The organism is Candidatus Buchananbacteria bacterium CG10_big_fil_rev_8_21_14_0_10_42_9 (genome assembly GCA_002773845.1).
Classification (GTDB): domain Bacteria; phylum Patescibacteriota; class Patescibacteriia; order Buchananbacterales; family 21-14-0-10-42-9; genus 21-14-0-10-42-9.
This window is the reverse complement of sequence record PEZZ01000007.1, coordinates 17007-64612: the sequence shown is the minus strand read 5'-3', so window position 1 is coordinate 64612 and position 47606 is coordinate 17007. Positions and strand designations below refer to the sequence as shown.

Annotated in this window: 64 protein-coding genes and 1 tRNA gene; 3 read left to right on the top strand and 62 right to left on the bottom strand. The window is 43.0% G+C overall.

The features are described 5' to 3' along the window. From COT81_01510 to COT81_01480, 7 genes are all read right to left on the bottom strand, one after another. Positions 1-715: triose-phosphate isomerase (locus tag COT81_01510; GenBank protein ID PIS05439.1), on the bottom strand; the 715-nt coding region annotated here is incomplete at its 3' end. Positions 716-849: 134 nt separating this feature from the next. Then, positions 850-1341, bottom strand: coding sequence for a ligand-binding protein SH3 (locus tag COT81_01505; protein ID PIS05438.1), 492 nt, complete (start codon positions 1339-1341; stop codon positions 850-852). Positions 1342-1662: 321 nt separating this feature from the next. Continuing rightward, positions 1663-2250: a hypothetical protein gene (locus COT81_01500; protein ID PIS05437.1), complete on the bottom strand. Its 588-nt coding sequence runs from the start codon at positions 2248-2250 to the stop codon at positions 1663-1665. A gap of 20 nt (positions 2251-2270) precedes the next feature. Further along, positions 2271-2648, bottom strand: a complete 378-nt coding sequence (locus COT81_01495; protein PIS05436.1) for a hypothetical protein — start codon at positions 2646-2648, stop codon at positions 2271-2273. Between the two features lie 47 nt (positions 2649-2695). Next, a complete protein-coding gene (locus COT81_01490) occupies positions 2696-3598 on the bottom strand; it encodes a hypothetical protein (protein PIS05435.1) in 903 nt (300 codons plus the stop codon). A gap of 2 nt (positions 3599-3600) precedes the next feature. Next, the gene (gene scpB / locus COT81_01485; GenBank protein ID PIS05434.1) at positions 3601-4152 is read right to left on the bottom strand and encodes an SMC-Scp complex subunit ScpB; all 552 of its coding nucleotides are present in this window, start codon (positions 4150-4152) and stop codon (positions 3601-3603) included. Next, positions 4152-4859 (bottom strand): hypothetical protein, encoded by a 708-nt coding sequence (locus COT81_01480; protein ID PIS05433.1) that lies wholly within the window; start codon positions 4857-4859, stop codon positions 4152-4154. Before COT81_01480 ends, scpB begins: the two co-directional genes overlap by 1 nt. 80 nt (positions 4860-4939) lie before the next feature. Here COT81_01480 and COT81_01475 point away from each other — a divergent pair, with 80 nt between their 5' ends. Further along, positions 4940-5221, top strand: coding sequence for a hypothetical protein (locus COT81_01475; GenBank protein ID PIS05432.1), 282 nt, complete (start codon positions 4940-4942; stop codon positions 5219-5221). Positions 5222-5265: 44 nt separating this feature from the next. On the opposite strand, the gene COT81_01470 is transcribed toward COT81_01475, so the two are convergent. The 37 genes from COT81_01470 to COT81_01290 all read right to left on the bottom strand — a co-directional run bounded on the left by COT81_01470 (position 5266) and on the right by COT81_01290 (position 30853). Further along, entirely contained in the window at positions 5266-5865 is a 600-nt protein-coding gene (locus tag COT81_01470; protein ID PIS05431.1) for a hypothetical protein, read from the bottom strand. Between the two features lie 20 nt (positions 5866-5885). Further along, positions 5886-6839 (bottom strand): hypothetical protein, encoded by a 954-nt coding sequence (locus tag COT81_01465; GenBank protein PIS05430.1) that lies wholly within the window; start codon positions 6837-6839, stop codon positions 5886-5888. Between the two features lies 1 nt (position 6840). Further along, positions 6841-7140: a hypothetical protein gene (locus tag COT81_01460; protein ID PIS05429.1), complete on the bottom strand. Its 300-nt coding sequence runs from the start codon at positions 7138-7140 to the stop codon at positions 6841-6843. Between the two features lies 1 nt (position 7141). Beyond that, positions 7142-8530 (bottom strand): aspartate--tRNA ligase, encoded by a 1389-nt coding sequence (aspS, locus tag COT81_01455; protein ID PIS05428.1) that lies wholly within the window; start codon positions 8528-8530, stop codon positions 7142-7144. A 79-nt stretch (positions 8531-8609) separates the two neighbouring features. Next, complete coding sequence (locus tag COT81_01450) at positions 8610-10124, bottom strand: hypothetical protein (GenBank protein PIS05427.1); 1515 nt, start codon at positions 10122-10124, stop codon at positions 8610-8612. Between the two features lie 134 nt (positions 10125-10258). Further along, positions 10259-10894, bottom strand: a complete 636-nt coding sequence (gene recO, locus COT81_01445; protein PIS05426.1) for a DNA repair protein RecO — start codon at positions 10892-10894, stop codon at positions 10259-10261. 2 nt (positions 10895-10896) lie between these two features. Then, the gene (locus tag COT81_01440; protein PIS05425.1) at positions 10897-11295 is read right to left on the bottom strand and encodes a Holliday junction resolvase RuvX; all 399 of its coding nucleotides are present in this window, start codon (positions 11293-11295) and stop codon (positions 10897-10899) included. A gap of 103 nt (positions 11296-11398) precedes the next feature. Further along, entirely contained in the window at positions 11399-12169 is a 771-nt protein-coding gene (gene map / locus COT81_01435; GenBank protein PIS05424.1) for a type I methionyl aminopeptidase, read from the bottom strand. 1 nt (position 12170) lies between these two features. Then, positions 12171-12794 carry an adenylate kinase gene (locus COT81_01430; GenBank protein ID PIS05423.1) on the bottom strand — a complete coding sequence of 208 codons (624 nt, stop codon included), beginning with the start codon at positions 12792-12794 and terminating at the stop codon, positions 12171-12173. Between the two features lie 116 nt (positions 12795-12910). Beyond that, positions 12911-13273, bottom strand: a complete 363-nt coding sequence (locus tag COT81_01425) for a hypothetical protein (protein ID PIS05422.1) — start codon at positions 13271-13273, stop codon at positions 12911-12913. 75 nt (positions 13274-13348) lie between these two features. Continuing rightward, on the bottom strand, positions 13349-14638 hold the full coding sequence (locus COT81_01420) for a preprotein translocase subunit SecY (protein PIS05421.1): 1290 nt from the start codon (positions 14636-14638) through the stop codon (positions 13349-13351). A 1-nt stretch (position 14639) separates the two neighbouring features. Continuing rightward, the gene (locus COT81_01415; GenBank protein ID PIS05420.1) at positions 14640-15086 is read right to left on the bottom strand and encodes a 50S ribosomal protein L15; all 447 of its coding nucleotides are present in this window, start codon (positions 15084-15086) and stop codon (positions 14640-14642) included. A gap of 9 nt (positions 15087-15095) precedes the next feature. After that, positions 15096-15632, bottom strand: coding sequence for a 30S ribosomal protein S5 (gene rpsE / locus COT81_01410; GenBank protein PIS05419.1), 537 nt, complete (start codon positions 15630-15632; stop codon positions 15096-15098). A gap of 11 nt (positions 15633-15643) precedes the next feature. Continuing rightward, positions 15644-16000 (bottom strand): 50S ribosomal protein L18, encoded by a 357-nt coding sequence (locus COT81_01405; protein PIS05418.1) that lies wholly within the window; start codon positions 15998-16000, stop codon positions 15644-15646. Positions 16001-16026: 26 nt separating this feature from the next. Then, entirely contained in the window at positions 16027-16575 is a 549-nt protein-coding gene (locus COT81_01400; protein ID PIS05417.1) for a 50S ribosomal protein L6, read from the bottom strand. Between the two features lie 4 nt (positions 16576-16579). Then, positions 16580-16981, bottom strand: a complete 402-nt coding sequence (locus COT81_01395) for a 30S ribosomal protein S8 (GenBank protein PIS05416.1) — start codon at positions 16979-16981, stop codon at positions 16580-16582. 4 nt (positions 16982-16985) lie between these two features. Continuing rightward, entirely contained in the window at positions 16986-17171 is a 186-nt protein-coding gene (locus tag COT81_01390; protein ID PIS05415.1) for a type Z 30S ribosomal protein S14, read from the bottom strand. Between the two features lies 1 nt (position 17172). Continuing rightward, the gene (locus tag COT81_01385) at positions 17173-17739 is read right to left on the bottom strand and encodes a 50S ribosomal protein L5 (GenBank protein PIS05414.1); all 567 of its coding nucleotides are present in this window, start codon (positions 17737-17739) and stop codon (positions 17173-17175) included. Positions 17740-17777: 38 nt separating this feature from the next. Then, entirely contained in the window at positions 17778-18089 is a 312-nt protein-coding gene (locus COT81_01380; GenBank protein PIS05413.1) for a 50S ribosomal protein L24, read from the bottom strand. A 1-nt stretch (position 18090) separates the two neighbouring features. Next, positions 18091-18462 carry a 50S ribosomal protein L14 gene (locus tag COT81_01375; GenBank protein ID PIS05412.1) on the bottom strand — a complete coding sequence of 124 codons (372 nt, stop codon included), beginning with the start codon at positions 18460-18462 and terminating at the stop codon, positions 18091-18093. A gap of 2 nt (positions 18463-18464) precedes the next feature. Then, the gene (gene rpsQ / locus COT81_01370) at positions 18465-18722 is read right to left on the bottom strand and encodes a 30S ribosomal protein S17 (GenBank protein PIS05411.1); all 258 of its coding nucleotides are present in this window, start codon (positions 18720-18722) and stop codon (positions 18465-18467) included. Between the two features lie 2 nt (positions 18723-18724). After that, the gene (rpmC, locus tag COT81_01365) at positions 18725-18973 is read right to left on the bottom strand and encodes a 50S ribosomal protein L29 (GenBank protein PIS05410.1); all 249 of its coding nucleotides are present in this window, start codon (positions 18971-18973) and stop codon (positions 18725-18727) included. 1 nt (position 18974) lies between these two features. After that, on the bottom strand, positions 18975-19385 hold the full coding sequence (locus COT81_01360; GenBank protein ID PIS05409.1) for a 50S ribosomal protein L16: 411 nt from the start codon (positions 19383-19385) through the stop codon (positions 18975-18977). Between the two features lie 2 nt (positions 19386-19387). After that, positions 19388-20089: a 30S ribosomal protein S3 gene (locus COT81_01355; protein ID PIS05408.1), complete on the bottom strand. Its 702-nt coding sequence runs from the start codon at positions 20087-20089 to the stop codon at positions 19388-19390. Position 20090: 1 nt separating this feature from the next. After that, positions 20091-20606 carry a 50S ribosomal protein L22 gene (locus COT81_01350; protein ID PIS05442.1) on the bottom strand — a complete coding sequence of 172 codons (516 nt, stop codon included), beginning with the start codon at positions 20604-20606 and terminating at the stop codon, positions 20091-20093. Positions 20607-20680: 74 nt separating this feature from the next. Then, positions 20681-20968: a 30S ribosomal protein S19 gene (locus tag COT81_01345; protein ID PIS05407.1), complete on the bottom strand. Its 288-nt coding sequence runs from the start codon at positions 20966-20968 to the stop codon at positions 20681-20683. A 1-nt stretch (position 20969) separates the two neighbouring features. Then, positions 20970-21812: a 50S ribosomal protein L2 gene (locus tag COT81_01340; protein ID PIS05406.1), complete on the bottom strand. Its 843-nt coding sequence runs from the start codon at positions 21810-21812 to the stop codon at positions 20970-20972. A 127-nt stretch (positions 21813-21939) separates the two neighbouring features. Beyond that, a complete protein-coding gene (locus COT81_01335; protein ID PIS05405.1) occupies positions 21940-22473 on the bottom strand; it encodes a 50S ribosomal protein L23 in 534 nt (177 codons plus the stop codon). A gap of 3 nt (positions 22474-22476) precedes the next feature. Next, complete coding sequence (locus COT81_01330; GenBank protein ID PIS05404.1) at positions 22477-23226, bottom strand: 50S ribosomal protein L4; 750 nt, start codon at positions 23224-23226, stop codon at positions 22477-22479. A gap of 2 nt (positions 23227-23228) precedes the next feature. Beyond that, complete coding sequence (locus COT81_01325) at positions 23229-24065, bottom strand: 50S ribosomal protein L3 (GenBank protein PIS05403.1); 837 nt, start codon at positions 24063-24065, stop codon at positions 23229-23231. Positions 24066-24323: 258 nt separating this feature from the next. Then, the gene (locus COT81_01320; GenBank protein PIS05402.1) at positions 24324-24668 is read right to left on the bottom strand and encodes a 30S ribosomal protein S10; all 345 of its coding nucleotides are present in this window, start codon (positions 24666-24668) and stop codon (positions 24324-24326) included. 49 nt (positions 24669-24717) lie between these two features. After that, positions 24718-25908: an elongation factor Tu gene (gene tuf, locus COT81_01315; GenBank protein ID PIS05401.1), complete on the bottom strand. Its 1191-nt coding sequence runs from the start codon at positions 25906-25908 to the stop codon at positions 24718-24720. Between the two features lie 319 nt (positions 25909-26227). Continuing rightward, on the bottom strand, positions 26228-26650 hold the full coding sequence (locus COT81_01310) for a hypothetical protein (GenBank protein ID PIS05400.1): 423 nt from the start codon (positions 26648-26650) through the stop codon (positions 26228-26230). A 373-nt stretch (positions 26651-27023) separates the two neighbouring features. Continuing rightward, on the bottom strand, positions 27024-29123 hold the full coding sequence (gene fusA, locus COT81_01305) for an elongation factor G (GenBank protein ID PIS05441.1): 2100 nt from the start codon (positions 29121-29123) through the stop codon (positions 27024-27026). 10 nt (positions 29124-29133) lie between these two features. Next, a complete protein-coding gene (locus tag COT81_01300; protein ID PIS05399.1) occupies positions 29134-29607 on the bottom strand; it encodes a 30S ribosomal protein S7 in 474 nt (157 codons plus the stop codon). After that, positions 29607-30032, bottom strand: coding sequence for a 30S ribosomal protein S12 (locus COT81_01295; protein ID PIS05398.1), 426 nt, complete (start codon positions 30030-30032; stop codon positions 29607-29609). The genes COT81_01300 and COT81_01295 overlap by 1 nt, the downstream gene beginning before the upstream one ends. 158 nt (positions 30033-30190) lie before the next feature. Next, positions 30191-30853 carry a site-2 protease family protein gene (locus COT81_01290; protein ID PIS05397.1) on the bottom strand — a complete coding sequence of 221 codons (663 nt, stop codon included), beginning with the start codon at positions 30851-30853 and terminating at the stop codon, positions 30191-30193. Between the two features lie 77 nt (positions 30854-30930). Between COT81_01290 and COT81_01285 the strand changes: the two genes are divergently transcribed. Both COT81_01285 and COT81_01280 read left to right on the top strand, forming a co-directional pair. After that, positions 30931-31110 carry a 50S ribosomal protein L28 gene (locus COT81_01285; protein ID PIS05396.1) on the top strand — a complete coding sequence of 60 codons (180 nt, stop codon included), beginning with the start codon at positions 30931-30933 and terminating at the stop codon, positions 31108-31110. A 31-nt stretch (positions 31111-31141) separates the two neighbouring features. Beyond that, complete coding sequence (locus COT81_01280) at positions 31142-32344, top strand: hypothetical protein (GenBank protein PIS05395.1); 1203 nt, start codon at positions 31142-31144, stop codon at positions 32342-32344. Positions 32345-32456: 112 nt separating this feature from the next. Here the strand turns inward: COT81_01280 and COT81_01275 are convergent, their stop codons facing one another. The 18 genes from COT81_01275 to glmS all read right to left on the bottom strand — a co-directional run bounded on the left by COT81_01275 (position 32457) and on the right by glmS (position 47606). Beyond that, positions 32457-32891 (bottom strand): hypothetical protein, encoded by a 435-nt coding sequence (locus tag COT81_01275; protein ID PIS05394.1) that lies wholly within the window; start codon positions 32889-32891, stop codon positions 32457-32459. Positions 32892-33366: 475 nt separating this feature from the next. Further along, positions 33367-33942, bottom strand: a complete 576-nt coding sequence (locus COT81_01270; GenBank protein ID PIS05393.1) for a hypothetical protein — start codon at positions 33940-33942, stop codon at positions 33367-33369. Between the two features lie 312 nt (positions 33943-34254). Beyond that, positions 34255-34328: transfer RNA gene (locus COT81_01265), tRNA-Pro, on the bottom strand. 261 nt (positions 34329-34589) lie between these two features. After that, entirely contained in the window at positions 34590-34874 is a 285-nt protein-coding gene (locus COT81_01260) for a hypothetical protein (protein PIS05392.1), read from the bottom strand. A gap of 28 nt (positions 34875-34902) precedes the next feature. Then, entirely contained in the window at positions 34903-35262 is a 360-nt protein-coding gene (locus tag COT81_01255) for a hypothetical protein (protein ID PIS05391.1), read from the bottom strand. A gap of 185 nt (positions 35263-35447) precedes the next feature. Beyond that, entirely contained in the window at positions 35448-35771 is a 324-nt protein-coding gene (locus tag COT81_01250; protein PIS05390.1) for a hypothetical protein, read from the bottom strand. A gap of 532 nt (positions 35772-36303) precedes the next feature. Further along, entirely contained in the window at positions 36304-36720 is a 417-nt protein-coding gene (locus COT81_01245; protein PIS05389.1) for a hypothetical protein, read from the bottom strand. Between the two features lie 393 nt (positions 36721-37113). After that, on the bottom strand, positions 37114-37455 hold the full coding sequence (locus tag COT81_01240; GenBank protein PIS05388.1) for a hypothetical protein: 342 nt from the start codon (positions 37453-37455) through the stop codon (positions 37114-37116). A 67-nt stretch (positions 37456-37522) separates the two neighbouring features. Further along, positions 37523-37972, bottom strand: coding sequence for a nucleoside-diphosphate kinase (locus tag COT81_01235; GenBank protein ID PIS05387.1), 450 nt, complete (start codon positions 37970-37972; stop codon positions 37523-37525). A gap of 7 nt (positions 37973-37979) precedes the next feature. Next, entirely contained in the window at positions 37980-38360 is a 381-nt protein-coding gene (locus COT81_01230; protein ID PIS05386.1) for a response regulator, read from the bottom strand. A 152-nt stretch (positions 38361-38512) separates the two neighbouring features. Next, positions 38513-39349 carry a hypothetical protein gene (locus tag COT81_01225; GenBank protein PIS05385.1) on the bottom strand — a complete coding sequence of 279 codons (837 nt, stop codon included), beginning with the start codon at positions 39347-39349 and terminating at the stop codon, positions 38513-38515. A 77-nt stretch (positions 39350-39426) separates the two neighbouring features. Then, positions 39427-39711 (bottom strand): hypothetical protein, encoded by a 285-nt coding sequence (locus COT81_01220; protein PIS05384.1) that lies wholly within the window; start codon positions 39709-39711, stop codon positions 39427-39429. Beyond that, positions 39708-40925, bottom strand: a complete 1218-nt coding sequence (locus tag COT81_01215) for a hypothetical protein (GenBank protein PIS05383.1) — start codon at positions 40923-40925, stop codon at positions 39708-39710. The genes COT81_01220 and COT81_01215 overlap by 4 nt, the downstream gene beginning before the upstream one ends. A 423-nt stretch (positions 40926-41348) precedes the next feature. Further along, the gene (locus COT81_01210; protein PIS05382.1) at positions 41349-42608 is read right to left on the bottom strand and encodes an adenosylhomocysteinase; all 1260 of its coding nucleotides are present in this window, start codon (positions 42606-42608) and stop codon (positions 41349-41351) included. A 141-nt stretch (positions 42609-42749) separates the two neighbouring features. After that, positions 42750-43685: a carbohydrate kinase family protein gene (locus COT81_01205; protein ID PIS05381.1), complete on the bottom strand. Its 936-nt coding sequence runs from the start codon at positions 43683-43685 to the stop codon at positions 42750-42752. Further along, positions 43686-44603 (bottom strand): UDP-glucose 4-epimerase, encoded by a 918-nt coding sequence (locus COT81_01200; GenBank protein PIS05380.1) that lies wholly within the window; start codon positions 44601-44603, stop codon positions 43686-43688. It lies immediately after the preceding gene. Between the two features lie 116 nt (positions 44604-44719). Then, entirely contained in the window at positions 44720-45652 is a 933-nt protein-coding gene (locus COT81_01195; GenBank protein ID PIS05379.1) for an NAD-dependent dehydratase, read from the bottom strand. 127 nt (positions 45653-45779) lie between these two features. Then, positions 45780-47606, bottom strand: a complete 1827-nt coding sequence (gene glmS / locus COT81_01190) for a glutamine--fructose-6-phosphate transaminase (isomerizing) (protein ID PIS05378.1) — start codon at positions 47604-47606, stop codon at positions 45780-45782.

The following is a 47606-nucleotide window of genomic DNA, read 5'->3' as shown; positions in this document are numbered from 1 at the left end:
CGCCGCCAACTAAAAATCCATCGACTAGCTCTAAGCTGCTATAATCTGACACGTTTTCAGCGTCAATGCTCCCGCCGTAAATAATTCTAAAATTTTGTTGCACTACATCTAGCGGAAAAATATCAATCAAAGTTTGGCGGATTAATTGGTGCATGTGTAGCGCCTCGCTTGGGGCGACCGGGCGGCCAGATCCAATCACCCAAACCGGCTCATAAGCGACTGTAATCTTATCATTCGGTTTGACTGCTATGCCTTCTAAGGCTTTAGTCACTTGGCCAATGACAACATAATCTTGTTGTTTTTCTTGTCGTTGTTCTAAGGTTTCACCGACACATACTACTGGGCTCATTTTATGATCCAAAACTGCTTTAACTTTTTGATGCACCATCTGGTCGGTTTCCCCCAAATATGTTCGCCGCTCAGAATGCCCTAAAACAACATAGCGGCAATTTACTTCTTGCAAGGTTTGAGGCGAAACTTCGCCCGTAAAAGCGCCGACGGCTTCCCAAAAAACGTCTTGGGCGCCTAACTGAATTTTACTTTTGACTAAAATTTCTGCCACATCAACCAAACTGACAAAACTTGGGCAGGCCACCACTTCAGCCGCCCGGTTATATTTTTTAAATGCCTTAACCAACCCCTTAGCTAGCCTTACGCTTTCACCAAGATTTAATTTCATTTTCCAATTACCAATGATTATTTTTTTACGTTCCATACCCCGTAGAAGAATTTCGAACGGGCTTTAAGCCCAACGCAGACTAATAATAATGTTAAATTTATTCATCCTGTTAAAATTAAGTGGTTATATTGACGCTCCGCGATACTTTCGAAATTTCTCTACGGGGCATATCAAAAAAATGAAAAAACGCCCAAACTAATTAATGTCACAATAAAAGCCGCCATTAGCACACCAGCACTGATAAATACGGCGGCAATTTTTCGTGGAATTTTAAACAGCCACGATGCTGTCGCGCCGGTCCAAGCGCCTGTTACCGGCAGCGGCACTCCGACAAACAGCATTAAGGCAAGCGGTCCCCAAACATCCAATTTATTATCCATTCGCTTAATCGCCCGGCTAAACCACCAATCAAACAGCTTTTTAAAAAACTTTGATTTTTGGCGCAGCCACTGTGACAGCGGACCAATATAGCGAATAATTAACAAGGCAATTAAAATATCACCGAGCACGGAAAACAAAACCGCTTCCCAAATCGGTAATTTATACACCCCCAAAGCCACCGGAATTGAAACTCTCAATTCAGCGATTGGCACCATGGAAATAATAAACACCGCAAGTTGCGGCGGCAAATTCGCTAGTGTTTCAATTAATGCGTCAACCATATAAGTCTCACTAGTATACTAAAAAATGCCTCTTTTTTCAATATGACAGTTATCTGTTATTTTTGTAATCAAAAGTAATCAAAAGTTTTGGGGGTCGGCGAACCCGACCGCTTGCTCGTCCTCCCCTCTTTAGAGGGGAGGATTGAGGTGGGGTGATTTACAAGATACTGCTACACCCCCTCTCACTCCCCCTTATAAAGGGGGAGATTTTTTATATACCCTCATAGCTGGTACGCTCAAACATGCGCCGCCCCAAACCCCGGGGTGCTGGTAATGTCAAATTATAGTTCAAGTCTATCACTTTTTGGCGCTATTTTTTTCTTAAACTACACAACTATCAACTAAAGCTTTGGAATGTTTTGGGTTAAAGCGAATCAAATATTCTAACAGTTTCCCATGCCCAAGTTTTGATACAATACCGTACTCCTTGGCGAATGTTAAAATATCATTTTCAGCCGCCGCTATGTCCGCTTCATTATCAACTAAAATTTCCACCTCAAATGTGCTGAAACCGAAATCCATCTCATCAAAATCTAAATTAAACTTCCCGCTGCGATAACTATCACGTTCAGTTTTGATTGTCGCAAATGGCAAAATATCCTTTTCTTTCAAAGTGTCAGCTAAATTTGTTCTTAAGGCTAACCCGAGCTCCCGCGCTATCTCGGCCTCATTTTCTATTTCTTTGTATTGATCGGTGCTTCTTTCATGAATGCTTTGCTTATTCAGAGGTGCCTTAAGTTGGAACTTCCCGTCACGAGTACGCAGCCATAAATCTTTCTTCGTTAAATCATAATCTACTGTATCGTAATAAGAATCGACAAAGCTAATCTTCTTTGTCGGCACCGCTTTTTTGATCAATTTCTCTTTCTCTCCCAAATTCAGCTCAAAATTTTTCTCAACTTCAATCATACAAACTTTAATCCCCTCCTTTATAAGGAGGGGTGCGGGGAGGTATTAATAGTACTCATGATCCTTTCTAAAACTCCATCAATATTATCCTTAACTTCCTCATTGCTAAAACGAATTATTCTTATTCCAAACTTTTGCAAATATTTTTCTCTAGCTTTGTCATACTCAATTGAAGCCTCGTTGTAGTGAGAATCTCCGTCAACCTCAACTGCTAGCTTGAGTTCTTGGCAATAAAAATCCACTACGTAATTACCTATGCTATACTGTCGTCTGAACTTATAGCCTTTTAATTGCTTATTTTTAATACGTAACCACAACTTTAACTCAGGGTAAGGCATTTCATTCCTTAACTTTTTCCTGATAAATCTAAGTCTTGCTGTATTGTAGATTTTAGTCATTTTACTACCCCCTCTCACTCCCCCTTATAAAGGGGGAGGCTATTATTTCAATCGTCGGACCACTTATATTCATGAAAGGTCCAATCAACCAACCCCTTAGCATCTTGCCAGCGAGACTCAATGGTTTCACTTCCAAGCAAGACTAAAATAATTTCGCCGGAAGAATCAACTTTGCTAACCGACATCGCCAAATTATAACCTGACTCATCAATAAACCCGGTTTTCGCGCCAGAGATTTTATACTCCCCTTCGTTCACAAAACTATTTAGCAGTAAGTTGGTCGCTTGGGCGGCACGAGAAATTTTACTGCCAACTGGAGTAAAAATATATTCTTCACGCTGATTGGTTTCAATGATTTCATCTACACTAAAAGCGTGATTTAACAACTTTGCGATGTCCGCGGCGGTGGAAACATTATTGGGATCAAGTCCTGACGGTTCTACAAACTTAGTGTCTTCAAGGCCTAACAATTGCGCTCGTTCGTTCATTTGGCTAACAAATTCTTCACTACTCAGACCAGTTGAACGAGCCAAGGCCGCGGCTGCCTCGTTGGACGAGGCAATTAAAGTTAGATTGAATAAATCTTTAATGGAAATGGTATCCCCCGGCACGATGTAAACTCTTCCGCCATTTAGTTGATCTTGGGAATTGATTAATACTGTTTCATCCCAACCCGGATTGTTATCTAAAAATACTAACGCCGTCATCAGTTTAGTCAGGCTGGCGACCGGACCGACTGTGTCAGGATTTTTTGACCACAATACTTTTTTAGTCTTTCTATCAATCACTAATGCCGACGTCGCTGAGGTCACAAGGCCCAAACTTTGGCTAACCTTTTTTTGCGGTCCAATAACTCCGTCATCTAAAAAATTTCCTGTTGTTACCAAACCGAAATGTGGCGATAATAAAAAACTCACCAAAAGTAAATTGGCAAAAAAATTAAGCAACATTGTTATTCAGAGCTTTGAGTATTTTGATCTATCAGTTTTTGCATTACTTCGTGACTGTGTAATTGTTCAAAATTCGGCAACTCGCGTGATTCGGCCAACCCCAAGAACTTTAAAAATTCATGAGTAATTTGATAATAAGTAGTCATCTTTTTTTTGTCTTCATTGGCTTCAATTAGCCCGCGCATCAGTAAATTACGTAAAATTAAACTGCAATTCACGCCGCGAATTTGCTCCAACTCATACTTGGTAATCGGCCCGCGGTAGGCAATGATAGTCAAGGCTTCAAGTGACGGCCGCGTCAGTTCGCCTGTGGTTTCATCTTTAATGTAATCTTTAACTAACTTGGCGTTGTCGCCGGCAGTCACTAAATGCACCGAATGGCCAATCTTTTGCAAAATCACACCACTATCTTTTTGGTTGTACTTTTGCGTCAATTGCTCAATTGCCTCTTTAATTTCAGCTGACTGCGCCCCGATTAAGCTAGCTAATTTTTTAACCGATAGCGGCTGGTGGCTTATGAAAAGCAAGCTTTCAATTTTAGAAACAGTGGACATTACAATTTATTAATAGTGATATTAGTAAACAAGCCATCCTGTTCAACTGTCACCGTGCGCTGTTTAATTAGCTCTAATACAGCTAAAAACGACACTATAATTTCAGTTTTATCTTTGGCCTCATTCAATATTTTAGAAAAATCCAGCGAGGCGCTAGATAATATTCTATTTCTAATGTCAGCAATTTTTTGTTGAATAGAAATTGTGCGCTTAATCGTTTCTTTTGGAATATCCGGTAAAATTGACCGCTCTACGTTGTTTAAAACTGCAAGCATGACTTGGTGCAATTTGCTTTTACTTAGGGAGGGCGGCGGATTAAAACCAATTTCTTCAGTCACTAACAATCTCTCCCGGCCATAGCCAAATTTTTTGCGCCTAATTATTTTTTCTATAGCTTTTGAAGCCTCTAGATACTCCTGATAAATTTTCAACTGCCGCTCTAAATCTTCAGCTTCTTCATCTTCCCACTTCAAATAAGGCAGTAAAGCTTTAGATTTTATCAGTAATAATTTTGAAGCCACGGCTAAAAAATCAGCCAATTCGCCCGGCTTTATGTGCTGACGGTCAACCGCTTCGTAAATTGTCTTAATGTATTGTTCGGTGACTTCAGCCAAGCTAACCTGCGTAATTTCCAGCTTTTGTTCTTCAATTAACTGTAATAATAGGTCCAACGGACCGCTAAATTGTTCAATTTTGACTTGGTGCATTTTTCAAAAAATTTATTCCCTTGACAGTTTGAGTATATTTTTAATAATACACAGTACGCTCTTCGGCAAGGAGGGTAACCGTGGCAAAAGAAAAAGAAGTAGACAACTTGAGGGAAGAGGGCCCTTCTGCCTGGGAGCAAAAACTCTCGGGCATGGGTATGGTGCGCGTTACGGAGGAGGCTGAATTGATCGAAGTGAGTGAAGTGCCTTTTTGTCCGTTATGCGGACTAAGGCACTCCGATTGGTACCAGTGGAGAAATCCACTGACCTGCACGCGGTGGGAATTCACATATTTCAGCTGCGTGCACTGCGGCTCTGATAGAGAGCCGCACAAAAAGCAGGCTCGCCAAATTCTGACGTGACCTCCCTGACCTACCCGCGCACTCGCGTTTGGGTAGGTTTCGCTTTAGCGCTTTTTTCTTTTTAAAGGAACCGCACCTCGGCGTTGCTTGAAACGGGCGGGCTTTCTTTTTGTTTTAGTTTTACTCGTTGCCTTTTTTGCAGTCATTTTCTTGACTGATGCTTTTGCTTTCTTGTACCCGGCGCTGGCGGCAAAACTTGCCACCGTCGCCTCTTCTGCTCCAATAAAATCCTTAACTTTCATCGCGACCGAATCGGTAAACGTACCGGCGTTAAAAATTGCTTCCTTGCTTTTGGCTAAGCTTTTATCAACTACCACTTGCAATTTCCGCATTCCCCCAAAAGCGTCAACCGGCGCTTTTTTTAACTTCAAAATTTTTACCACTACGCTCTCTTTTGGGATACTAATCTTTTTTGCGCCAATCGCCTTTTTTAATTTGGCCATATCTAGCCGCATGCTCGCTGGCAACACCACAATCACGTACGCTTTATCAGCTGAGACTAATAGCGACTTGGCAATTTGCGACAGTTCTTTTTTCAATGTTTTAGCGGTGTCATAAGCCGTGTATACGGTTTTATGCACAATCGGTTCGTATTTGACTGCCTTGGCGTCTAAGTATTTAACTAATTTTGTATTTGAGGCCATATCTTTGAGTTACTAATAAATTACTCAACTAAAGTTGGCAAGGGTTTAGTCCGTGGATATTGCGGCGCGTCTGGATCAACTGTCACTTCCAGCTGATAACATTCCTCTCCAGCTCCGTGATTTTGCCACGGCTCTGCGTAACCTGGTGCATATCGATATTCTGGACCTTCAGACGCTAAACTAAAAGTCGAGCATAATTCATACTTATTTTCATCGACTAATTTAAATGTGTAAGCTTGGCCAGTTTCTGGATCACGGTATTCGCCTGGCAAATCATCAAGCGATGATGGCAGTGAGTCGGTTGTGAAAAAATATGATTCAACTTCAAAACGAATTTGCGAAAGATCATTGACGCGCGCATCGTCAAATTTAAGCAACCGCGCAGTTTGGGGCGAACCAATAATAGTAAAGCCGGCCACAAATAACACCACGGCCAGCACACTATAAGCGGCTAATGAAACTTGGGCTTTCATATCCCGGCGGTCATAACTATCACGCCGTAACTCCCAAACATAGTAGGCGAAAATCGCCACGCCAATAACTATCATAACTAAAGTCTTTGCCACAAAATTGGCCGCGTAATTCCCGCCTAAAAATTCACTAACTAACCTGATCGTATTGATAATGATATTAACTGTGGCCAAAAACAACACGATATAAATTAACCAGCGGCGTAACGCGCTTTTAGAATTTAACTTTTGTTGCTTGTACAACTTGTGAATGTAACCAGTTACCACTAGGTAAATTGGCGAGGCCAGTAAAATTGAAGCCATATTAAAGCGAACAAGATCTCGATTAACGCGAATTTGGTAGTATCTATCAAATTCAAGGCTTGGCAAATACTTATTAATTAGCTGAAAAGTGATCGCTCCGACCGCAAAAGTTAACAAACCGAGCGTGAAAAATGACACAAAATGCAAAAAAGTATCAAGCACGGCCGTTGATTTTGGTTTGGTAGATATCTTGTCTTCCATATTATTTTTTCCTTAATTTTTTAAAAGGTAATTTTTGTTGTTGCCCAAATAATGATTTAGCTGCTTTTTTACCGGCTGAGGTTAGTCGTACTGATTCAATAAACCATTTTTGGGGTGTTCGGCGTCCGAAACCAACCATTAATTTTTTATCAATTAAGCGCTCTAAACTGCGCGTAATATCGTTGACTTTTGACTTGGTTGATTTTTGACCTTTATAAAACTGTAAAAAAACATCTCGTGTGACTTTGGTCTTGCCCGCGCATTGCTTTAAAATATATTTTTGCAATGCAGAAAGCTGCATATTACTCTTCTTTATCAATTCTAACGTGAACTTCCTTTAAACGCCAATCTGACAATGTGCTCGGGGCGCCCATGGTTAAATCACGGTTATCACTTGTTTTAGGAAACGGAATGACTTCACGAATATTTGGTTCGTTGGCTAATACCATTATTAACCGGTCCAATCCAAAAGCAATGCCGCCCAGGGGCGGTGCGCCATACTCCAACGCTTCAATAAGATGGCCAAACTGTGAGGTTATTTCCTCGTCCGTTAAACCAAGTAGTTGTAAAATCTGTTTTTGAAATTTAGCATCGTGAATACGAATACTGCCACCGGCAACTTCTTGTCCGTTTAAAACTAAATCATAGGCGTGGGCCTTTGCTACTAACGGGTCTTTTTGAATAACATTAATGTCTCTTTCTTGAGGCTTAGTAAAAGGATGATGTTTGGCGTTAAGATTTTTATCATCGTCAATTTCAAACATCGGGAAATCAGTTACCCAGCAAAAGGCCAGTTCATTTTCATCATCTTTGTTTTTACGCATATCCGGCCGGTCGCTTTTGTGCTTCGCCATCGCCTCACCATAGGTCAGGCGAGGAAATGGTTTTTTGCTGATCTTTTTATCCGGTGTAATTTTTTCCACCAATGCAATGACTAATTTTTCAATTAGATCCATCACGTCTTCTTGTTCAACAAAACTCATTTCTAAATCTAGTTGCGTGAATTCAGCCTGCCTATCGCCCCTTTGATCTTCGTCGCGAAAACAGCGCACAATTTGAAAATAGCGCTCAACCCCGGCTACCATCAGTAATTCTTTAAACTGTTGTGGCGATTGCGGTAAAACATAAAATTCGCCTGGAAAATTTCTTGAAGGCACAATAAATTCTCGCGCGCCCTCCGGTGTGCCTTTGGTTAAATACGGCGTTTCTATTTCTCTAAAATCCTGCTCGTCTAAATAACCGCGAATAAATTTGATTACCTTATGGCGCAGCGTAATATTTGCGGCCGGACGCGCGCGGCGCAAATCTAAATAGCGATAGCGCAACCGTGTTTCTTCACCAGCTTCCGATCCCCCTTCAATTTCAAATGGCGTCGTCTTTGAGGGGTTTAAAATTTCAAGCTCATGCGCCTCCATTTCCACCGTGCCGGTAGGAATATTTTTGTTAATTTGGCGCTCTCCCCGCTTTTTTATCAAGCCGATGACCTTAATGCAAAATTCCGGGCGCACCGTATCAGCCAGCCGCAACGCCTCGGCGTGGTCATCAGAAAAAACGACCTGCAAAATTCCGGTCCGATCCCGGATATCCAAAAAAATAATTTTACCCATATCGCGCCTGGCAGCTACCCAGCCAGCCACGGTCACGGTTTGATCTATTTTGTCTGTGGTATTCTCAGTTAAAATTCTCTCCATAAACAATTAAAACACTCTTGAAATAGCCGCGAGTGTACCTAAAATTATAACAAATTATTGGTTTTTTTGCAATAACGCATCAGCGGATGGCATCTTGGACCGGCAGCACGGTGTTGCAAAAGAAACATTCCAATTGAGTTGAGGATTCACGATCGTAAACATAAAAACGCGTCTTGGCTTCCGGTTCTACATTCGTGACACACCGGTCATTGGGGCAACACAACGCATCAATATTATAAATCATTGACGGCAACATCGGGCGATATTTTTTGAATCTGCCGTCTCGCATAACATTGATAGTAGCCGTTGGGCTCAAAACTGCAATCAAGCCCCAAATACCTTCCGGGATATGCTGGTTTTGCACCAGGTACAAATCCTTATTCCCACCCATGGCTTTATGCTCTGACTTTAAGCCGGTCGCATGCACCACCATGCCTTTGCCAGAATCAACTAAACCTAAGCCGGAAAAAGCCTGATGCAAAATAGATGCTGTACCTGACTGTAGATGGTCAATTACCATCCCGTCGTCAATCGGCTTGACCACTTGTCCTTTTTTCTTAATTAATTCTTTACGATGGTCGCTAATGCTTACTTCCTCAAGCAACTCTGCTTCCAGTTTTTCAACCTCGGGGAAACCGACAACCTTGTCGCGATGCCTATAACTTTCGGCTAACAGCCACATGCGCACCGGAATGCCGTGCCAAGCTTGAGTATGAGCGATGATGCGCGGATCATGGCGAACGTTAGGTGAAATTTGATCAACAATCGGCATAGCGTCCATAACAACCACATCTGATTTTAATTTTGACAAAAATTGTTGATTCACTTGATACATGGATTTGTAACGATTGTATTCTGCCATATCATCAAATCTTTCTTTTTGCAACCGAATTGCATATACGATATCGCAATCTTTCAAAATCTCAGGATTTTCACTTTGCTGTAAATCTTTAAATGAGTCCCCTACTCCTGGCAATTGTAAATTGGAATGCGCCACCAAACGCACCTTAATGCCATCAAATCTTGACAGGGCATCAAGCAGCGTATGAACTACGCGCGAATTTTTAATATCGCCGACCGCGCCAATTATCAAATTATCCAGCCGACCAAATTTTTGCTTGATAGTCAATAAATCTAAAAGTACTTGCGTTGGGTGATGGTGGGCGCCATCGCCAGCATTATGCACAGCCGCCTTAAAACCCCTCTCCGGCAGAACATAATGGGCCAACCACGCTGGTGCGCCCTCTACTGCTGTCCGCAACACTAAAATGTCTGCGCCTTGCTGTCCAACTAATATTCTAGCAGTGTCAGCCAAACTTTCACCTTTTCCGCCCGAAGACATAACTTTGTCATTTTGCCAAACCACCGGCGTAACCCCTAAGTTTCTCGCCGCTCGCCCATACGAACCGCAGGTGCGCGTGCTGGGTTCATCAAAAAGAAGCGTTACTTCGCTTTTGAATGTAACGCCTCTGGGAATTGTTTTCTTTTTGGCGGCTGGAATAAATTTCTCTGCGCCATTGATTATATACTCAATATCTTCACGGGAAAAATGGTCTAAGCCAAGAATGTGTTTTAAAATAGGTGCTTTAGCCATTGATTTTCTTATATCTGCTACAGTATAGCGCCCCTGTCATATTAGGTCAACCCCATTATAAGTAAAGCGCTTTTCCGCGATAACTTGATAATTTATTTTTAATTACCAGAAACGCAACTTGGATGACTTTCACATTAGTTTCTAAGCGGGGTTAAGTCCCGAACCGTGATCAAGGTTTTAAGCGGTTGGTCTAGCTTATCTTGTAAAATTTTCAAACTTTGCTGGCCCAACTCATTAATTGCCCGATCAGTCCAATTGTTCACCTCAATTTCGGATATATTTTGGCGCAAAACTTTTTGCCATTGGGGGTGCTTGAACTTAAAACCATATCCTGATATATCTAATAATTTAAAAATAAAAGCCGAGCGAATTAATCTTAATTTATCTAACGGCAATCGGTCTAAGGCCTCAAAGGCGTCGGCTAGCAATTGAAAAAGCTTAGGTTCTGGAGAATGTTCATGGGTTAACTTGTCTACGCACTCCAGCCAAAAATAACCGACCATTTGGCGCGGCAAAGCGCTAGTCATATTATTAAAAAATTTTGTCTGGCCAATGTTAATGATTCTTTGCCACTGCTTTCCTTGAACTAACTCAATATCAATCAAGGCAAATGGTTGTAAATGTGATCCTAGCTTACTGGTTGATTTTTTGGCGCCCTGGCAAATTGCACTTACCTTCCCTAAATGATAAGTAAATAAAGTCACCAGCCGATCATGTTCTTGCCAATCAACTTGGCGTAAAACTATAGCCGTAGAATTATTGTATGACATGTTTAACCCGTTTGATCAATGTAATTTTGCAGCAAAGTCATAGCTGCCACCGCATCATCTTGCCCCTTATCTTTTTGGCCAGCCGATTGCATTAGTCTTTTTGCCGCTTGAGTGGTTAAGCGCTCGTCGATTGTCTCTACCGGCACAGGCAAAGCCTTGGACAATGCATCCACAAATTTTTTATATTCCAGTGAAACAGCTCGCTTTTTATCACCTGACATTGATATTGGTAAGCCGACAACAACCTTGCCAATTCTTTCTGTTTCGCACAAATGCGAAATCGCATCAACTACGCTTTCTACGCTTCCATTTTCTATAATTTGCAACGGCAAAGCTATGGCATCAGTCGCTTTGGCTATACCAACTTTTTTTAAACCATAGTCTACACCTAATAAATTCATACCTCTTTTACAGTCATCCAAAGCGATGCATAGCGGAGTATAAGGATCTCCGCTGCCATTTTTCCGCTGGTTGAAATTTCTCGGCAAGCTCGAAATGACATAGTTATTTGGTTAAAAGTTCATAACCGCTATCAGTCACTACCACCGTATCTTCAAAATGAGCTGACAAACTGCCATCTTGAGTTACCACTGTCCAACCATCTTTCAATGTTTTAACGGCATAATTTCCGAGGGTCGACATCGGTTCAATGGCTAACACCATGCCCGCTTGAAGTTTAATTTTGGGCTGGTTGCTACCAACATAATTTGGTATCACCGGCTCTTCATGCACGGCATAACCTACCCCGTGCCCTACTAATTCTCGCACTACACCGAAACCATTAGTTTCCAAATGATTTTGAATGGCTTGGGATATATCGCTAACAAAATTACCGGATTTGACTTGAGACAAACCTTTAGCTAATGATTCGCGAGTAACTTTAATTAACTGCCGAGCTGATTGCCCAACTTTGCCAACAGCCACGGTGCGTGCCATGTCAGTAAAACGATCTTTATAGTTAACACCTAAGTCAAGTCCAACAATATCACCTTCTTTTAAAACCCGGTTCGGTAATGATGAGCCGTGGACAATTTCTTCATTGATTGAAACGCATAAAGCTGACGGAAAGGGTGGGTCTTGAGGATGAATTTTATACCCTTTAAAAGCTGGTTTACCGCCAGCTTTGGTAATCACAGCTACAACAATATTTTCTAATTCCTCGGTGTTAATGCCAGACCTTACCGCCTCAACGGCCGCCGTCATAGCTTGAGCTAAAATCTTGCCGCTTTGGCGCAAAGTTTCAATATCGCTTGCGCTTTTAATCAAGCCTGCCATATTACGCAAGTTGAGAATCTATCGTTTGATAAACATCTTCAATAGGTTGGCTGCCATTAATCTCAATTAAAGTACCGCCTGATCTATATTTTTCTAACAACGGTTCGGTTTCTTCATGATAAATCGCTAAGCGTTTTTGAATCGCCAACGGTTTATCGTCATCCCGGACGAATAATTGATTGCCACACTTATCACAAATACCTTTGGTTTTGGGCGGGTTGTACTTAACATGATAACTCAACCCACACTTGCAGGCTAATCTGCCCTCTAGCCTTGTAATTGCCTCAGTGTCAGAAATTTGAATTACGACAGCTTTATCAATTTCAGTAATTGAATGTAAAAAATCTTGCTGGATTTTATTTCTCGGGTATCCATCCAGCACAAAACCAACCGCGCAATCCGGCTGCTGTAGCCGGTCTTTAACAATTTCATTAGTTAATTCATCGGGTACTAATAACCCTTTACTGATATTAGCCTCCACTTTTTCACCCAATTCAGTTTCATTTTTTAGGTGATAACGAAAAATATCCCCGGTTGAAATATACGGAATATCATGCCGCCGGGCAATTAATTCAGCTTGCGTGCCTTTGCCCGAGCCTTGTGGTCCAAAAACTAATAGCTTCATACGTAATTGTCATTCCGGACTCCACGCGAGGCCGCATGGCTTTGTGATCCGGAATCTCTTTCTAATGTGGATCCTGAATTTCTTGACCCCAAATCAAGTTTGGGGCGACAGGTTATTTATTCATTCTCCAACTCTCTTTCTAGCTTGCGCTCGTATGCCTCTTGTTCGGTTTCGTCTTTAGTTTCCCCTTTTCTAGGGGCTGAACGTTCTTTAATTTCTTCAATTAAGTGCTCTAGGGCGCGCCGGTCTATGTCTGATATTTTATGCGCCATGTGTAATTTCCGCGCCACGTCAAGCAATTCCAAGCGAGTCACTCCTCCGCCACCAAGCTTTTCAACTAACGCGTCATACACAATTTTTCGCTGCTTGTAATCAAGCGAGGACATCTTCCAAAGCGCGCGCTTAATGCTCATCTTGCCGGTAAAAACCTTCATTGGCGCGCTTAAACCAAATATATCTATTGCATTCCAAAATCCCATATCTGAACTAGTATAGTTAATTTAAACAAAAAAATCAAGGCAAATACCTTGATGCCATAAAAAATTTTTATCAAATTAATATGCTTCGTAATCACGCATGGTAAGTTGCGACTTCACCTTATCGACAATCTCAATTACCACAGAAACCACAATCAGCAAAGATGTGCCGCCAATAGTTAAAGAGCCAATACCGGTAAATTGTTGGACGGCCAAAGGCAACACGGCAATTGCGCCTAAAAATAACGCCCCAAAAAGCACGATCCGGTTCGAGACATAGTTCAAATACTCTTCCGTTGGCTTGCCTGGCCTAATGCCGGGAATAAAAGCACCTTGTTTTTGTAAATTTTCAGCAATTTGATCTGGTTTAAAAATGACCTCAGTGTAAAAATAAGTAAACCCGAAAACCAATAAGAAATATAAAATCCCGTAAAACAACTGGTTTTGAAAAATATCAGCGACAAAGTTAGCGGCATCAGCCACCCATGCGGTTCTGGCATTGGCGAAAAATTGTGCCACTACCGGCGGAAACAACACAAAAGAAATAGCGAAAATAATCGGGATCACGCCAGCTTGATTTACGCGCAGCGGTAAATGGGTGTTGACGCTGCCATACGAGGAAGAACCGCGCACTTGGCGAGCGTAAGAAATTGGGATATTACGTTGGCCTTCCGTAATAATTACCACACCGACAATAGTCACTAAGGCAATCAAAGCAAAAATAACGATATCTAAAAGTACGCCGGGGTCAGATGTTGTATAAGTCAATAGGGTCTGCTGTAACGCTTGCGGTAAAGAAGCGACGATGCCGACAAAAATCATAATTGAAATTCCGTTGCCAATATTTTTTTCAGAAATTATTTCACCAATCCACATTAAGAAAATTGTTCCAGCTGTAACAGTGATTAAAGTTACCATTAATTTCCAAATGCTCAAATCAGAAATTATGCCGCCTTGGCTTTGGCGCAAAAGTGCCACCAAGCCATAACCTTGCAAAAAAGCTAAAGGGATAGTCAAATAGCGCGTCCACTGGTTAATTTTTTGCCGGCCGGCCTCACCATCTTTAGAAATTTCCTCAAGTTTTGGCACAATCATGGTAAGTAACTGAAAAATAATTGAGGCAGTAATGTATGGTGCCACCCCCATCGCCACAATAGAAAAATTTTCCAAGCCGCCGCCGGAAAAAATATTAACTAAGCCTAAAAGTTGATTGCTTGAAAAAAATTGTTGTAAGGCTTCATTGTTTATGCCCGGTACCGGGATATGAGCGGCAATTCTAAAAATCACCAATAAACCCAAAACGAAAAAGATGCTGTTGCGCAATTCCGTTATTTTCCAAATTTGTCTTAGCTTGGCGATAACCGACATATTATTTTTTTTGGTTTCGCACCACTGCTTTGCCTCCAGATTTATTGATAGCCTCTTTGGCGCTTTCAGAAAACGCGTCCGCCACCACGGTCACCGGTTTAGACAACGACCCGGTGCCTAAAATTTTTACTTTGTTCTTAGCTGATTTAATTAAATTTAAGGCCGCGAGCTTCTGGACATTAATCGTCTCATTATCTTTAGCAATGGCTTCGATTTGCCTTAAGCTAATCACGCTCATTTTAGGTTTTCCGCTCTTAAACCCGCCCAGTTTTGGGGTTTGGGTTAAATATGTTTTTAACCCTCGGCTCTTAAAACCTGAAGCGCCAGAACGCGAACGTTGACCTTTAAGGCCTCGGCTTGAATAGGTGCCATGCCCCGAAGCATTGCCCCTACCTAAACGCTTGCGCTTTTTTGTCGATCCTTTGGATGATTTTAGTTGATGTAACATAAAGTTAAATTAAGCGGCAGCTTTTTCTTTGGCTTTCTTGCTTGATGATTCTTTGTTTACCGAGCCGCCAGATTTTGGCTTGCTCGCAGGAACTAGTTGTTCAATCGCTTTGAAAGTCGCCTTAACAATAGATACTTTGTTATTGGTCCGTCCTAAATTTTTTGCCACCACGTTACCAACGCCAGCAAGCTCCAAAATCGTTCTCATCGCTCCTCCCGCAATCACTCCGGTACCGGCCGGCGCTGCCTTCATCAACACCATCGCGGCAGAATATTTAGCTTCGACATCATGCGGGATGGTTTCATTAATCATCGGCACAGTAATCATATGCTTCTTGGCTTTAGTCACGGCTTTATTCACAGCTCCGGCCACATCAGTCCCTTTTGCCACCGCATAACCAACTTTTCCTTTCTTGTCGCCGATTACCATACATACCCTAAAACGCAATCGTTTGCCACCTTTCATGACACGGGTCACTCTAGCTAAATCAATGATAGATTGATCAAATTCATGTTCTGATTTTTTAAACTCTTGTGGTTTGGCCATAAATTTATATCTTAAAACTTTAATCCCCCTTCCCGGGCGCCATCTGCCAATGCTTTTATCCGACCGTGATATAAGTATGATCTGCGGTCAAAAACCACTTGGCTGATTTTTTTCTGGATCGCTTTTTGGGCCAACAATTGACCAACATTTTTGGCTTTTTCTGATTTTGTGCCTTCACCTTTGACCTCTTTATCGTTAGCGAAAACCAAAGTCTTGCCAACCGTATCATCAATCAACTGGGCGCTGATATGACGGGCGCTTCGGCTGACACTTAAGCGCGGGCGAAAGCTTGTGCCGCTAATTTTTGTCCGGACTCTAATTTGCCGACGTTTCGCGCGTGATAATTTATTGGTGCTTCCTTCTTTCATATGATTATTATAGTGGGCTTATCAAATTATTCGGATTTGCCCGCGGCGGCTTTACCGGCCTTGCGTCTAATCGTTTCATCAACGTACTTAATGCCTTTACCTTTATACGGCTCTGGTTTTCTTATTTTTCTAATTTCAGCCGCCACTTGTCCGACTAACTGCTTATCAATTCCACTTATGGTAATAAGATTTTTTTCAACAGTCGCAGTAACACCGTCGGCTAATTGGTATTCAACTGGATGTGAGAACCCCACATTTAAAACCAACGTGCTGCCATTAACTTGGGCTTTATAGCCTACACCGCTAAATTCTAATTGTTTACTAAATCCTTCTGTGACACCAGTAATTAAATTAGATAATATCGCCCTGATAGTGCCCCACAGCGAACGTTGCATTTTATCACCTTCATTTTTTATCGCCACGGTCAACGCTCCGTCAGCTTGGGCCACGGTAATATTAGCTGGCAAGCGCTCACTTAATTCACCTTTAGGGCCTTTAACTTTAACCTCTTTATCACTAACGGTTACGGTAACGCCTGCTGGTATGACAATTGGTTCTTTACCTACTCTACTCATACAATTAATACACTTCGCATAAAACTTCGCCGCCTAATTTCTTATTCCTAGCTTCCTTATTGGTCATCAACCCTTGCGACGTGGAAATAATAGCAATTCCCAAATGATTTAAAACTACCGGTAATTCTTCTTGCTTAACATAGACTCTACTGCCGGGTGTGCTAACTCGCTTTATTTTTTTAATGGCACCGGTTTTGGGCGCAACATATTTCAAGGTTACTCTAATTTGTTTAAACCGATTATCACTACTTGGCTCAAGTACCTCAGCGCTCTTGATGTAACCGTTGCGATGCAACACTTCGGCCAGATGAAACTTTATCTTTGACCACGGTAAAATCACTTCAGTTTTACCAACTGCTTGAGCGTTGCGAATTCGGGTTAACATATCTGAAATTGGATCTGTCATAAATTTACCAGCTTGATTTTTTAATTCCCGGGATTTGACCGTTCCGGGCTAATTCTCGAAAACATATTCGGCACATTTGAAAATCACGCATATAACCGCGGTTACGGCCACAGCGCCAACAGCGGCGCACTTTACGCGTGCTGAATTTCTGCTGTCTGTTAGATTTTGCGATTTGTGATTTGATTGCCATATTATTTGGTGAATGGAAAGCCAAAATGCTCTAATAAAGAAACGCCTTGATTATGAGTTTGGGCTGAAGTATCAATAGTGATTTGCATACCATGAATTTTTTCAACTTCATCTGAACGAATCTCAGGAAAAGCAATATGCTCTTTTAACCCTAAGCTTAGATTGCCATGCTCGTCGACTAATTTTTTACTAATACCCCGAAAGTCTCGTACCCGAGGCAAGGCTGAATTAATTAATTTATCCAAAAAATCATACATTCTCGGCCCTCTTAAAGTGACTTTGGCACCGACTATATTGCCTTCTTTAATCTTAAAATTGGAAATAGCTTTTTTGGCTTTGGTAAAAATTGGTTTTTGGCCGGTAATCCGAAGCAAGGTTTGTTCAACCACTTCGTTATACTTAGGGTCCGTCAAACCCTTGCCTAAACCGACATTGAGCACAATTTTATTAATCTTCGGCACTGACATAGCATTGCTCAAATTCAAATCTTTCATTAAAGCCGGGGCAACTTGAGTTTTAAATTTCTCTTGGGCCTTCACCCGGTTAGAAATTTTATTAGTATTAGTCATGTGTTTATCTGCCCCCGTTATTTCTAACGGGGTTCATATTATTCAAATGTTTCGTTAGTTTTAGTATCGCGGCGTACCATTTTTCCGTTTTCCAATTTTTTATAACCAACTCTAACCGTTTTTCCAGATACTGGGGAAATCAAAGCTAAGCTAGATATGTGAATTGGTGCCGGATATTCAATTTTTTGGCCAGCTTCACCGCGTTTTTGCGAACGTAAATGTTTAACCGCAATATTAACCCCTTCGACCGAAGCTTTATTATACTTAGGTAGCACTTGCAACACTTTGCCGGTTTTACCTTTGTCCTTTCCGGCTAAAACCTTTACTTTGTCGCCTTTTTTAATCTTCATATTACAAAACTTCTGGAGCTAAACTAATTATTTTATTAAATCCCCGGCCTCTTAACTCCCTTGCCACTGGACCGAAAATCCGCGTACCTTTAGGGTCTTTAGTTTTTTTATCAACAATTACCGCGGCATTATCATCAAATCTGACATAAGATCCATCCGGACGCTTAATTTCTTTACGCGTGCGAACAATCACGGCCGGCAAGACTTCGCCTTTTTTCACCATGCTGTGAGGCATCGCTTCCTTAACTGAAACCACAACTATATCGCCAATATAAGCATAACGGCGTTTTGTTCCGCCTAACACTTTAAAACAACGAATCTTTTTGGCGCCGGAATTATCGGCCACTTTTAAATTGGTTCCTGCTTGAATCATATTTATTTAGAATAAATCACGCGCCAACGCTTAGTCTTACTAATTGGCCGAGCCGCCACAAATGATACCACATCACCAGTATGAAATTGATTTTTGGAATCATCGACATGATATTTTTTTGATATTTTAAATCGCTTATGGTACTTAGGATTAATTTTGGTTCGGTCAACCTTAACCACAATAGTTTTGTCTTGCTTATCCGACACGACTACACCGGTTAACTTGCGTATATTTTTGATTGATTTTTTTTCGTCGCTCATATTTATGCTTTAGCTTGCTTAGTTTCACGCTCGGTTTCTGCCTGGGTGCTTTTCTGGCTTGCGGCGGCTTGATTCATCTTTAATTTAGTTAAAATTTTAGCAATCGTTTTTTTAACTTGTCTCAATTCGCGAATATTGGTAACTTGGCTTTGGCCAGCCTTGAATCTTAACTGCTGCAAACGTTCGCGTTGCTCGTTTAAAAGCTGGTGCAAATCTTTTTCACTATATTCTTTTAAATCCTTAAAATCCATATTAACGGGATACAAATTTAGTTCTAACTGGCAATTTATGGCCGGCTAGGCGCATCGCTTCACGCGCTTTGTCCGCGTCAACGCCATCCATTTCAAATAATACCGTGCCGGGCTTAACTTCAATAACATAACGATCAAGCACGCCCTTACCAGATCCCATACTCGCTTGAGTACCTTTTGAAGTAATAGCGCGGTCGGGGAAAATACGAATCCAAATTTTACCGCCCCGCTTAATATAGTGGGCCATTGATTTACGAGCGGCTTCAATTTGCCTTGAGTCAATCCAAGCGTTATCTAAACTTTTAATCGCATAACGTCCAAAGCTAACTGTAGTTCCGGCTTGGGCTGATCCGCTAAAACGTTTACGGCCCTTAAATGATTTTCTATGTTTGGTCTTTTTTGGCGCTAACATATTTACTTAGCTTTAAAAGGTTTGCGCTTGCCACCCTTAGTGTCACTTTTGCTGTCGGTCTCCACTTTCTGATCTCCAAAAACTTCACCTTTATAAATCCAAACCTTAACCCCAATCGCTCCGTAAGTGGTTTTAGCCGCCCCGCGGGCAAAATCAATATCGGCACGTAATGTGGAAAGCGGTAAGTTGCCAGAAACTAATTTTTCCGTCCTGGCAATTTCAACGCCGTTTAAACGTCCGGCCGCCATAACTTTTACTCCCTTAGCGCCGGCTTTTTCAACTCGGGCAATGGTTTGTTTTAAAACCCGCCTAAACGGGACACGCTTTTCTAGGTCAGCGATCATCGCTTGGCAAACCAGTTCAGCATTTAAATTAGGATTATTGACTTCTTTAATGCTTAAATTCAATGAAGTTTTAGGGGGTAAAAACTTTTGCAACTTAGTTTTAACTTCATCAACGCCTTTTCCGCCGCGGCCGATAATCACGCCGGGCTTAGCTGAATGGATAATTACAGTAATGTCATTGCCGGAACGATCAATTTCAATATTCGCAATCGCCGCAGCTTTTAATTCATTTCGCAAAAACTTTTTGATTTTCAAATCCTGTTGTAAAAAATTAGCGTATTGATCACGGGAAAACCACTTTGAGCTCCAATGATAAATGGTGCTTAAACGGTAACTTCTTGGATGTACTTTTTGTCCCATATTACTTATTCGTTGTTTGATGGCGGGTGGCCTCAACTTTTTTAGACTCAGCTTTAGTAATACCGCCACTCTTAACTGCGGTTTGGCCAGTATTTAAGGCTGATTTTTTTGGAGCCGTATCTTGCTTAATTGTATCCACCTTAGGTTCTTTTGATTTATATAGTTTCACCTCAGTCTTTTTGCTCGCTTTAATTTCAGACAAAATTAACTTAACGTGGCTTGTGCGCTTGCGGATTGGGGTGGCCCGTCCCATGGCGCGCGGTTTATAACGTTTTAGCGTTGGCCCGTCGTCAACCGTAATGGTTTTAATAAATAAATTCCCGACTGACAAATTTTGATTATGCTCAGCGTTAGCCACAGCCGACTTGATTAGCTTATGCACCGGACGCGCTGCGGCTTTGGCACTGAAATTAAGCTGATCCAAGGCTTGCTCAACCGGCAGTCCCCTAACCATATCAACTACTAACCTAACCTTGCGCGGTGATATGCGTAAGCGACTCAAACGAGCCCGAGTCATTTGCAAATCTGCCTTAACTTCCTTTTTAGCCGGCCTCTTCGCTTGAGTTGTAGTTTTAGCTTCTGCCATATGTATTATTTGGTGGCAGCTGATTGATCTTTAGCCATCTTGCCACCATGACCTTTAAACTTGCGGGTGGGTGAAAACTCACCGAATTTATGCCCCACCATATTTTCAATCACCGTTACTGGAATATGTTCTTTACCATTATGCACGCCAAAAGTAAAGCCGATCATCTCTGGGGTAATACTGCAACCGCGGTCCCAAATTTTAATCACTGTTTTATCTCCGGCTTTTTTGCCTTCCAACTTTTTCAAAATCTTGGGGTTAACGTAGGGTCCCTTTTTTAAACTTCTTGACATATTATCGCTTGCGCCGCTTACGACGTTTAATGATTAACTTATCAGAATACTTGTTAGCTTTTCTGGTTTTAACACCCAAAGCTTTTTTGCCCCAAGGAGTTTTGGGCGCTTTCATACCAATCGGATTAGAGCCTTCACCTCCGCCGTGCGGATGGTCAACTGGATTCATCACTTTTCCTCTAACTGTCGGGCGTATCCCCATATGGCGTTTACGGCCAGCTTTGCCAATTCTAACTAAGCGGGCGTCAGAATTTGAAACTTGGCCGATCGTTGCCATGCAATCTTTCTGGACCATGCGAACCTCACCGGACGGTAAACGCAAATGAGCATATTTTCCTTCTATCGCCATCAGCTTGGCCCAAGAACCGGCTGAACGCACAATTTTAGCGCCGCGGCCCGGCGTTAGCTCAACATTATAAACCAGCATCCCTTGAGGAATAAATTCCAACGGCATGCGATTCCCCGGGGCGATTTCCGTGCGCTTTTTGGAAGTCACAATTTTTTGGCCAACTTTTAATTCCCCCGGAGCGATAATGTATCGCTTGGTGCCGTCAACATATGAAATTAAAGCTATGCGCGCGTTCCGGTTGGGATCATATTCAATCGTTTTAACGGTGGCAGGTATATCTAATTTATCACGAGTAAAATCAATCTGGCGATAAAATTGCTTGGCCCCGCCGCCTCTATGACGCACAGTGATTTTACCAGTGTTATTGCGGCCGGCAAACTTTTTCTTATTGCTAATCAAACTTTTTAACGGCTTTTTCACAGTTAAATCTTCGCTACTCACTACGGATGAGTGGCGCCGAGCCGGGGTAGTTGGTTTGTATCTTTTTAATGCCATAAATTAGCAATTCACCGTTAACAATTCACAACTAACAACTTTCAAATCTTCTTTTTGATACATATTGTTTGTCATTGGTTTATTGTTTCTGATTGTTATTGGTTAAATGCGACTAGTCAAATGTTATTTACACGCCTTCGTAAACCTCAATAGTATCACCCTTTTTTAAAGTCACAACCGCCTTTTTCCAATCTTTGCGGCTGCCTTGAATACGCCCAAAACCTTTTTTCTTGCCCTTAAGCGCGACAATATTTACTGATAACGGCTCTACGCCATAGATGCTTAAAACCGCTTTTTTAATTTCGACTTTGTTGGTTTTAGGACTAACAGCAAAGACATATTTGTTTTGATCAGCCAAATGGGCAGATTTTTCTGATACGACCGGACGAATAATAATCTTACTGCCAGGCAAATATTCAAAATCTTTTTGGTTGCCTGATTTTTTAACTTTCGCGGGCTTGGCCTCTGTTTTCTTAGCTGCTTGTTTAACTTCTGTCTTTTTACTTTCGGCTGCTTTCGGTTTAGACTTTTTGGCTGGCTCAACTTTGTTAGCCTCATCTTTAACCCCTGCTTTAGGCTTACCGCTAATAGCTAAAGCTTCCGTCTTGGCTTCCGGCTTATCGCTATCCTTTTTCTTTTTAAACTTATCAAACAAACCCATATTTTAGGCTTTAACTTTAGGCTTATTTTCCCCAACCGCTGTATCGCCGTAAACTTTAGTAATTACCGCCAAGGCTTTTTCCGTAACTAACAATTTTTGGTGCTTAACCACGTCATAAACATTTAAACTATTAGCTTGAATTGTGGTTAAGCGCGGTAAATTTTTCATTGATCGAATAACATTAGTGTCCACGCTATCCAAAACTACTAGCACGCTCGGGTCTTTTGGTTGTTTTGAATCCTCCGTGGATTTCGCCGTGGCCTTTGATTTGCTGTCAACCTTTTTGGCTTTAGTTTTTTTAGTGCGCAATTTTAAATTATGCAAAATTTCATTAGCAGTTTTAGTTTTGATGCTTTCCAACTGCAAACTGTCCACCACAACAATATTTCCGTTCTTGGCTTTATCCGAAAGAGCCGTGAGCAGGGCCTGGCGTTTAACTTTTTTGTTAATGGCTTTGGAAAAATTTCTATCTTTGGTTGGCCCAAAAGTCACGCCACCACCAATCCAAATAGGTGAGCGAATTGATCCGTGCCGAGCGCGCCCTGTGCCCTTTTGCCGCCATGGTTTTTTACCCCCGCCTCTAACTTCTGACCGGCCCTTGGTATGAGCCAAAACCGGCCGGGCGTTAGCTAGCTGCGCCACCACAGCTTCCCAAATTAATTCAATTTTTAACGGGTGGCCAAAAATTTTATCGTTCAAATCTAACGCCTTTAACTCTTCACCCGTTTGATTGTAAATTTTAACTTGGCTCATAATTATTTTTTATCTTCCTCAGTATCATTTTTTTTCTCTTCTGGCTTAGCCTCAACTTTAACGTCCGTATTTTCCTTTTTATCTTCCGGGGTTGATTCTTTGGCGCTAGAGTTGGCGGACTCTTCTGGTCTAGTGGTAACTTGGGATTCATCCTTTTTTGATTCTGCTGGCATTTCTTGACTTTGATCTTCTTTAATCCCAATCGATAGAGTGCCGTTGCCGGAAATCAGGACTAAACCGTTACGTGCCCCAGGAACCGCACCTTTGATAAATAAATAATCGTGTTCCGGGTCAATATCAATAATTTCCAAATTTTTAACCGTTACTTGAGCCGCGCCCATGCGGCCAGGCATTTTTTTGCCTTTAAAAACCCTCGACGGATCAGAACTTGCCCCAATGGAGCCGGGCATGCGTAACTGATCTTTATGTCCGTGGCTTGCCGGAGAACCATGAAAACCCCAACGCTTGACTACGCCCTGAAAACCCTTACCTTTGGATACGCCAGTTACTTGCACTACATCACCTTTAGCAAACGTATTCACAGTGATGGTATCCCCAACTTTTACCGCCTTGGTCTTTTCGGCATCAGCGTCATTTTTCAAATTAAATTCGCGAAAATATAAAAAATTGCCTAATTTTTTAGTGTGGCCAACTTGTGGTTTGGGCATTTTACGCCGAGCGCCAAAACCCACTTGCACCGCTTGATACTTATCCTTGTTGGAATTCTTTACCTGGGTAATAATATTTGGACCAGCAAAAATCTTGGTCACCGGAACGACCTGACCATGTTCGTCATATTTTTGTGTCATCTCAACTTTTTTTCCAAGAATGAATTTCATACGGTTTAAAAAAATCTGGTATTGCCTCACACCAGACCTCAAATAATTTTTTTAATGTTAATTATTTTATGATCGTGATGTATGTTGGTCGGTGTTACTCCAAGTGGTTACTTTAGTTTATATAGAGGTTTTACCGAAGCTAGATGCTGCCAAAGGGTAGCTTTCTCTATTGTGCCAAAATAACTTTATGACTGATTATTAATTAAAGGCTTCAACCAAAGGCCGGTTCGCCTTTGGGCGAAATGGTAGCCATTCGGCTTACATTTTAACTTCAACATCGACTCCGGCTGGAAGATTTAAACTTGATAAAGAATCAATGGTTTTTGGTGTTGGCTCGACAATGTCCAATAATCTTTTATGAACCCTCATTTCGTACTGTTCGCGGGCGTCTTTATGAACAAAGGTTGACTTCATCACCGTGTACTTTTTTATTTCTGTTGGCAACGGCACTGGACCAATTGTTTTAGCACCCGATCGTTCGACTGTGTCAATGATATTCTTAGTCGATTGATCAATAATCTTATGGTCGTAGGCTTTAATCTTGATTCTAATTCTCTGCGCCGACCCTTCCTCGTTTTCAATTTTCTTTTTTTCTTTTGCCATGTCTTTTAAAAGTGTCTGGCCCGTAAGGGCCAGACACAACACAATTGTTTTACTTGATAATTTTAGTTACAACCCCAGAAGCGACAGTTCGGCCACCTTCACGGATGGCAAAACGTTGCTTCTCTTCCAAGGCTACCGGCACAATCAGTTTAATCTTCAAGCTAACAGTATCGCCGGGCATCACCATTTCTGTTCCTTCGGACAGTTCCACTTCGCCAGTCACATCAGCGGTACCAATATAAAACTGTGGCTTGTAACCCTTGAAAAAAGGTTTGTGGCGTCCACCCTCCTCTTTGGTTAGCACATACACTTCTGAATCAAATTCAGTGTGCGGGGTAATGGTGCCTGGTTTAGCCAAAACTTGGCCGCGCTCAATTTCATCCTTTTTAGTTCCGCGAAGTAAAATTCCAGCGTTGTCGCCAGCTTGGCCTTGATCCAATTCCTTATTAAACATCTCAATGCCGGTCACCGTAGTCTTTGAAGTTTCTTCTTTTTTACCAACAATCTCCACTTCTTCGTTGACTTTAACAACACCCCGCTCGATTCTTCCGGTAGCGACTGTTCCGCGGCCTTCAATTGAGAAAATGTCTTCAATCGGCATTAGGAAAGGTTGGTCAACATCACGGGTTGGTTCTGGAATATATTCGTCAACCGCTTTCAATAATTCTTGGATTGGCTTTGCGGCATCACCTTTTGGATCCTCCACAGCTTTCAAAGCTGACCCGCGAATGATTGGGCAGTCACCGTCAAATTCGTATTTTTTCAAGAGGTCACGAATCTCTTCTTCCACCAAGTCAACTAATTCAGCATCTTGGACTTGATCAATTTTGTTTAAGAACACCACAATCTTAGGCACACCTACTTGCTTTGCCAGCAAGATATGTTCGCGAGTTTGCGGCATCGGCCCGTCAGTGGCGGCGACAACTAAAATCGCGCCATCCATCTGGGCGGCACCGGTAATCATGTTTTTAACGTAGTCAGCATGCCCCGGGCAGTCAACGTGCGCGTAGTGGCGCTTGTCGGTTTCATATTCAACATGAGCGGTGGCAATTGTAATACCCCGGGCTTTTTCTTCTGGCGCATTATCAATTTGGTCCACTGACTTTTGTGATGCTTTCGCACCTGCGGCGTTTGATACTGCAAGCAAAGCAGCAGTTAAGGTAGTCTTACCATGGTCAACGTGACCGATGGTACCGACATTCAAATGAGGCTTTGATCGCTCAAATTTATCGGCCATAATAATTTTTTTCCTTAGCGCGACATCTGCTTACCACAGATTTTGTAATCCAGTCGCCTTAATTACTTAATGTTTAGTTTTAAAACCTGCCTGTTTATTGGCAGAAACACTTCGGCAGTATATATAAAACTTATCCACTTGTCAACTCCGTTTGAAATAAATGTTACTTTAGGCAAAATTTACCAATTTTAGTAAATTTCTAAAGGAGTCAAGGTAATAGAGTGAAATTGAAAAAAACCGCTAAATCTAGTTAAAATTTACCGATTGTGAATAAATCATGGAAATGAATTGCTAACTATTTTTTACCTTAATTTAGATAAATCTAATCCTCTGGCTCAAAATAGTAAGTGTCCGAATCATTGGCGTTGCCCCGGTTAGCGATATTTGCAGATTTATCTTCGGCTTGAGGTGCGGCAAAAACATCAAATGGCTTATCCGTTTTTTCACTTTTCGCGAAAGAATTTTCAACTGGATGATTTTTTTTCCAAGTGCTAATTTGTTGTTTAATTTTATCAATGCTGACGTCTTTTTCGGCATTAACTGGATTATTTTTTTCAGGTGGAAAAGCCTCCTGCTTAACATGGTTGGAAACCGCTTCGTCAACTACTTTGGAAATATCAACCAAACGTTCGTATTTTTTAATGTCCATTAACACGTATTGCGGCTCGCCTTGCTCGTTGACCACAATGACACTATCACCAGTCTGCTTAACAAGCTTTGCTAATTTTTCCCAGTTAGTTGCCATAGATTATATATTATCTCCTCTCCCTTGCGGGAGAGGACCTGCCTGCCGATCGCACGCCGCCAAAGGCTTTGGCCGACGGAGCGCAGGCAGGTTAAGGTGAGAGTGAGTTATTGAATGTCATTCCGAGCTTGACCCGTCTAACGGGTCGCACCGAGGAATCCCACGCCTCGTTAAGCGGTACAAGATGTTAAAAGCTGAGATCCTTGCCCCGTCGTATGACGGGGTCTCCACTTCGCCGAGTCTATCTCGGCTTCGGTCAAGATGACTACTTTTTCTGTCCCACCCCCGCCCGAATGACTGAAGTCATTCAGTCTGGCGGGCTCTCCTCTCAGGGGACGTCTGACGTCCCCCGCCAGGAGAGGGTTAATTTTTGTTACTTGGTTTCGCCAGAAACTATTTTAGCTTCTACGTTTTTAGGCACTTCTGCGTAGTGGCTAAATTCCATGCTATACGACGCGCGACCTTGTGTCATGGACCGAAGTTCAGTCGCATAACCAAACATTTCAGCTAAGGGTACTTGCGCATCTACTACTTTAGCATTACCGCGTTCCCGCATTTCTTGCACCTGGCCTCGTTTAGAATTTAAATTACCAATCACATCGCCCATAAATTCTTCCGGCGTAATCACTTCGACTTTCATAATTGGCTCTAATATAACACCATTAGCTTTTTTGAACGCCGCTTGAAATGCCATTGATGCCGCAATTTTAAATGCTGCTTCTGATGAATCAACTTCGTGGAATGATCCGTCATAAACTGTTGCTTTCAAATCTATTATTGGGTAACCGGCAATCACGCCCTTGTCCATTGCCTCTTTAACACCTTTTTCAATAGCTGGAATATATTCGTTGGGAATAATACCGCCCTTAATTTCATTGCCAAATTCAAAACCTGACGCTGGTTCTTTTGGCTCAAGCCTAAGCCAACAATGGCCGTACTGTCCCCGACCGCCGGATTGCCGAATGTATTTACCTTCAGCTTCACCGGTTTGCTTGATCGTTTCTTTGTAGGCCACTTGCGGCTGGCCGACATTGGCTTCCACTTTAAATTCGCGCTTCATCCGGTCAACAATAATATCTAAATGCAACTCTCCCATTCCAGAAATAACGGTTTGCATAGTTTCTTCATCGGTTCGGATTCTAAAAGTCGGATCTTCTTCCGCAAGTTTACCCAAAGCAATCCCCATCTTCTCTTGGTCTTGCTTGGTTTTCGGTTCAATCGCGACGCTAATTACCGGCTCTGGGAACGTAATGGTCTCTAAGACTACCGGGCTATCTTCAGCGCAAAGCGTGTGGCCGGTAAAAGTTTCTTTTAAGCCAACCGCGGCTGCAATTTCTCCGGCGTAAACTTCTTGTACTTCTTCGCGAGAATTGGCGTGCATGCGTAAAATTCGTCCAATGCGTTCTTTTTTGCCAGTACTGGAATTTAAAACATACGAACCGGACGAGACTTTACCCGAATAAACCCGGAAAAAAGCTAGCTTACCAACATATGGATCAACTGCGATTTTAAATGCTAATGCCGCAAACGGCTCATCATCAGAAGCTTTACGTGAAATCTTCTTTTCTTCATCGTCCGGATCAAATCCAACGATCTCCGGCACATCTAGGGGGCTAGGTAAATAATCAGCCACCGCGTCCAATAAAAATTGCACGCCTTTATTTTTCAAAGCTGAGCCGCACAACACCGGAATCAAATGATTACCAATTACCGCTTTTCTTAACCCGGCTTTTAATTCATCTAAACTGATGTCTTCTCCCCCCAAGTAACGGTCCATTAATTTTTCATCGTTCTCGGCAATGGCTTCCACTAATTTATTACGGTACTCACTCGCCTTCTCCTTTAGGTCATCAGGGATATCAGTGTCTTCCCATTCTTTGCCTTCAGCGTCTTTATAGATGCGAGCCTTTTGTTCTAATAAATCAACAATGCCTTGGAAATTATCTTCCGCGCCAACCGGAAGCTGTATCGGGTAGGCATTTTTAGTTAATCGGTCGTAAATCGATTGAAGGTCGGCGTAAAAATCTGCTCCGGTACGATCTAGCTTATTAATAAAGCAAATCCGCGGCACTTTATACTTATCGGCTTGGTGCCATACCGTTTCTGATTGTGGTTCCACCCCAGCCACGCCGTCGAATACCACAACGCCGCCGTCAAGCACGCGCAGGGATCTTTCCACTTCGGCCGTAAAGTCAACGTGCCCGGGAGTGTCAATAATATTAATTCGCACCTTCTTATCTTCTTGGCCTCGTGGCGCCCAAAAACAGGTCGTGGCCGCAGAAGTTATGGTAATACCGCGTTCACGTTCTTGTTCCATCCAATCCATCTCCGCCTCGCCTTCGTGCACTTCCCCGATTTTATGTTTAATTCCGGTATAAAACAAAATCCGCTCGGTCACTGTAGTTTTCCCAGCGTCAATATGAGCGATAATTCCGATGTTGCGAGTTTTTTCCAATGAGTATTCGCGAGCCATTGATTTAAAATTAACGACGGGCAAAGTGAGCGAAAGCTCGGTTAGCTTCAGCCATCTTGTATGTGTCTTCCCGTTTCTTTACTGCCGCGCCGTGGCCTTCAGCCGCATCCATAATTTCCGCGGCGATGCGCTTATCCATACTAATACCTTTACGCGCCTTAGCTGCCTTAATTAACCAACGCAAGCCAAGCGTGGTACGCCGCGGTTCACTTACCGGGACTGGCACTTGATAATTTGCTCCGCCTACCCGTCGGCCGCGCACTTCAACTTCCGGGGCAATATTTTGCAATGCTTTTTGAAAAATTTCTAACGGGTCTTGTTTAGTTTTTTCTGAAATCGTATTGAGCGCGTTATAGACAATTTTTTGAGCAACTGATTTTTTACCGTCATCCATAATCAAATTAATAAACTTGGCGAGAGTCAAGTTGTTAAACTTTAAATCTGGATCAACGGTTCGTTTAGGCGTTGGTCGGCGCATAATGATTAAGACTTTTTCTTCTCTTTCTTAGCGCCATACAAACTCCGGCTTTGCTTGCGCCCGTCCACGCCTGTAGTGTCATACACGCCCCGTACTACGTGGTAGCGAACGCCCGGCAAATCACGCACTCGTCCGCCGCGAATCATTACAATTGAGTGTTCTTGTAAATTGTGTCCTTCGCCCGGGATATAAGCTGTCACTTCCATGCCGTTAGATAAACGCACCCTTGCGATTTTTCGCAAGGCTGAGTTTGGCTTTTTCGGTGTTGTCGTTTGCACCTTCAAGCACACACCGCGTTTAAACGGCGCGCCTTTAGACATATCCTTTTTGGTTCTTTTCAAAGTATTAGAAACCCGGCGCAAAGCTGGCGTTTTAGGTTTACGCTTGGCCGTTTTACGCGGTTTTTTAAGCAATTGATTAACTGTAGGCATTTTTAGAAAATTAAAAAGCTGATTCGTCAGCCATGGAATTTGCCCATATTCTAACGGTCAGCTCAAAAAAAGTCAACCCCGCTAGAAATAAATGTGTTAATAAAATATTCTCTGACAATTTATTGAATTTCCAACCAGGCCAAGCCGGTGTGGATAATTTACAAAAATAGACTGGATAAGCCAAAAAGATTAAAGAAAAAGGCCTCGGCCAAACGCAAAATCAAAGAAATTACAGGCAACAACAAATATACTAAAATCAAAACCACAACAAAGCTAAACTGCCCAAAACGCGCAAATAATTTAGCTTGCAAGCGCCCCAATTGGTGGGGAAAGAAAGTTGACAAAGCATTGAAGCCGTCAAAACCAGGAAAGGGCATTAAATTAAATACGCCAAGTAAAATATTAACGCGAAACACCATTAAAAAAAATTGCCAGCCTAAATTATATGTCGCGTTGGGAACAATGTCTAAAGTAGAGCTAATCACAATACCGGCAATCACGACTAATAAAAAATTAGTCGCGATGCCAGCTAAGGCCACAAAAAACATTGAACGGTGGCGGTCGCGCAGACGCAACACATTTACGGGCACAGGTTTAGCATAGCCAATCAAACCGCCAAACGAAAATAACAAAAAAAGCGGCAAAATAATTGAGCCAAACAAATCTATGTGCCTCAACGGATTAAGCGAAAACCGTCCCAGTACTTTTGCGGTGTCGTCGCCATAAAAATACGCGACTAGCCCGTGGGCGATTTCGTGAAAAATAACCGAATATAAAAAAGCGACAAAAAATAGAGTAATTAATACCGGGTCATTAAACATATGCTCATTATACGCAACCCTTGCTTTTATTTCAAACCTTTGCTATAGTAGGGCGTACTATAAAATAATTAAAGAGTATGGGAAACGCATGTGACCGTTGTGGCCGCGGACCGCTGAAAGGCAATCTTAAAAGCCACTCCAACATCAAAACCATCCATCGTCAAAAGCTTAACTTGCAAGTCAAGCGCGTTGACGGAAAAAAAATGACGATTTGCGCTAACTGCATACGCACACTAACCAAAGTCAAGCAAAGATAAATCCCGCCGCGGGATTTTATCATTGGAAAAAATGGCCACCGCTTTTTTTCAATCTCTCATCTTCATCGCTTTTGCCCTGCTCGGTTCAGTCGTGGGCAATCGAATAGCTATTAAATTTAAGCAACCGCGCGTTTTAGGAATGTTACTCGCCGGTATTGTGATTGGTATTTTGTTTAATTGGACTCAATGGCTACAAGCGGTACGCCATGATGAGCATGGCTTTATTCCGCAATTAGCTGAATTTGCCGCCATGGTGTTGCTATTTCGCGCCGGACTTGAGGGCAATGTTAAGTCCATGCTTCGTGACGCTAAGACCAGTATATGGGTGGCCTTGATCGGAGTTATCATGCCGCTTGTTGGCGCTTACTTATTAATGCAACTTTTAGGCTATGATTTTGCCACCGCTTTTTTCACCGGAGGTATTTTAGTTGCCACTAGCGTCGGGGTGACGACCGCGGTTTTATCTGAATTTAAGCTACTGCAAGCTACTTACGCTAAAATCATAATCAGCGCCGCGGTACTTGATGATGTTTTAGGACTAATTGTCCTTATGGTCGCTCAATCTTTTGCTGGCGATATTAAATTAGACATATTTACAATCATAGCTCAAATCGGCACTGCCCTAGCTTTTATTGTGCTACTCCCTTTGCTAGGCTACTTTTTTGTCGCCCCTTTAATGAAACAGCTGAGAGCTTTGGACCCACAAGCTAACAGTAAAATTATTTTTGGCTTCATGGCCGCTTATGGCGCCGGCGCGGCATTTGCCGGCTTAGCGCCAATTGTCGGTGCTTACTTTGCCGGAGTCGCTTTAGAAGAAGCCTTTTTTAGAAGTGGAAAAGACGACCATGAAAAACCAGTGGAACAGCGAGTTTTAATTTTAGAAGGCACATTAGCGCCCATCTTTTTTGTCTATGCCACCTCAATTGTGAATCCAGTTATCTTTTTGAACTTTAAGGTTATTGCTTTGGGCCTTTCGTTAACTGTCATTGCTGTATTGGGTAAAATTGTGGCAGGCGCCGTAGTAAAAAGCTGGATAGTTGGCGTGGGCATGATACCGCGCGGCGAGGTTGGAATTATTTTTGCCACTTTAGGCTTTCAATTAAAAATTATTACCCAAAATATTTTTAGCGCCGCGATGTTGATGGTAATCTTAACGACTTTAATTACCCCGCCTTTATTAAAATATTGCATTAACTGCCACAACCGTAATAGGAATCAGGCGGAAATTATTTAATTAGCTTTAGCAAAAAAGAGAGGAACCACATCGGTGAGATGTGGTTCCAATACGTTCTGACGTTGCCTCGCGGGTGGTGTACCGCTTAGGCGACGTACTGACTGACGGAGGGTTAGTGGAAAAGCCTCGCGAATACCGGTGAGCTACCCTCAGCTCTCGCGATGAGACGAGCGCTAGCCTCGCGTAAGGCAACGGAGTAGCATTCGGTGAGCAGGAGGTACACACACTCACCGATCTCCGTGGCCTTAATTGGGTCAATTACCCCTTCCACTTCAAGGGACACGCTGACGGAAAACGATCCGTCCGCAAGGTGAGAAACGGTACGGCACCTCTCGGTGACTTTATGCCCGGGCAGCGCAGCCTCGGCCACTTCTTCCAGGAAGCTGTTGATATCTTCCTCCATCACCGTGCGGCCAACCTCCGTCATGTCGCCAAAGCCCCCCCAGGGAAGGTTGATATTGCATCGTGCACCGTTCGTGTAGACGGTAATCACGTGCGAACCCCTCCCACAGGATATTGGCCTTATGAGTCCGTTAGTACCTGGCATGGCTTATAGGTCTCCTTTGGCTCCCGCCAAGTCAATGTTCGTTATGGCATATCTCTGCCCGATCCCAAATGGGCCGGTTTGACCACTACAGGGGTCGGTTCTGGTTCAGACTGCCATTTATCTGTACCAGAATTAACCCTTTTAGATAATCAAAAAATCCCGCGGGTGCGGGATCTGCTAATTTTAAATTATCTTAAATAACTAAATCAGTCCCGCCCGGCGTGGGAAAAAAAGAAAAAATAGCCCCAAAAAATTCGCTGATTTGATATGTTATTCATAGTAATAAAAAGATTATCAAATGCTTAAAATCTTGTCAATTGGCGCAAAAGGAATGCGCCGTCCCGGGCTCTGACCCGGGAACCAGTTAAAATAATTAGAAAAGGGCCGGATCGTGGGTGTGCGATCTCGGCCCTTTTGAAAACTCGCGGCGATTAATACCTGGTGAGGTACTTTCGCCTTAAACTTGAGACCTCCCTTATGCCGCGCCTTCAGTCCGCAGAATGGGTCGTCCACCGAACAGGCGGGCAATAGCCCCCTGCAAGGCAGCGAGTTTCGTCCCTGCCTTCGCCCCCTCCTTACGATGCCGGCCATTCAGGTAGCCAGCCACGCGAATTTGGTGGCGATTAGACCGCCGCGGCCGACTTAAGGCAATCCGTAAGGGTGCCAGGCAGTTGCCGACGAACTTCTCCGCAGTCTCTTGGGAAGTGACCAAGTGCTCGACCTCGAGCTCGTCGAGGTACTCCCTTGGAAAGCCGAGCTGCGTAAGCAACTCGGCAGCGGCGAGGTACCAATGCCCCCCTTTACTGGAAATGGTAATATCACCAATGGTCAGTGACATCTCCCATCCCCCTGGCGGAGTGCCGATTGGGCCGGGCCGTAAGTGCTTGTAGTACTCCATCTGGAAATCAGCAAGTTCCATGGCCCTTTCCTCCCGAGCGCTTGCTCGTTTTTTCATTTTTTGAGATTGTACAAGGGCATGAGCCTGATTCCCGCGGAGACGGTCCGCATGAACCTTTATGAAAAAACCACCCGACAGGGGTGGTAGGCTCATATATGTTTATCAAAGACTTGGTTAAACACGTATCAACTTGCCACCCGGCGGTGCCAACAATAACAAACCAAGCAATAACAATGCTTTTGAAAGTACATTAGATTTTAGTAAAAGTCTTAGCATAATATTTTTAGGGAATCGTGGCGGCAGGGTTGGTAAACACCTGCCGCCACGTGGATTGCCGCCCGGGTTGCGGGCAACTTTCCGAAGATATTGACGCGATGTGCGCCGGCCGGCGGATCACCGCATAAGTCTTCCCACCCCGTGTGGGCACTTATTTGGCGAAACCGCCGAATAGTTCGGGCAAAGCCCGGTCCGTGACAGGTATTGCACCTGCGACCCCCTCGCCCCATGCGAGGTGCTCTACGTTGCTGAGCTACACGAACATATAAATTTAATGTGCTTATAATCAAAAAATCCCAGTTGGTATGGGAATTTGTCTGAAACTTTTATTTATCTATGGATACAAACAAACTCCCTACCGGCTTGGGACTGGCAATAAAGGCAATAATGGTAGGTTGTTTGCGTGTAAAATCATGTTAAAAACATATTAGCATAGCCTTATTTTTTGTCAAATGTCGTGTGGAAAAGTACACCAGCCCGCCGACACCGAAGTGCCAGCGGGCCATTTGTTCGAACTATGGCAGTCACCGACTACGCGGCCGGAGCCGACGCACTTGCCGGCGATCCTCACCGGTCAACTCCGACACGACACTCTGGAACGCCGCGCTCTCAAGCGCGACGGGCACGAGCGCGTCAAGAATTGTGGTATCCACCGGTCCGACATAAGGCCGCTGGACCATGCTTGCCAGAGCTGGACTTACCATACAGATGGGGCGATCCCCTTTTTTGGCTACCTCCAGTACTACTAGGAAGTTTCCGCTTTCCGCATTTGCTCCCGGAGAGCACAACGCGGTTCCTTGTGTGTACATGTCTTGTTCTCCTCAACTGGGTCAGGTCTTAGTGCGAGGTGACTGTATTCAAGGCTGCTACAATAGCGTTGGCGAAATCCGCCGAGCTATGAGAGTGCAAACTCCCAAGCTTTACTCTTGCTTTGCCATTCCGCAACCAGCCGCCAGTTGCGCGCTGCTCGTTATCCAGATCCAGCTCCCACTTGATGCTGAAAGAGAGCTTATCGCCCAGTGCCTTAGCGAACGCCCGTTCGATAGCAAGGTGCTGAAGATCGTCTGCGCCTTTGCCGCGATGTTCTCGGCGATCGACACAGTCACGGACGCCAACGCAAACCTGCCAACTGCCACCACGTTTCTCAGGCGACAGATAGAACAATTCAAACCGTTTCCGTTTGGTCCCGGTAGGCATTATGTAAATCCTCCCCCGCGCTACGCGGGACTTACTAGCGAAACTACATCGCTAGGAAGCACTCGGCTTCTGGATAATGACAAATAATTATCAGCATTCAGAAGCAGGGTGTGTGAGGGCCGGACGCTTTCCATTCGCGTCCAGCCCTCTTGGGCGGTCCTCTTGTCATGTCCTCCTCCTGGGCTTTACTGCCCGTTGAGTTCTCGCTTCGGAATACTCCGACGCCGGCGGAACCGCTTGCGCAGGTGGTCAGGCCACTGCTCGCGGTTACCCCAGTGGTACAGCACGTCGAGCTCATCACGGTAGAGCTCCGCCATCTGCTGGGGAAGTATCTCTTCAGGAGTGGCTGGCCTCATGAACCTCATGATTGTCGGCCTGTGTGGATGCAAGCCAACATCAGGTGTCCCGTAATGGCCGGGGAAGAGCCGCTTCCAAGCGCCCGTCCTTTCACTCAGAGACACCAACACCACGAGGTCATCACCTTCGCTGCCTTGATATCCCCTGACCATGAACCATTCACCGTACTCTCCGTGGATAGATTCATGGCCTCCGCCTTCAGGGTTTCTTGGAACCAGAATGGTTCCAGTGGGGTAATAATACCAGTTGTTTGCGCTCAAAATTAAACCTCCTCTCGGGGTGTTTAGGGTTGAGTCGAACAGGATAACTTATGAAGACCAAATGCCTTGCTCGCTAATACCACTGGTATAAGCAAGTAAGACAATCAAAAAAGCCTTCCGGGGGAAGGCTGCTTGCGATTGTCTAACTTGTTTTTATCTATGCGCTAAACCTTCCACCCTTAAGGCTGGTCAATAATGATAATGTTAATAATTTGGGAAAGTTTGGCAATATTCATGTTGTTTTGCAGTATATAGGAAGTAAAAAATAATGTCAAACGACACATCAAGAAATGTGTCGTCCCGGACTCCGATCCGGGATCCAACTACTAGATGGGTTCGAGGGGTTCGAGATATCTCCTTTCTTGATTTCTCGAACCCCTGTGGCGGATCCCTCGATGGCATTTTCCCAATATGAGCTGCCGACCTATACTGCATAGTCGACGTACACTCTATTGTAGTCCGTGAAAACACGAGCCATTTCAGACGCCATCGCCTGGACAAGCACCGGCTCAGCGGATTCAAGCATGGGCCAAATTCTATCAGCCAACGCTTCGCCTTTGTCCGCTAGACGGCGGCTGCTTGAGTAGCCACCGTCAACCGACACGTGTTGCCACAGATTTCCCGCGTCATCCAGCTTTAGTGCTGTCGAGCACGGTAATCCCATGGCTTCAGACACAGCATCGCCGACCGCACACTGAATGCATTCGGAAATTGCGCTGCCGCTCCGTAGGCGACTTAAGTCAAACTTCTCAGCCATAGTGATGCTGGCATGGAATGCACCATCGCCATTGGCCGAGACATGACACTCAGCCGGAACAAAAATTAATCTCCTCGTCGGCATTTCTTTCTCCCCCGCAAGGCGGGAAATTGAGTCCGATGTTTAGTCAATGTGCTGTCTTGTCCGCATGGAATCCGCGTAAGGCGTATCCAGGCAAGCAAGACAATCAAAAAAGCCTTCTGGGTAGAAGGCTGCTTGCGATTGTCTAACTTGTATTATCTATGCAACAATTAACCTTCCACCCACAAGGTGCGTAGTCTTGGTCTTAATAGTGGTAATAATGACTGAAAGGTTTAACTCCATCATATTTATTTCGGGTTAACTTAATAACTATTGCCTGTCAACCCCGTTAGAAGTTGAAAACTTCTAACGGGGTCAAGGCATCAAAATGTGAACACAAGCGCATACAACTGTCTTGTGTTCGGCCTGGCAACGAGAATCTTACCTCCTGTCTCGTCAATCGCCGGGCTTGAGAATCAATCTTCGGCAACTGCTTTGTGGCCACTTGGATGAGGGCCCATGCAAGGCCTCTTGCTGAATAAGCCACTGCCGGTAAGCATCCGACGTGGCTATTACAGCCTTAGGCAGAGCCTGGTCCGCGGCCACTTGGTTTTCATCGTCATGAGAACCGGTGCACTCGCCCACTACAATTCCCCTTCTGCTGTAATGCGCTTGTTGGCAACCAGAAATTCGGCTACCAAAAAACTCCCCATTTCTGGAGAGCTCTTTGGTATTTACAAGTTGCCTTGTACTCACAATAAGAGTTCTCCAAACAAGTTTGGGTTTAAAAAACGGCATGTAAGGAACTGCCGTCAGTCTAGCTCTTGCTTAAAACTTGTCAAGGGTATTTAATTCACAGATAAATTTACTCTTCGTAAATCATTACATCCGTGATTTTATCGTATTCAAATAGTTCGTCTGATTTAAAAAATCGCTTAATTTCGGCTTTACCGGTTTTAGCTGAATCAGAAGCGTGAACTAAATTTAAATTGCTCATGCCAAAATCGCCGCGAATAGTTCCGGCATCAGCTTCTTTGGCGTTAGTTGATCCGACAATTAAACGAATCGCATCAACAATGTCAGGCCCTTGCAAAGCCATTACAATCACTGGATAAGATTTCATAAAATTTTTCAAATCGGCAAAAAACGGCTTATCTTTATGATGGGCATAATGCTCGTCCAAAACAGTATCATCCAAAGACAACATTTTAAGCCCAATAATTTTTAGACCCTTTTGTTCAAAACGGCGAATAATCTCTCCAACTAAATTACGCTGGAGAGCATCTGGTTTGAAAATAATTAATGATTGTTCCATATTGACCCTATATTTTAATGATTTCTTTAATTTTGTCAACCACTTGGCTCGGCGTGAAATTCGCCTTAACTAAATATCCTGAGGCGCCCATCTCTTCGCCTTTTTTCTTGTCAGACTCTTGGCCTAGATTAGTTAGCAAAATAACTTTGGCATTTTTAGTGTTAGCGTTCTTTTTAACCTCTTCTAAGATCATGAAACCATCAACTTTTGGCAGCATCACATCAAGCAAAATTACATCCCAGCCACCTTGAAGCGCAGTGTCTATGCCGGTAGTGCCGTCTTTAACCACCGTTAAATCAAAACCTTCGGCGTCAAAGCGCATCTTGTACATATCAATTAAAGTATCATCATCCTCCACCAACAATACTTTAAGCGGTTTATCAGCCATACGCACTTAGTATACTAAATTAAGCTAATTTATTCAATCCTAGTGTCATTGCGAGCGAACATAGTGAGTGTGGCAATCTCGTATAATAAAAAGAGATTACGACGTCGCTCCCCCTCGACAAGCTTGGGATCACTCCTCGCAATGACAGATGTTTATTCAGCAAAATATTTTTGCTCATCAATATTGATTACAATATCGCCTACTTCTATCGTGCTTAAAATTTTTGTGCCCAAGCGCTCCGCTCTTTTAATCACACGCCTTGCTGGATGGCCGTATCGGTTATCTTCGCCGGCAGAAACTATAGCAACTTCTGGCTTGGTAGCTAAAATAAATTCTTCAATTGAAGAAGTATTGCTGCCATGGTGCCCTAGCTTTAAAATATCGATATCTAAATTGTCATATGTATCAACAAGTAGCTGTTCTACTTCTTTTTCAGCGTCACCAGTTAATAACACTTTGATTTCCCCTGACTGAATTTCAAGAACAATTGAAGTATTATTAGTATTATCAAAACTTTGGCCAGAAATATTTTCTAGCGGATATAAAACTTCCAGTTCATGTATTCCCAAATCCTGACCGGCAAATGTAATTTCAGCTGTCACTTTTCGGTCATTAACTATTTTTTGCAACGTGGCATAAATTGATGAATCGTCTTCAATGCCAGTATATAAAAACTTTTTCACTTGGTAACGATTTAACACTTCAATTAAACCGACTATATGATCAGCGTCCGGATGAGTGGCAATAACTAAATCAATCGTCCGGTCATAGAACGGCAAATACTCTCCAAGTTTATAAATTACAGTGCTATCCGGACCGCCGTCAATTAAAATATCTTGTCCGTCGTTCGTTTGGATTAAAATGCTGTCCCCTTGCCCGATGTCAAAGAAGATAATTCTCCAGTCGTGCTGCTGATTTGAAAAATAAACAAATAAAAAACCTACGAATGCTAACCCAATAATTGCTATGTATATTTTTTTATGTTTCATATTATTTAGATAGAGATTCCAAATCAAGTTTGGAATGACAACCTTTTTGTCGTCCTGAAATTGATTCAGGACCTCTATCAAATTAATTCATATAAATCTAACCATTTAGGATTGACTGTATCAACCAGCTCATACTTCCACTTTCTTTTCCATGCTTTCAGTTGTTTCTCTCTCGTAATTGCATCACGAACATTAATGAATTCTTCATAGTAAATTAGCTTGGTAACGTTATACTTCTGCGTAAACCCTTTAACTGATTTTTGCTTGTGTCGCCAAACACGCTTATTCAAATCATTTGTTACACCAATATACAAAACAGTATCAATTTTATTAGTCATAATATAAACATAATATTTTTTCATAAACTCAAAGTTATAAATGGCAAGCTCGCAAAAATTTCAATTACTTTAATTAAATACGTCAGCAAAAAATACGATGGCCAAATGAATATTTGATGAATCCAAGTTAAAACCAGGCTAACAAAACTAAAGATCATCAAAAATGGCAATACGGGGAGCACCAGCAAATTAACTACTGGCCCAATTAACGACACCCGACCAAAATTCCAAAATAGTATTGGCCAGGAAAACGCTTGCGCCGATAAATTCAAAATTGTTAATGTTTTAACTCCAAATTTGTCAGGTAAATTTACCCAGCGCCGTTCTAGCCACGGCGACACTTTGATTATTCCAAGCACGGCTAAAAACGATAACTGAAACCCAACGTCATCTAAGATAATTTTGGGATTAAGCCAAATCATGGCACTTGCCACCAAAAGCAGCGCATGCGCCGACCTATTCAATCGGCCGACATATTGAGCCAATAAAATTAGCCACCCCATAATTGATGCGCGCACCGCCGACGCCGGAAATCCAATAACAATATTGTAAATAATAAGTAAGCCCGTAATTAGCCAAAACGCACGCTTCCTGCCTATTTGTTCATAAAATGCGCTAGCGAGTAGTGAAATAATAATGGCAATATGCATCCCCGAAATCGCAATCAAATGCGCTGTGCCGGTAATTGCAAATTTATCAAACAGGTAATCAGGAATGCCCTTGCGCGAACCTAAAATTAAAGCGCTTAAAATACTGGCTTGTGGCTCTGGCAAATTACGGTTAATTAGTAGTTGGAGCTTTTGTTTTATTAATAAAATAAATGCTAGCGTTTTATTGCCTTGGTTATTTTCAATTAAATTAACTACCGGATAAAAACATAGCGAGTAAATATTATGCCGCGCCGAATAACGATCATAAGAAAAACCTTCAAATGGTTCTGGCTGTTGTAGCTTGCATTTTATTTCCAGCCTATCGCCATAGTCATAGCGCGGGTATAGTTGTGTTGTCACTAATACATTGCCGGAAATTTCTTTCACGCTGCTCCCCTGCTTTAACTGACTTGTTTTAACTGAGTATTTAACATTATTAATCCTAATGTCTGGCTCTTTACTCACAATGCCTTGCAATGTAACTTCTTGGCCATTGTAAAACCAAATGTCTTGCGGCATAGTCTTTGGCACCAACACCTGATACCGCCAAACGCCGAAAAGTAAGGCAAACAACAAAATCAATGTCATTACGAGGAGCGAATAAAATGAGCGACGTGGTAATCTTTTTTCTATTGAAGAGATTGCGACGCTCCTTTTAGTCGCTCGCAATGACACATTTTTGTCATCCTGAGCGATAGCGAGGGATCTCACACTTTGACGCGGCTGAGATCTCTCCACTTCGCTACGCTTCGGTCGAGATGACGTACTGCTGTCATCCTGAACTTGCCGTGTCCGAATGGCCGAAGCATTCGGTCGGGCGGGTTTCAGGATCCCTTTAAAGAAATTCCGTAACAAGTCCGGAATGACAAGCAACGCCAAAACAACCGCCCATATAGTCCAATCAATTCGCCAATTAAAAAACGGCGCTAATGTCGCGCCGATGATGAATGAGCCCAAGCTCAATTGTAACAGTTTAACTTTGTTCAGGTTTTTTCTCCTCTTCGCCGTTGCTTACGTCCCTAATTCCCAACTGGATAAATATTGTTTTTGTTTTTCGGTTAAAGTGTCAATTTTAACGCCCATGGATTGCAGTTTCAATTTGGCAATCCACTGTTCAATGCTTTCGGGCACATTATACACTTTGTTTTCTAATTTGCCCTTGTGCTTCACTACCCACTCAGTCATTAATGCTTGCGTGGCAAAAGACATATCCATCACGGAGGCCGGATGGCCTTCGGCCGCCGCTAGGTTAATCAACCGGCCTTCAGCGAGTACATAAATTCGCTTGCCTTTGGGTAAGACATATTCGTCAACGTAGTTTCTGACATTTTTGTTTATTTTACTAGCTAGCTTGGCTAAATCCGGAATGTCAATTTCCACGTCAAAGTGCCCTGAGTTACACACCACCGCGCCGTCCTTCATCGCCTTAAAATGCTCTTGGCGCAAAACCGAAATATCGCCGGTCAAAGTACAAAATAAATCCCCAACTCGCGCGGCTTTACTCATGGGCATCACTTCAAAGCCATCCATGGTTGCTTCCAAAGCTTTCAAATGGTCAACTTCCGTCACAATCACCTGTGCTCCCATGCCCCGCGCGCGCATCGCAAATCCCCTGCCGCACCAACCGTAACCGACAGTTACAACTTTTTTACCGGCGAGCAGCATATCCGTTGCGCGAATAATTCCGTCAATCGTTGATTGTCCGGTGCCGTAACGGTTATCAAATAAGTATTTGGTTTTGGCGTCATTCACTGCCATCACCGGTACTTGCAGCTTACCAGTTTTCTCTAACGCCTTTAAACGAATAATGCCAGTTGTTGTCTCTTCCATTGAGCCGTAAATTCTATTCGCGTCTTTTTTTCGTTTCGTATGCAGTAAATGAATTAAATCCGCGCCGTCATCCATAGTCACATTTGGCTTAGCGTCAATGCCGGCGTTTAAATGTTTGTAATAGGTTGTGCGATTTTCACCGGTAATAGCAAAAACTGAAATGCCAAAATCTTTAACCAGTGAAGCCGCCGTATCATCTTGGGTGGAAAGCGGATTGGAAGCAACTAAAGTCACATTAGCCCTGCCGGCTTTGAGCGTACGCACTAAATTCGCGGTTTCAGTTGTCACATGTAAACACGCCGCCATTTTGACGCCGCGTAACGGCTTTTGTTTTTGAAAACGCTTTTTAATTGCGCCCAATACCGGCATATCGCGCTCAGCCCAAACAATGCGTTTTTTACCTCCCGGCGCTAATTTCAAACTTTTTACATCGTATTTCATAACTAAAAAAGTGTAGCAATTTTATTGTAAATAATCAATTGTCATTCTGAGCGTCAGCGAAGAATCTCATTCCTGAGATCCTCACGTCGCTCACTTTGTTCGCTCCTCAAGATGACAATCGGGAAAGCGCTCAGAATAACACTACAAAGTAGTGCCAAAATTTTTCTTATACCGCGCTTTGAGCTGACTCCACGTGAATGTGTGCGTTTGCGTGCCGTATTTTTCTACAGCATATACGGCAACCGTACTTGCCAAACGCCCAACTTTAGGCCAAGAATAATTTTCCATCATGCCTTTAATCAACCCAGCCCGGTACGCGTCTCCGGCCCCGGTTGGATCAGATGTATTTTTCGGCTTGGCGGCTGGAATTTTATATCTTTGGTTATTTTTGTTATCTTCAATAATTGAACCTTTAGCGCCTAGCGTGGTGACTACGATTGGCACTTTCTTTTTTAATTGAGACTTAGATAAGCCGGTGCGTTTTAAAATTAAAGCCAATTCATAATCATTTGAAATAAAAACATCACAACCATTTAAGCCATCTAATAACTGCTGTTTTGTTAAAACAATAATAATTTGCCCCGGATCAAAAATATACGGCGTGTTATTTTTTTTATAATATCTTGCTAAGGCGTAGGCCGCCTGCGGAGAATCCGCCGCCACGCATGCTAATTTTGCTTTTGGCAGCTTAACATTTTTATAATATCCAACCTGCTTCATTGCTCCTGGATAAAAGCCGGAAATTTGATTATCGTTTTGATCAGTCATCATGTAAGCCGCGGCCGTGGGTTCGGTTTTTATAATTTTAATAAACCGAGTTCCAATTTTATTTTGCCGTAACCACTTTTGATATTTTGAAAAATCATTGCCGGCTAGCCCAACCACTTCAACTTTTTCGCCAAGCAAAGCTAGATTGTAAGCGATATTGCCGGCTGTACCACCAAAACTTTCATTAAATTTTTCTAAATAAAAACTAACGCTAATTTGATGAATTTTGTTAGGCAAAATATGATCACTAAAACGACCAGGAAAATTCATAATCCGGTCATAAGCAATTGATCCTGAGCAATAGATCATCTATTTAGCTTTAAACCAATCTACGGTTAGCTGAATACCGTCTTTAATTTTAGTCAGCGGTTGCCAGCCTAATTCCTTTTTAGCTAGTTTACTATCCAAGCAGCTTCGCAACACATCGCCGAAACGCGCTTCCTTGTGCGGAATCACAACACTTGTGCCGGCTGCTTGCTGAATTAATTGCGCTAGATCATTGATACTAATTTCTTTCGCCGTGCCAATATTTACTGAACCGATAAAATCGCTTTCCATCGCAAGCATGTTAGCTTCCACCACATCGCCAACATAAGTAAAATCACGTGTTTGGGCGCCATCGCCAAAAATTACGCATTCTTTATCGCTTAAAATTCGACTAGCTAAAGCCGCCACAACGCCCGCCTCACCAAGAGTGCTTTGCCGCGGCCCGTAAATATTTGCGTAGCGTAAAGACACATAGGGCATATGATACATATCAAAGTAAGCGGCTAAATACAATTCAATCGTTTTTTTAGCAATGCCGTATGGTGAAAGCGGATTTTCGGCCGATTCGCGAGTTGGCAACTTTTTTGCCTCACCATACATCGCTCCGCCGGAAGATGAGAAAATAAACTTTTTCGCGCCCGCCTTCTGCGATTCATGAATCACGTTAATCGCACCTAAAATATTAGTGTTGGCATCCATGACTGGATCATCAATTGATTTACGCAAATCAATCTGGGCAGCGCTGTGAAAAACATAATCAAATTTTTCTTGGATCATTAAATCACCGAGCTTTTGGTCAACAATATCTAGCTCCACAAACTTCGCTTTGGAGTTTACATTTTCTTTAGCACCGGTTACTAAATTATCAACCACAACGACCTCATGTCCACGTTCAATCAAAGCGTCGGCAATGTGTGATCCAATAAACCCGGCTCCTCCGGTGACTAAAGATTTTGGCATATATTATTTGTCATTGCGAGCGACCATAGGGAGCGTCGCAATCCCTGAGATTACGACGTCCCCCTGCCGGAATTTATCCCGTACCACGATACGGGGCAGGGGTCCTCGTAATGACATTATTTCAACTTACTTTTAAAATACTCGATGGTTTTAGGTAACCCTTCGGCTAACTTAACCTTAGGTTCCCATTTCAACACTGTTTTGGCTTTGGTGATATCTGGTTGGCGCTGTTTAGGATCATCTTGTGGCAGAGGCTTATTTTCTACGGTTGATTGCGTTTCAGTAAGCGCAATCACCTCGTCCGCTAATTCCCGCATTGTAAACTCTTCCGGGTTTCCTAAATTGATCGGACCCGTATCATTTGAATTCATCAAGGCGATTAGACCCTTGACCATGTCATCAACATAACAAAATGACCGCGTTTGTTGACCATCGCCGTAAATAGTAATTGGCACGCCTTTAATTGCTTGGGTAATAAAATTAGATACCACGCGCCCGTCATCAATTGCCATATTGGGTCCATAAGTATTAAAAATGCGAGCAACCCTAATTTCTACACCATGCGCACGGTGGTAATCAAAAAATAAAGTTTCGGCGCAACGCTTACCTTCATCGTAACAAGCCCTCGGGCCAATCGGGTTTACATCACCGCGATACGTTTCTGGCTGCGGATGAACCGTTGGATCGCCGTACACTTCAGACGTTGACGCTTGCAAAATTCGCGCTTTGTGCTTTTTAGCTAAGCCGAGCATGTTAATCACGCCTATGGTATTGGCTTTAATAGTGCGAATTGGGTTCTTTTGATAATGGACCGGTGAAGCCGGACAAGCCAGATTATAAATTTGATCAATTTGTCCGTCATCAAAATACGGATCAATAATGTCGTGTTCATCCACTGAAAAGTTGGTGTTACTTTTTAACGCTTCTATATTATCCTGCGAACCGGTAAAAAAATTATCCAGGCATACAACAGCATGCCCTTGCTCTAATAACTCTTTACACAAATGCGAGCCAATAAACCCCGCGCCACCTGTAACTAAAATTCTCATTTTTCTTGATAGTAAATTATTCTAATGATTCCCCTCTTTGAGAATGAGGCCTGCCCGTCCTCTGGCGGGGGCAAGGGGAGGTTTTTAATAACCCCGCCACGCCTCCCCTTCTATAAGGGGAATCTTTTTATTCCACCGTTACACTTTTAGCTAAATTCCTTGGCTTGTCAACGTCATTCCCTCGCAGTGTCGCTAAATAATATGCAAAAAGCTGAACCGGAATCGCGGCAATAATCGGCGTTAGCATCTCTAAAGACTTCGGAATATAAATTACGTCATTAGCCAACTTGGCAATTTCCTTGTCGCCCTCGGTCGCAATTACAATAATTCGTCCGCCGCGCGCTTTAATTTGTTCTAAAGAGCTTATATTTTTTTCATACACACTGTCTTTTGGCATGATCATTAATACCGGCATATCTTTGTCAATAAGGGCAATCGGGCCGTGCTTTAATTCTCCGGCAACTTCACCAAAAGTATGGATATAAGCGATCTCTTTAATTTTCAAAGCCGCTTCAAGCGCGGTAGAAAAATTATACTTTCGGCCCAGCGTAATCATTTTTTCTGTCTTATGATATTTTTTGGCAATTTTTTCAATCTTTTTTGCTTCACTGCCTAAGAATTGTTTTACCAGCTCCGGCATTTTGTACAATTCCTCGACGATGCGCTTGCCCATAATGTGAGACATTTCCCGTTGCCGACCTAGCAAAACAGTCAGCATTGCCAAAACCGTCAGTTGGCTTGTATATGCTTTAGTTGAAGCCACACCAATTTCTGGACCCGCGTGATTATAAACTCCAGCATCTGACAACCTAGCTATCGCTGAGCCCACACAATTAACAATACCGATAGTCAAAATACCCTTGCGCTTAAATTCTTCCAGCGGCGCGATAACGTCAGCCGTCTCGCCAGATTGGCTGATAAAAATTCCGGCGGTGTTTTTAGGGTCAGCCACAACCTTGCGGTATCTTAATTCCGACCCTTTTTCAACATCAGCTTGGATCCCGGCATATTCTTCCAACATTAAACGCCCTGCCACTGCCGAGTAACTAGCGGTTCCCATGCCCACAAAAATAATTCGTTCAATATATTGCAACTGTTGATTGACTTGCTCCAAGCCGCCCAACTTGACTAACCCATCTTCCAAATTCAACCGGCCACGCATAGTGTTGGTTAGTGATTCTGGTTGTTCATAAATTTCTTTAAGCATAAATGTGTCATAACCGCCCTTTTCTGCTTGTTCCAAGTCCCACTCCAATTCGTCTACTTCCTTATCAATGTCTTCGTTTTCTAAATTGAAAATACGATGTCCTTGAGGTGTTACTACTGCCAATTCCCCGTCATCTAAATAAATCACTTTATTAGTGTATTCTAAAACCGGCGTGGCGTCGGATGCGATAATGTAATCATCTTGACCAATGCCAATCACAAGCGGGCTACCTTTTTTGGCCACCACTAATTTATCTGGCTCGTCCTTATTGATTACTACCAAACCATACGCACCTTCCACTTGACGCAAAGCGTGGCGCACGGCTTCTTCTAGGCTTGGAGTATGCTTTAAATGTTTCTCAATTAAGTGGGCTAAAACTTCCGTGTCGGTGCCAGAGTAAAAAGTGTGACCTTCTTTCGACAATAACTCTTTTAAAACTCGGTAATTTTCAATGATGCCGTTGTGAATTAACGCCACTCTTTTCTCCGGTCCGTAATGCGGATGGGCATTGGTTTCATTCACTTCTCCATGCGTTGCCCAACGGGTGTGAGCAATACCAGTTGTACCGGTATATTTTTTACTTTTGGTAACCTTTTCTAAATTTGATATTCGCCCAACTGCCTTAGTCACATCCAGCTCGCCTTCATTAATAATCGCAAGTCCGGCCGAGTCATAACCGCGATACTCCAAACGCTTCAACCCGCCAATAAGGACCGGGTAAATGTCTTTTCTTCCAACGTAGCCAAT

Excerpts from the sequence above, each read along its gene's own strand:
- COT81_01505 (PIS05438.1), bottom strand. The coding sequence starts at position 1,341 with ATGGTTGACGCATTAATTGAAACACTAGCGAATTTGCCGCCGCAACTT.
- COT81_01500 (PIS05437.1), bottom strand. The coding sequence starts at position 2,250 with ATGATTGAAGTTGAGAAAAATTTTGAGCTGAATTTGGGAGAGAAAGAG.
- COT81_01495 (PIS05436.1), bottom strand. The coding sequence starts at position 2,648 with ATGACTAAAATCTACAATACAGCAAGACTTAGATTTATCAGGAAAAAG.
- COT81_01490 (PIS05435.1), bottom strand. The coding sequence starts at position 3,598 with ATGTTGCTTAATTTTTTTGCCAATTTACTTTTGGTGAGTTTTTTATTA.
- scpB (PIS05434.1), bottom strand. The coding sequence starts at position 4,152 with ATGTCCACTGTTTCTAAAATTGAAAGCTTGCTTTTCATAAGCCACCAG.
- COT81_01480 (PIS05433.1), bottom strand. The coding sequence starts at position 4,859 with ATGCACCAAGTCAAAATTGAACAATTTAGCGGTCCGTTGGACCTATTA.
- COT81_01470 (PIS05431.1), bottom strand. The coding sequence starts at position 5,865 with ATGGCCTCAAATACAAAATTAGTTAAATACTTAGACGCCAAGGCAGTC.
- COT81_01465 (PIS05430.1), bottom strand. The coding sequence starts at position 6,839 with ATGGAAGACAAGATATCTACCAAACCAAAATCAACGGCCGTGCTTGAT.
- COT81_01460 (PIS05429.1), bottom strand. The coding sequence starts at position 7,140 with ATGCAGCTTTCTGCATTGCAAAAATATATTTTAAAGCAATGCGCGGGC.
- aspS (PIS05428.1), bottom strand. The coding sequence starts at position 8,530 with ATGGAGAGAATTTTAACTGAGAATACCACAGACAAAATAGATCAAACC.
- COT81_01450 (PIS05427.1), bottom strand. The coding sequence starts at position 10,124 with ATGGCTAAAGCACCTATTTTAAAACACATTCTTGGCTTAGACCATTTT.
- recO (PIS05426.1), bottom strand. The coding sequence starts at position 10,894 with ATGTCATACAATAATTCTACGGCTATAGTTTTACGCCAAGTTGATTGG.
- COT81_01440 (PIS05425.1), bottom strand. The coding sequence starts at position 11,295 with ATGAATTTATTAGGTGTAGACTATGGTTTAAAAAAAGTTGGTATAGCC.
- map (PIS05424.1), bottom strand. The coding sequence starts at position 12,169 with ATGGCAGGCTTGATTAAAAGCGCAAGCGATATTGAAACTTTGCGCCAA.
- COT81_01430 (PIS05423.1), bottom strand. The coding sequence starts at position 12,794 with ATGAAGCTATTAGTTTTTGGACCACAAGGCTCGGGCAAAGGCACGCAA.
- COT81_01425 (PIS05422.1), bottom strand. The coding sequence starts at position 13,273 with ATGGGATTTTGGAATGCAATAGATATATTTGGTTTAAGCGCGCCAATG.
- COT81_01420 (PIS05421.1), bottom strand. The coding sequence starts at position 14,638 with ATGTCGGTTATCGCCAAGCTAAGACAAATTTGGAAAATAACGGAATTG.
- COT81_01415 (PIS05420.1), bottom strand. The coding sequence starts at position 15,086 with ATGTTACATCAACTAAAATCATCCAAAGGATCGACAAAAAAGCGCAAG.
- rpsE (PIS05419.1), bottom strand. The coding sequence starts at position 15,632 with ATGGCCAAACCACAAGAGTTTAAAAAATCAGAACATGAATTTGATCAA.
- COT81_01405 (PIS05418.1), bottom strand. The coding sequence starts at position 16,000 with ATGAAAGAAGGAAGCACCAATAAATTATCACGCGCGAAACGTCGGCAA.
- COT81_01400 (PIS05417.1), bottom strand. The coding sequence starts at position 16,575 with ATGAGTAGAGTAGGTAAAGAACCAATTGTCATACCAGCAGGCGTTACC.
- COT81_01395 (PIS05416.1), bottom strand. The coding sequence starts at position 16,981 with ATGACAGATCCAATTTCAGATATGTTAACCCGAATTCGCAACGCTCAA.
- COT81_01390 (PIS05415.1), bottom strand. The coding sequence starts at position 17,171 with ATGGCAATCAAATCACAAATCGCAAAATCTAACAGACAGCAGAAATTC.
- COT81_01385 (PIS05414.1), bottom strand. The coding sequence starts at position 17,739 with ATGACTAATACTAATAAAATTTCTAACCGGGTGAAGGCCCAAGAGAAA.
- COT81_01380 (PIS05413.1), bottom strand. The coding sequence starts at position 18,089 with ATGAAGATTAAAAAAGGCGACAAAGTAAAGGTTTTAGCCGGAAAGGAC.
- COT81_01375 (PIS05412.1), bottom strand. The coding sequence starts at position 18,462 with ATGATTCAAGCAGGAACCAATTTAAAAGTGGCCGATAATTCCGGCGCC.
- rpsQ (PIS05411.1), bottom strand. The coding sequence starts at position 18,722 with ATGAGCGACGAAAAAAAATCAATCAAAAATATACGCAAGTTAACCGGT.
- rpmC (PIS05410.1), bottom strand. The coding sequence starts at position 18,973 with ATGGATTTTAAGGATTTAAAAGAATATAGTGAAAAAGATTTGCACCAG.
- COT81_01360 (PIS05409.1), bottom strand. The coding sequence starts at position 19,385 with ATGTTAGCGCCAAAAAAGACCAAACATAGAAAATCATTTAAGGGCCGT.
- COT81_01355 (PIS05408.1), bottom strand. The coding sequence starts at position 20,089 with ATGGGACAAAAAGTACATCCAAGAAGTTACCGTTTAAGCACCATTTAT.
- COT81_01350 (PIS05442.1), bottom strand. The coding sequence starts at position 20,606 with ATGACTCGGGCTCGTTTGAGTCGCTTACGCATATCACCGCGCAAGGTT.
- COT81_01345 (PIS05407.1), bottom strand. The coding sequence starts at position 20,968 with ATGTCAAGAAGTTTAAAAAAGGGACCCTACGTTAACCCCAAGATTTTG.
- COT81_01340 (PIS05406.1), bottom strand. The coding sequence starts at position 21,812 with ATGGCATTAAAAAGATACAAACCAACTACCCCGGCTCGGCGCCACTCA.
- COT81_01335 (PIS05405.1), bottom strand. The coding sequence starts at position 22,473 with ATGGGTTTGTTTGATAAGTTTAAAAAGAAAAAGGATAGCGATAAGCCG.
- COT81_01330 (PIS05404.1), bottom strand. The coding sequence starts at position 23,226 with ATGAGCCAAGTTAAAATTTACAATCAAACGGGTGAAGAGTTAAAGGCG.
- COT81_01325 (PIS05403.1), bottom strand. The coding sequence starts at position 24,065 with ATGAAATTCATTCTTGGAAAAAAAGTTGAGATGACACAAAAATATGAC.
- COT81_01320 (PIS05402.1), bottom strand. The coding sequence starts at position 24,668 with ATGGCAAAAGAAAAAAAGAAAATTGAAAACGAGGAAGGGTCGGCGCAG.
- COT81_01310 (PIS05400.1), bottom strand. The coding sequence starts at position 26,650 with ATGGCAACTAACTGGGAAAAATTAGCAAAGCTTGTTAAGCAGACTGGT.
- fusA (PIS05441.1), bottom strand. The coding sequence starts at position 29,123 with ATGGCTCGCGAATACTCATTGGAAAAAACTCGCAACATCGGAATTATC.
- COT81_01295 (PIS05398.1), bottom strand. The coding sequence starts at position 30,032 with ATGCCTACAGTTAATCAATTGCTTAAAAAACCGCGTAAAACGGCCAAG.
- COT81_01290 (PIS05397.1), bottom strand. The coding sequence starts at position 30,853 with ATGTTTAATGACCCGGTATTAATTACTCTATTTTTTGTCGCTTTTTTA.
- COT81_01285 (PIS05396.1), top strand. The coding sequence starts at position 30,931 with ATGGGAAACGCATGTGACCGTTGTGGCCGCGGACCGCTGAAAGGCAAT.
- COT81_01280 (PIS05395.1), top strand. The coding sequence starts at position 31,142 with ATGGCCACCGCTTTTTTTCAATCTCTCATCTTCATCGCTTTTGCCCTG.
- COT81_01275 (PIS05394.1), bottom strand. The coding sequence starts at position 32,891 with ATGCCAGGTACTAACGGACTCATAAGGCCAATATCCTGTGGGAGGGGT.
- COT81_01270 (PIS05393.1), bottom strand. The coding sequence starts at position 33,942 with ATGAGCCTACCACCCCTGTCGGGTGGTTTTTTCATAAAGGTTCATGCG.
- COT81_01260 (PIS05392.1), bottom strand. The coding sequence starts at position 34,874 with ATGTACACACAAGGAACCGCGTTGTGCTCTCCGGGAGCAAATGCGGAA.
- COT81_01255 (PIS05391.1), bottom strand. The coding sequence starts at position 35,262 with ATGCCTACCGGGACCAAACGGAAACGGTTTGAATTGTTCTATCTGTCG.
- COT81_01250 (PIS05390.1), bottom strand. The coding sequence starts at position 35,771 with ATGGTCAGGGGATATCAAGGCAGCGAAGGTGATGACCTCGTGGTGTTG.
- COT81_01245 (PIS05389.1), bottom strand. The coding sequence starts at position 36,720 with ATGCCGACGAGGAGATTAATTTTTGTTCCGGCTGAGTGTCATGTCTCG.
- COT81_01240 (PIS05388.1), bottom strand. The coding sequence starts at position 37,455 with ATGCCGTTTTTTAAACCCAAACTTGTTTGGAGAACTCTTATTGTGAGT.
- COT81_01235 (PIS05387.1), bottom strand. The coding sequence starts at position 37,972 with ATGGAACAATCATTAATTATTTTCAAACCAGATGCTCTCCAGCGTAAT.
- COT81_01230 (PIS05386.1), bottom strand. The coding sequence starts at position 38,360 with ATGGCTGATAAACCGCTTAAAGTATTGTTGGTGGAGGATGATGATACT.
- COT81_01225 (PIS05385.1), bottom strand. The coding sequence starts at position 39,349 with ATGAAACATAAAAAAATATACATAGCAATTATTGGGTTAGCATTCGTA.
- COT81_01220 (PIS05384.1), bottom strand. The coding sequence starts at position 39,711 with ATGAAAAAATATTATGTTTATATTATGACTAATAAAATTGATACTGTT.
- COT81_01215 (PIS05383.1), bottom strand. The coding sequence starts at position 40,925 with ATGACATTGATTTTGTTGTTTGCCTTACTTTTCGGCGTTTGGCGGTAT.
- COT81_01210 (PIS05382.1), bottom strand. The coding sequence starts at position 42,608 with ATGAAATACGATGTAAAAAGTTTGAAATTAGCGCCGGGAGGTAAAAAA.
- COT81_01205 (PIS05381.1), bottom strand. The coding sequence starts at position 43,685 with ATGATCTATTGCTCAGGATCAATTGCTTATGACCGGATTATGAATTTT.
- COT81_01200 (PIS05380.1), bottom strand. The coding sequence starts at position 44,603 with ATGCCAAAATCTTTAGTCACCGGAGGAGCCGGGTTTATTGGATCACAC.
- COT81_01195 (PIS05379.1), bottom strand. The coding sequence starts at position 45,652 with ATGAGAATTTTAGTTACAGGTGGCGCGGGGTTTATTGGCTCGCATTTG.